Raw genomic sequence first — 56,597 nt, 5'->3', positions numbered from 1 at the left:
TCCCGGCTTCTGTAGCGTCGTCATCCTGTGCGCCGTTTGCTCGAAGCTGGTGGTGAACTGGCGCGACAGGGCGGCCAGATCGTATCGCCGCGTTTCCACCGCCTTGGCAAAGGCGCTGTAGGGCATCAGCAACGCGGCCGCGCCGTAGCTCGCGAGCGACCGGCGCGCGAGCCGGGCGCTCGTTTCCGTCTGGAAATGGCCCTCCTCGACGGCGTCGGCGATCTCCTTGCCGAATTCGAGATAAGCAAGCTGCTGGGCGAGCTGAAACTGCTGGCTTGCCATGTCCAGGGACTCGTCGAGCAGGATCTGCTTGTGGTGCAGGTCGTGCCGACGCAACGAGTCCGACATGATGGAGGAGGGGAGGCGGCGGATGCGCAAGCCATGCCGCTCCAGCAGATACGGGGCGATGCCGCCCTTGTCCTTGACGGTTGCGGCCAGTCTCTCGGCCACGGTGTCGAGCGTTGGAAAGCTGTTTCGCCGCGCGGCGAGGAAGCGGCGTGTGGCGGCCACCGGATCGACCGTCTCCAGCCTTTGCGCGCCCTGGTCGGGCAGACGCTCAGCAAGGGCGAGCTGCTCCTCGCGATAGGCGGTGTAAAGCCGCAGCAAGGCCTCGCTGAAGCCCGGAAAGCCGTTCGCCACCTCCGAGATCTCGGTGGTGACAAGGTCGATATCAGCGAAGATCGGGTCTTTCATGACGGTCTGCAACCGCGCGGCGTGATCGGCTCCGCCATCGCCGGCGAGATCCGCCATATCGACCTTGTAGGATCGCGCCAGCCGCAGCAGCACCTCTGCCGTCACCGGCCGGTGATTGCGCTCCATCAGCGCGATGTAGGAGGCCGAGATCTCGAGGTCTGCGGCCATGTCGGATTGCGTCAGTCCGAGATTGCGCCGCAGCCGTCTCAGGCGCGCGCCGACATACACACCCTGCTTGTCCGACATGCCATTTCTCCATCCTTACAACATTACAAGCAAAATTTGTAAGGTTTGACAAGTGCACACCGAAGTCTCTGACGCATCCCGAAAATGCGGAATATCAAGGCTGCATCAAAACTGAGGAGTGTTCTGATGGCTTACAAGACCGATTACGGGAAGATCGAAGATCTGATTTCTGCCAATACGAGCTGGAGCGGCGTCACCCCCGAAGCCGTATCCCGCATGCGGCTGCAGAACCGCTTCAAGACGGGTCTCGACATTGCGCGCTATACCGCCGACATCATGCGCCGCGACATGGCGGCCTACGATGCCGATCCGGCCAACTACACCCAGTCGCTCGGCTGCTGGCACGGCTTCCTCGCCCAGCAGAAGATGATCTCGATCAAGAAGCACTTCGGCACCACGAAGGGACGGTACCTCTACCTGTCCGGCTGGATGGTTGCGGCTCTGCGCTCCGAGTTTGGCCCGCTGCCCGACCAGTCAATGCACGAGAAGACCAGCGTTCCCGCGCTGATCGAGGAGCTTTACACCTTCCTGCGTCAGGCCGATGCCCGCGAACTCGGCATGCTGTTCCGCGATATCGATGCGGCGCGCGCCGCCGGCGACATCGCCCGGGAGCGGCAGTTGCAGCAGGCGATCGAGAACTATCAGACGCATGTCGTTCCCGTTATCGCCGACATCGACGCAGGCTTCGGCAATGCCGAGGCGACCTATCTTCTGGCCAAGAAGATGATCGAGGCCGGTGCCTGCGCGCTGCAGATCGAAAACCAGGTTTCCGACGAAAAGCAGTGCGGTCACCAGGACGGCAAGGTCACGGTTCCCCACGAGGACTTCATCGCGAAAATCCGCGCCTGCCGCTACGCTTTCCTCGAAATGGGCATCGACAACGGCATCATCGTCGCCCGCACGGACTCGCTCGGTGCCGGCCTCACCAAGCAGATCGCCGTCAGCGCGGAAGCCGGCGATATCGGCGACCTCTACAATTCCTTTCTCGATTGCGAGGAAGTCGCCGACATCAGTTCGCTCAATGGCGATGTCATCATCAACCGCGGCGGCAAGCTGATGCGCCCGAAGCGCCTGCCGTCCAACCTCTACCAGTTCCGCGAAGGCACCGGTGCGGACCGCTGCGTTCTCGATTGCATCACCTCGCTCCAGAACGGCGCCGACCTGTTGTGGATCGAAACGGAAAAGCCGCATATCGAGCAGATCGCCGGCATGGTCGATCGCGTTCGCGAGGTCGTTCCGAATGCGAAGCTCGTCTACAACAACTCGCCGTCGTTCAACTGGACGCTGAACTTCCGCCAGCAGGTCTTCGACGCCTGGGCAAAGGAGGGCAAGGACGTTTCGGCCTATGATCGCGCCCGGCTGATGAGCGTCGATTACGACGCGACGCCGCTCGGCCAGGAAGCGGATGAGTGGATCCGGACGTTCCAGCGCGATGCTGCAAAGCGCGCCGGCATCTTCCACCACCTGATCACGCTGCCGACCTACCACACGGCAGCCCTGTCGACGGACAATCTGGCGAAGGAATACTTCGGCGATGCAGGCATGCTCGGCTACGTCAAGGGCGTCCAGCGGAAGGAAATCCGGGAAGGCATCGCCTGTGTCAAGCACCAGAACATGGCCGGCTCCGACCTTGGCGACGACCACAAGGAATACTTCGCCGGCGACGCCGCCCTGAAGGCCGGCGGCTCGCACAACACGATGAACCAGTTCGCGGCCTGAAGATAGCCGCGAAGGGCACACGGGCGACCGCGTCCCTTGGGTTTCAGACGATCACGGACAGATTTGGCTATTTGCATGAGCGTGGGGTGGAAGCCCCGCGCTCATGCATTTTGCGTTGTGCGGCAATGAGACCGTGGTGATCCCGGCGGCAATTTTCGGCCTCTGACAATGTAGATATTCTAATCATTCCTCCGATTATTCTAAATGGAGCTAACTCCTCTTCTCTCGTATTGTCATTTCAGAAGCCGCTTTGGGAGGCGGCTGAGAGGGGCGCGGACAGAGGACCGCGCTCTTTGGGAGGAGACGAAATACGCAATCGACGCCGTTTTGACGGGCAGGCAACCATGCCTGAGCCGCAAATGTATGTCTGTTGCCGACCCTGTCTCCGGCCGGTCTCTCTTCAACCGAGTTGTCCCCAGCCGAGGATCTTGAAATGAATCTCTATTCACTGCTTCAACTTCGTGCCGACAATGGCCGTCCGGTGCGCGTCGGGCTCATCGGCGCCGGCAAGTTCGGATCGATGGTCATGGCCCAGGCGCAGCGCATCCAGGGCCTGCACCTCGTCGGCGTCGTCGATCTGGATGTCGGCAAGGCGAAGGAATCCATGGCCCGCGTCGGCTGGCCGAAAGAGCGCACCTCCGCCACCAGCTGCGGCGATGCGATCAAGACCGGCTCGACCTTCGTCACCGACGACGTCAAGGCGCTCTACGAATGCGGCGAGATCGAGTGCATCATCGAGGCGACAGGCCATCCGATCGCCGGAACGCGTCATGCGCTCGGTGCCATCGAACACAACAAGCACGTCGTCATGGTCAATGTCGAAGCCGACGTCATGGTCGGGCCGATCCTTGCCGAAAAGGCACGGGCCAAAGGCCTGATCTATTCCATGGCCTATGGCGACCAGCCGGCGCTGATCTGCGAGCTGGTCGACTGGGCTCGCGCCACCGGCTTCGAGGTGACCTCGGCCGGCAAGGGCATGAACTTCGAGCCGCGCTATCGCTACTCGACGCCGGATACGGTCTGGGGCCTCTTCGGCTGGACCGAGGAACAGGTCGCGGCCGACAACCTCAACCCCAAGCTCTACAATTCCTTTACCGACGGCACCAAGGCGGCCATCGAAATGGCAGCGGTCGCCAACGGCACCGGCCTCGATTGCCCGGATGATGGCCTCGCATTCCCGCCCGCCGGGCTTCATGATCTGGCCCGCGTTTTCCGCCCGACATCCGACGGCGGCCGCATGGCGCGCTCGGGCCTCGTCGATATCGCCGCCAGCCAGGAGCCGGATGGCCGCGAGGTGTTCAACAACATCCGCTACGGCGTATTCGTTACCTTCAAGGCGCACAATGAATATGCCCGCGCCTGCTTCAAGCAATACGGCCTTCTGACCGATCCCTCCGGCTGGTACGCCTCGATGTGGCGCCCCTTCCATATCATCGGTCTGGAAACATCGGTGAGCGTTCTCTCCGCCGTGCTGCGCAATGAGCCGACCGGTTGCTCCAAGGAATTCCGCGGCGATGCGGTGGCGACGGCGAAGAAGGACATGCAGCCGGGCGAGATGCTGGACGGCGAGGGCGGCTATGCCGTCTGGGCCAATGCGATCCCGGCCGCCCGCAGCCTCGACCTCAAGGCCCTGCCGATTGGTCTTGCGCATAACGTGAAGCTGAAGCGTCCGATCAAGAAAGACCAGATTGTGTCCTTCGACGATGTCGAGATCGTCAACGACCTTGATGTCGTGCGCCTGCGCCAGGAGATGGAACAGAGCTTCCATCCTTCCAAGCTCGCCGCCGAGTAGGGGCTGAAGATGGCCGGAAACGCTTTCGACACGCATCGGTAACGCTTCCGCAAGGCCTTTCCACCACCTATCGTCTGGGAACGGCCGGTCCGCTCCCAGACGCCGCAAGATCCCTCAACGGGGAAGGACAGGAACATGACAACGACAGGCGCTGCCATCAGCAACATCGCCGTCATCGGCACCGGCATCATGGGCGGCCCCATGGCGGGGCGGCTGGCGGAAGCGGGCTATGGGGTCACCGCCTGGAACCGGACGTCCGACAAGGCGCAGGGCCTGAAAGGGCTCGGCGTCGAGACGGCCGCCAACGCGCAGGATGCCGTCCGGCAGGCGGATGTGGTTCTTTGCATGCTGAGCTCCGGCCCGGTCTGCGAGGCGGTGCTTGACGGCGAGGGCGGCGTGATCGCGGCCATGCGTCCGGGTTCGGTCCTCCTCGTCATGAGTTCCATTCCGGTCGAGACCGCGGTCGCGCTGGGTGAGGCTGCGGCAAAACGAGACATCGACTGTCTCGACGCCCCGGTCTCGGGCGGCGAGAAGGGTGCCAAGGACGGCACGCTTGCGATCATGGCCGGCGGACGGGCCGAGGTGGTCGAACGTCTCGCACCGGTCTTTGCCCCTCTCGGGCGCGTGACCCATGTGGGGCCTGCCGGCAGCGGCGCACTGACGAAGCTCGCCAACCAGCTGATCGTCGCGTCGACCATCTGTGCCGTGGCGGAAGCGCTGACCCTTGCCGAGCGCGGCGGCGCCGATCCGGCAAAGGTCCGCGAGGCGCTCCTCGGAGGCTTTGCAGACTCCACCGTATTTCGACAGCACGGTTTGCGCATGGTGGAGCGCAATTTCGAGCCCGGCGGACCGGCGAAGTATCAGGTCAAGGATACATCGACGGCCCTCGGTTTTGCCCGACATCACGGCCTCAGACTGCCGATCAGCGAGGAGGTTGATCGTCTGTTCCAAGCCATGGTGGATCATGGCGATGGTGATCTCGATCACAGCGCCGTCATTCTCGAACTGCAACGCATGAATTCGGGCGGGGAAAGTACCGCCTGACAAGAATCCAACGTCACTTCTGGGAGGAATGAAATGAGACACTTTACGATCCGCAGCCTGCTGGCCGCCGCAACAATGCTCACAGCAACCATCGCGCAGGCGGAGACCTTGACCCTGTCGACGCCCGATCCGGATACGTCCGAGATCACGCTCGCCGCCAAGAAATTCGCCGACATCGTCTCGACCAAGACCAATGGCGAGCTGACGATCAAGGTCTTCCCGAACGGCACGCTCTATGGCGGCGATCCCGCAGCGGGCGTCAAGCAGCTGGCCGGTGGCTCGCTCGACATGCTGTTGAACTCGACCTCGCTCTACGCGACCTTCAATCCGAAGTTCACGGCGATCGCCATTCCCTACCAGTTCCGCGACATCGAGCAGCTGCGGGCCTATCTCGACAGCGAGAACGGCCAGGAACTGGAGGCCGACCTCAGCAAGATCGGCATCAAGGGCGTCGATCTCTGGTCGCGGCCGCTGCGCCAGATCACCAATTCGAAGCTTCCGATCACCTCTCCGGCCGACCTCAAGGGCCTGAAGCTGCGCGTACCGAACAATCCGCTCTGGGTCGAATTCTTCGGCGCGATGGGTGCTGCACCGACGCCGATGGCTTTCGCCGAGGTCTACAACGCGCTGCAGCTGAAGGTGGTCGACGGGCAGGAAAACCCGATCAACGTACCGGTGAGCGCCAAGCTCTACGAAGTGCAGACCTATGCGACGATCAGCAATCACATCGCCGATGCCTGGGTGCTGGGCATGAATCCCGCCCGCTACGAAGGCCTCAGCGACGCCTTCAAGACGGCGCTGACGGACGCCGCCAAGGAGACGGAAACCTGGAAGGCGGCAAACGATGCGGCCGACATCGAGAAATCCATCGCGACGCTTAAGGCCAATGGCATGGAGGTCAATGAACTGACGGACGCGCAGCGCAAGGCCTTCGTCGATGTCGCCGCCGGCCTCGAGGAAAAGTTCGCAGCGCTCGTCAAGGACAAAGCCTTCTTCGACCGCACGCGCGCCTTCGTCACCACGAACTAAGGTCACGACGGCACCATGCCGCCATGGCATGGTGCCGGTCCTTTTTTGTTGCACCGCACTCCATCCGGAAGGGCTTTCGCATGCGCGCTCCCCTTAGCTCGTTGTTGGGTACATTCGTTCGCCTCGTCGCCGATGTCGCGGCTGGTATCGCCTGTGCCGGCATTCTCATCGTCGTCCTGCTGCAGGTCATCGGCCGCCTTGCGGGCCACCCGCTCCCCTGGACGGAGGAGGCGACGCGCTTCCTATTCATCTGGATGGTTTTCCTCGGGCTTGCGGCCGGTTTCCGCACGGTGGAAAGCGCGCGCGTCGTCGTCTTTCTCGTGATGGGCCGGCGCTTTTTCCAGAGGCTGGCGGTACCGATCTATGTCGGATCGTCGGTCTTCTTCTTCGGCCTCATGGGCTGGACGGGTTTCACGCTGATGCGCCAGCAGATCATGATGAACGAGACCGCCGCGACAGTGCCGATCCCCATGTGGCTGATCGGCATGGTGATGCCGGTGTCGGCGGTGATCGCCATCCTCGCCATTTTCGACTCGCTGCGACATCGGCGCGACCTCATCGCCCTTCCCGAACTCGGACTTCCGGCCGGCGAAATCGCCCATGCCGACGTGTCCATCACGTCAGGATATTGATGCCATGTCGGTCTTTCTTCTCGTCGCCTTCTTCGGCCTGAGCATGCTCGGCATTCCGCTCGCGGTGGCGCTCGCGCTCGCCAGCGTCGCCACACTCACGCTTTTCACCTCCATGCCGCTCGATCTCCTGTCGCAGACGATGTTCTCCTCGATGAACTCCTTCCTGCTGGTGGCCGTGCCGCTGTTCATTCTGGTGGGAACCGTGATGGAGCGCGGCCGGGTGGCCGAGCGCATCTTCGATTTCGCCGAAGCCATGGTCGGCTGGCTGCCGGGCGGCCTCGGCCATGTCAACGTCATCTCGTCGGTCATCTTTTCCGGTGTTTCCGGCTCTTCCGTTGCCGACATCGCCTCGGTCGGCGCGATCGAGATCAAGGCGATGGAACGGCACGGCTTTCCCAAGGGCTATGCGGTCGGCATGACGCTCTGCACTGCGACGCTGTCCTCCATCATCCCGCCCTCGATCCTCGTCGTCATCGCCGGCTCGATCGCCAATGTCTCGATCGGCACGCTGCTGGTCGCGGGACTGGTCCCCGGCCTGTTCATCGCGCTTGCCTTCATGGTGTTCAACCATTTCTACTCGGTCTATTACGGCTACAATCCGCCATCACCGTTCAATCTGCGCATGGTCATGGTCACGGGCATCAGCGCCATCCTGCCCATGCTGACGCCGCTCATTCTCATCATCGGCATCGCCAGCGGTCTTTTCACGCCGACCGAAGCGGCAGCTATCGCCGTCGTCTATGTCGGGGTGCTCGGGGTTCTCGTCTACCGCACGCTGCCGGTTCGCGAACTCCCGGAAATCCTCATCTCCACGGCGCGCATTTCCGGCACCATCCTGTTTATCGCCGCGACCTCGCAGATCGCCGCCTGGGTCTTCACCTATGACGGCTTGCCGGACAAGGTTGCCGAGCTGCTGCAGGCCATGAACCTGGGTCCGCTGTCCGGCATGCTGGTCATCTTCGTCTTCCTCCTGATCATCGGCATCTTCATGGAAGCCATTCCGGCCATGTTCATCCTCATTCCCGTGCTGATGCCGCCGGTGCAGGCGATCGGCATCGACCCGATCCACTTTCTCATCGTCACCGTGATGACGCTCACCCTCGGCCTCGTCACGCCCCCGGTCGGCGTCTGCCTTTTTGCCGCCGCGCAGGTCGCCAACATGAGGGTCGAGGATGTGATCAGAGGATCGCTGGCGCCGATGGCGGTGCTGACGCTCGCCATCTTCGCGCTCGTCCTCTTCCCCATCCTCACGCTCGGCCCCATCCGCCTGCTGGGCATGTACTGAGATGACGGCATCGTCCTCTCCCGCCGGCTTCGTTATCGTCATGGGGACGGCGGGCACGGGCAAGTCCGAGATCGGCAGGCGGATCGCCAGCCGGCTCGGCTGCCGCTTCGTCGAGGCGGACGAGATGCATGCGCCCGAAGCCGTTGCGCAAATGCGCAACGGTGTACCGCTTACCGACGAACAGCGGATGCCCTGGCTTGACGCCGTCTGCGACCGGGCGCTAACGCCCGACGACCAGCCTGTGATCATCGCCTGTTCGGCGCTGAAACGGACCTATCGCGACCTTCTGCGCGCACGTCTCGGAAGCGCTCGCTTCATATCTTTGGAGGGAACGGCCGTGCTGATCCTTCAGCGGTTGCAGGCCCGTCGCGATCACTTCGCCACCGCCTCGCTGCTGGCAAGCCAGCTGGAGATACTGGAGACGCCGCGGGCCGACGAGGATGCCCTGCGACTGGATATCGCCTTGTCGCCGGAGGCCCTGACGGACAAGGCTTGTGTCTGGTTGTTGGACGAGGCCCTCTCAGCGCGGTATCGCGCCTGAGGGGTAGGCAGCCTGCCAGATGTCGCGTTCGGTGCGCAGCCATTCGAGGAACAGGCGAACCTTCTTCTGCCGGAGGTGGTCGCGCGGGCAGACGATCCACTGAGTGGAGATGCGGACTTCCGGCGGTGAGATGACGGGGCAGATGAGGCGGCCGCGTTGCAGTTCCTCATCCATCATCAGGGTGCTTTCGAGCGCGATACCCATGCCACGAACGGCGGCATCGATCGCCATATGACTACGATCGAAGAGGACACGCGGCCAGCGTTCCTCCGGTGTGACGCCCGCCAGCGGAAACCAGCTGTTCCATTGCGCCTGCGACTTCACCGAGTGGATCAGTCGATGCCCCAGAACCTCCTCCGGCCGGAGGCTGTTTGCGGCGGCGTAGTCCGGCGAGCACACAGGATAGAACTGCTCCTCGGCAATGCTCTCCACATAAAGGCCCGGCCATCGCCCGTCGCCATGACGCAGCTCGATATCGACCAGCTCCTGATTGAAGTCCGTCGGCTCGTTCGTGCCGTCGAGGCGGAGTTCGAGATCCGGATGACGGTCGAGAAAATGCCCGAGCCGCGGCAGGAGCCATTTGTTGGAGAGCGTCGGCGTCGCGCGGACCGTCAGCGTGGTCACCGAGCGGAAGCCGCGAAGAGTTGCGGTTGCCTGCTCTATGCTCTCCATCTGCCCCGATATCATCGAAAAATAGCGCTCGCCGGCCTCCGTTAGTGCAATACCGCGGCCGGCCTTCGTCAGGAGGGCCACGCCGAGCTGGACTTCGAGCACCTGAATCTGCTGGCTGACGGCCGAGGGCGTCACGCTCAGCTCTTCGGCCGCCCGCGCGATGCTGCCGGCACGCGCGGCGGCGTGGAAGACCAATATGGCTTTGATGGGAAGCTGCATCGCGGGATCCGGGTTTGACGTTCGAACCTAGACTATCGGGCGCGCCAGCGGAACAGTTCGCTCCTCGCTTCGACAGCCATGCACAGCTGCACGGCAGCCATGCGAAATCCCGTCTACCGGTTGGCTGCTTGGTGCCGTAGATTGCAGTCAGAATTTATCAGGACAAAGACCATGAAGACTGAAGCCCCCCGCAACCGTATCGCATTCGGCCAGAAGATCTGGGACGCGATCGTCCTCACTCGCTCGCACGAGACGCGCCGCATCCTCAACAATCACGGCTACAAGGGCTGATGATGTCGGGGAGAGCATCGCTCTCCCGGGATCGTCGCATAACCGCTTTTCGTTCAGGGCGATATGACGCAAGCTGCCACCCTCGGGTTGGCGGCTTTTTTTTTGCGACAGGGGACCGGCAACTCAGGTGATTTGCATCTGTCGCGTCCCGCACCACGCATCCTGAACGGCCTGAATGGCGGTATCCGGCTTGGACTCGCCGATGAAGATGATGATGGGACCCTGGTTCGCATGGGCCGGATCGTAGAAGTCGAGCAGATCGGGGTGAAGGTTCTGGATAAAGGCCGGCAGTCGACCGTCGCGTCGTAGCAGGTGATCGACCACGACCTGGTCGCCGTGGACGGAATTGGGCACCGTGCCGCACGAGCCCGGCTGCATCCAGCGTTTCGGATCGCCCTTGAACGTCTCGTAGAGATGGTCGAGTTCGCGACCGCGCCAGCGCATAAGGGCGGTCGATAGGCGACCTTTCAGGAAATAGTCCTCCATCGCCGCCGTGCTGTCGTCGATGAGAGCGCCGGCATCTCCGGTGAAGACCGTATCGAGATCGCACAGGATCGTGAGACCGTCGGCGAGATCGGGGCGGAACGCCTCGAATTTCGACCACCATGCCGGCCAGCCGTGAAGTAGAGGCACGACATCGACGCCCGCGACGTCGAGATCGAGATCCGTGAGGCAGACTACACGATCGAGACCGGGAATCGACCGGCGCGCGCCGCCGTTCAGACGCTCGACCCAGGACGCGTCGTAGCGTCCGCCGCTTTTCAGAACGGTCGTGAGCGTGACCATGCGGTTACACCACCTTCAACTGCGGCGCCTCGTTGACGACGGCACCCCGCCAAAGGTCGTCGCACAGCGTTTCCAGCCAGTTTGCAGCCTTTCGTGCGGCATCCGGATCGTGCAGGGAGCGCAGGATTTCCGGGTCGATCGCGTCGGCCGCATGAAGGAGCTGCTGCCAGCCGCGATAATCGCCAGGCCAAGCGGGCGCGGTGACGGCGGCGCCGAGAGCAACGAGCGCTTCGGCCTTGCGATGCTGTTCGGCGAAATAGCGCCATTCCGGCATAACGACGAACTTGGAGCCTGCACGGGCGATCTCGTGAACGGTGTTGTCGCCGGCCGAGGCGACGACGACGTCGGCAGCGGCGATATGGTCGGTGACGTTCTCGACCCAGCCAAGTTCCTGCAGGTTGGCGAAATCGGTCTCATGACCTTCGCGGTGGACGGGCCCGGCGACCAGCCAGAGAGCATCCGGCACGGCGCGCGCAGCAATGGTCAGAGGGGCAAGCGGCGTTCCGCTCCCGCCGCCACCCGTCAGCACCAGAATAACCTTGCGGTCCTCGGCAAGGCCGAGCTTTGCGCGCGCTGCCTGCCGTGTCGGGACCGCGTCCCGCGTCGTGCAGAGCCCGCCGGTGTAGATGGTCTTGGCACGAAGAGCCTGCGGATAATCGTCCTGCTCCAGGCGTGCATCGAACGGCGCGATCATACCGACACAAGCTTCGTAGGAGCCGATATGGCCGATATCACTTCGGTCGCCATGCATGCGGATCTGCACCGTCGGTGTGCTGACGATGCGGCCAAGCATGCCGATCTCGGCGGAGACATCGACCACGAACAGCCCGACGTCGCGATCATCGAGATGGTCGACGATGGTGCGCATCGTGCGGCGCATGGAGGGTAGACCGAGCGGCACGCAATGCATGACGGAGGGCGTGGGCTCGGCGAAAAGGCGCGCCGTCGGCACGGTCTCGCCGATCATGTTCGGCAGGGTAATGACCTCGATGCGCGGATCGGCCTTGGCGAAATGTTCCGGTCCTGCGGTGAGCACGGAAACGGGGCGATCCTTGCTGAAATGCTCGGCCATCGCCATCGTCCGATTGGCATGGCCACGGCCCTGATGATGGACGAAGAAAGAGATCGGTTTTTTCATGGATTTTGGTCCCATCAGGAAAAGAGAACGTGGTCGGGTTGTCGTGCGGCATCGGTTTCTTGGACGTCCGGGCGGCGAAGCAGACGAATGTCATCCGCTTCGCTCGTCCATGCGATCAGCTCGCGCTCCGCGAACTGCCCAAGCCAGTAGTCCATGCACCAGACGCCGTGCTTGGCGTGGTAGAGGCGGGCATTGCGCAGGATATGGTCGAAGTGCTGGAGCGGTGGAATATGGACGGCGTGATGCTGGTGGTAGGCACGCGCGCCGCCGACGCGGTAGGTCGGTAGGCCGGCCCGCGCCGCTCTGCGCGCGAGGTCCGTCTCTTCACCACCATAGCCATAAAAGCGTTCGTCCATGCCGCCTATGGAAAGCCACGTCGCCTTGCGCAATGCAAAGGATAAGCCCCAGAGCTGTCCGGAATCCGGCTCTTCCATAACACCGATATCAGGAAATGCAGGCTTGGAGGGGTGGGCGACGCCGTGCTCTTCGAGCGCCGCGAAATCCCCCGTGAAGATAGGCAGACCGCCCGGCAAGTAATGGACGTCACCGAGCATGACGCCATCGTGCTGCGCGAGCGCCTGGGCGTAGGACGAGACTGTCGTTGGCGAGGGGATGCAATCGACATCGAGAAAGACGAGGTGCTCGCCCGACGCCGCCTCTGCCGCACGGTTGCGGGCAGCAGCCAGCGGCATGTCGTCACCACCGACGAAGACATGACGGACAGGGCACGACATGGCTGGTAATGCGTCGGCCGCTTCGGGTTGCATCCACGCGATCACGAGTTCGCACGGCGGCCTGCTCTGTTGCGACAGCCCCGTCATCAGCGCCCTCAGATGATCCGCCCGGCCGCGGACGATCGTCAGGACACTTGCGGGGACCTCTGCCATCATACTGGCAGACCTGCAGCCTTGGCCTTGTTGCGGAAGTGGAGAACCCCTTCGATAATGCCGGCGGCGTGGGTGTTTGAGGCGATGTAGGAATGCTTCAGCGCCGGAAGCTTGCCGAGATTGTCGGAGTAGTTGGCGACGATGATCGACTGCGGGATGGCCTGCAACATCTCGATATCGTTGCCGCTGTCGCCCGCGACGAAAACGGCATTTTCCGCCAGGCCGTAGCGGCGGCGCACATGATCGACCGCCGTGCCTTTGGACGCCCTGATCGGCAGAATATCCAGATAGCGCTTGTGGCTGTGGATGACGGAGGCGAGCACGCCCGCATTTTGAAGTGCTGATCGAACGCGCTCGACGGTCGCATGGGTGCCGTCGCTGAAATAGCTGAGCTTGAAGTCGCGCTGCTCGAGCGGCGCCTGCGGCGTCAGGCCGGATACGCCGCGTAGCACCCGCTCGACCGCCGAGCGATGCCAATTGCCGGCAATCGCCTTCAGCCAGCCCTCGTCCTGCTCATAGGAAACGCCGTTCTCCGACAGAGTGTAAATCTCCGACCCGACGGAGGTGATCATCACCTCGGGGCGGGGTACGTCCTGCTGTTCGAGAACGGCCATGGCGCTGTGAAAGGAGCGGCCTGTCGCGACGCCGAAGGCGAGGTTCTCCTGCATGCGACGCCAGTTACCGAAGGCGTGGAGATGCGGAACGGAGCCGACAAGCGTGTTGTCGATGTCGCTGATCAGAAGCTGGATAGCCCGCTGGACGGGCATTTCCGGCGGGCGCACGAGATCGCGCACAAGTCCGTGATAGCGGGTGACGTGCCGTTCCCAGTCGTAGGTCTTCACGGCCCTGTCGCCGGAGGCGGAGAAGCGGTCCCACATCTCTGCGCTGCGAAAGATCTGCAGCAGGGCATCGGCAATGCCACTGGCGTCGCGCGGATCGACCAGCAGGCCATTGCCGCAGGTCTCGATGATGTCGTTCGGGCCGCCGCTGTCGGTCGCGACCAGCGGCAGGCCGACGGCGGCTGCCTCCAGCAGCGTCAAGCCGAAGGGTTCGTTGAAGGCGGGGTTGACGAAGACGCCGCGCCGATCCCGGGCATAGGCGTAATAGGCGGGGATGTCCTCGCCACGATGGCTCTTGGGATAGGCAACTTTGCCGTAGAGATCGTAGCGATCGATGAGGCGCAGGAGCTCGCGGAGGTTTGCTGCCATATCCGCCTCGAGCGCATCGATATCGTCGCGCGAGCCCGCGACGATCACGAGATTGGCCGCGGCCTGCAAGGCTTTCGACTTGCCGTAGGCCTCGATCAGGCCCGCAAGGTTCTTCTTGGCGACGGGCCGCGCGATGGCGAGGATGACGGGCTTCTCCGGCTCGACCAGAAACCGGGCCATCTCCCGTTCGACCACGGGGGAGGACGCCGCGCCACGAAACGCCTTGAGGTCGCTGCCCGGCGGCAGCACGCGGATCTTGCCGGGGTCATAGGTATCGTAGGCCTTGTATTGCAACTCCGCCTCGTCGCGGGAGGATGCGATGACGAGGGAGGCTCTGGCCAGCGCCAGCTCTTCCGCCGCGATCCGCTCGACAAAGCCACGATCGGACAGGCAGGAGGGCAGGGCCTTCTGCTTGACCTTACCGAGCGAGTGGCCGGTAAAGACGAAGGGAATGCCGAGCGCATCCTCGACGCGTGCCGCCACCACGGCCGCATCGGCGTAATGAGCATGAAGGATGTCCGGCCTGGTGCTGCCCGCTAAGATGTGCGCGATCAGGCCAGCGGCAAAGCTGTCGATTTCCGTGTGCAGGTCCTCTTTTGCGAGGTAACCTGGATGCGTCGTGGGAAAGCGGATGATGCTGGTCGTACCATCGACGCTCTCGACCGGCTTGATGTAATCTTTTCCAAACCCTTCGAAGGCGCGCGTGGCGATGACGATGCGCTCGGCTTGGCCGGTGCTACTGCAAGCTTCGACCAGATCCAGCAGATAGCGGATGTGTCCACCTGTATCCGTCGTCAGTCCATATTCGACATTGTTTCCGCGGAGGCACCCTTGAAGTGCGACGTGAAGAACGAACATACATGATCTCCCGTGCAGTCAGGACCTTAAATGCCGAACCACGACCGTGAACCGAGTGAGCCGCTAAAAGTTGCACAGGTTGCACCAAGTATTTTTCCCGTGCCTCCGCTCAACCATGGCGGGACGGAGCGGGTGATCCACGACCTCTCCGTCGAGTTGCAAGCGCTCGGCTGCGAGGTGACGCTGTTTGCACCCTCCGACAGCACCTGCCCCGTGCCTCGGGTCGGCGCGCTGCCGAGCCTGCAATTCCTTGAAAAAAAATATGATTTTGTGCCGCCATCGATCCCGTCCGTGCTGGAAACGGTTCGTATGGAAGAGGTGCGCCGCGCGCTGTCCACCTTCGATATCGTGCATTTCCACGGCGAGTTCTTCCACGCCGTGACGCTGGGTGAAAAACGCAAGACATCTCTGACGACCATCCACTGGCGCGTCGATGAACTCGACCGTGAGTTGTTTTTCTCCGCCTTCCCGGATCTGCCCATTGCGGCCATCTCGCACGCGCAGGAACAGGCGCTGCCAAAATCCAATCGCGCGGGCATCGTGCTGCATGGCGTCGATCCCGCGCGCTTTAAACCCAACGACACGCCGGAGCCCTATCTCGCCTTCATCGGTCGCATGACCGATCAGAAGCGCCCGGATGTCGCGATACGGGTGGCACAAGCGGCAGGCCGGCCCATTCGTCTGGCCGGAACCGTCGATGTCGGCAACCCGCTCTACTTCGATACCTATGTCAGACCCGGCCTTTCACCGACCGCCGAATATATTGGCCCCGTCGATGACGTCGCCAAGAACGTCCTGCTTCGCGGCGCAAGCGCACTGCTCTTTCCCATCGACTGGCCGGAGCCGTTCGGGCTCGTGATGATCGAGGCGATGGCCTGCGGCACGCCTGTCATCGCCTGGAACCGGGGCTCTGTGCCCGAGGTCGTGGAGCACGGCGTGACCGGCTTCATTGTCGACAGCGAAGAAGAGGCGGTGGCGGCTATCGGGCAGATCGACCGGCTTGATCGGCGCGCGATCCGTGAACGCTTCGAGCAGCGTTTCACCGCCCGGCGCATGGCGCAGGACTATCTGGAGATCTATCGAAGGTTGCTCCAGCGATGATGTGCACGGCCCTGATCGCCTGGGATTACCCACCATCCCCAAGCGGACTGTCCACCGCCGCCCGCGAAATCGCGGAGAGCCTTCTGGCGCAAGGCTGCGAGGTCACGGTGTTTTCCGGCGACAGAAGCGACGCGCGCATGAGCGACGGCGTACGCATCATCGGCTGCGCTATCCCAGAGCGTTCGCGGCTTGGGCGCCTGCGCACCTATGCCGGCATCGGCCATCTCGCGGCACCTCGGCGGTTTCGCGATGCGGTGCTCACCGCGCATGCCACGACGCCGTTCGACGTGGTGGAGGCGACCAACTGGTATGCGCCGGCCGTGCTGCTGGCCGGGCGCCGGGATCTCCCGCTCGTTACGCGCAACTCGACGCCCGCCTCCTGGTCGCGCGAAAGCCGGCTATCTCCCCGCAACCGGTTGGATGCCTGGGTGGCGGATATGCTGGAGCGCCGGCAGGCGATCGGCAGTGCGGCGCTGATATCAAACACATCCGATCACGGGCGGCGGATCGCCGAGCTTTACCGTCTGGACTCACGCCGCCCGCACGCGACCATCGGCTTGTCCTTGCCACAAGCGCTGCTGACGCGGGCAGGCGAGGCGGAGTATCCGCCTCATGAGGAACCGCTCCGCATTCTCTTCGTCGGCAGGGCCGAAGCACGGAAGGGTTTTCACGAATTCATGGATGCCACTGCTCGCGTCGCCGAAGACGCCGATGCAGGCCTCGTGCCGGATTTTCAGGTGGATCTGCTGGGTGTGCCCGCAAGCGACCTGCCGGAGACATTGCCAGCCAGCGCACGCCGGCGCATTCATGCGCTCGGGCGGCAGCCCGACGCGGTGCTATTCGATCTTTACGAAGCCGCCCATATTGTTTCAGCGCCTTCGCGCTACGAAAGTTTCGGCCTCGTCTATCAGGAAGCGATCGCCTTTGGCCGCCCCATTCTCGCATCAACCGAAGACCCAAGCGCGCGGGAATTTATCGGCGAGACCGGCGCAGGCGTGCTGGCCTCGGCGACGGAGGGCGGAGCCATTGCGGAACGCCTGCGCGAAATGCTGGCGTCCGCCGCTCTTCGCGCGCGCCTCCGTGAGAAAGCGCTTGAGGCCGCGGGAACCTTCACGCGCGCCACCCTCGGCCGCCAGACGCTTGAGGTTTACAAGCAGGCGATTGCCGGCGATCGTGACACCGGATCGGCGAGGGCTTTATGAAGCGGACCGCAATCATCGGCAACGCGCCGGAGTTCGATGGCACGGATCTCGATCTCGACGGCTACGATCGCGTCGTCAGGTTCAACAATACGGCCGGGCTCGGGTCTACGAGCGGCACAAAGACCTCCGAACTTGTGCTGGTCAGCCGGGGCGGACAGCCGGCGGAATGGCTCGCCGATCCTGCATTTACGCAGCGAAAGGCCGTGCGGGATGCTGAGCGCGTCACGCTCGTCTTTCCACCGTCGGAAAAACCGGAAGACGAGTGCCATGCCGAAGGCCTTCGCGAGCGTCTTGGCCCGCTCGGCAAGGACATCGGATCGATCGATGCGGCGACGGAGAGCAGGGCGCGCGCGTCGCTGCTGGCACATGGCGCCCTGTCGACCTCTGCTCTCAGTTCCGGCTTTCTCTACAGTTTCAGGACACTGGAGGCCGAGGACTCCAGATCCTCATCGTTCGACATCTTTGGCTTCGGCTTCGATGGTTGGGACGGGCATGCCTGGAGCGCCGAACGCTCGTGGTTCGAGGCTGCTCACAAGGCCGGCTGGCTCGTCCTGCACCCCTTGGCGAAGCGCTGACGCAGGATCAGGCAGGAACACCGCATGCCAGACGCCATAACAGCCCGCTGTCCGCTTTGCCGAGCGCGTGGCATCGAGCCGACATCGCGCACCTTGCAGAGCGGCAATGTCGTTCGTGCATTTTCATATGCCTGCTCCCACTGCGGCTTGTTGCTGGATGAGCCCGCCATCATGCTCGCTCCCACGCAAAACGATACGCTCTTTCGCGATCTCTGCGCCCGGAAGCCTACGTTGAAGCATCCCGGTAATCCATTCGGTTGCGACATCTATACGATGCGCACGATCGCAACCCGGTTCGGCCTCGCCGCCACGCCAGAAAATGCCATGCAGGCGCACGAACTCCGTCATCCGCATGGCACGCTCTCGGCGGAGGCTGATCTCGTGTCACTGCGCGCGCTTGCACCGACACCTTTTTCGGTCGGTATTATGTGCACCGAACGGGAGGCGGATGCCGTCCTGGAGACGGCAGCGCTCTACCGGTCCTGGGCGGATGCGGTCATCGTTCTGATCGATCGCGCCGGAGAGACATCCGAGCCCCGACAGGAAGGCGACGACGGCTTCGTCAGCGTGTTCTCACACCCGCTGAACGGCCATTTCGCCAACCAACGAAATGCGCTGCAAGCCCTCTGCCGAACCTCATGGATGTTTCAGTTGGATGCGGACGAAGACATTTCGCCGAAGCTTGGGGAAACTCTGACGCGGCTCGCCACGCTCGCCGACCGGCAAGGCGCCGTCTCCATCGGCCTTCCGCGCCAAAATCTGGTCAATGGTCGTCTTTCCGATCTCTACCCGGATGTGCAATATCGCCTCAACCGGCGCGAGGTCGTCTACGAGGGCATCGTCCACGAGCGCCCTGTTCGGATCTGGCAGAAGAGTTTCATTGCGCTTTCCGGCGCCATCCAGCACCACCTTACTGCGGAGCATGTCGCCCGGAGATCGAAAGCTTATGAGGGGCTGAAACCCGGTGGCGGACGCCTTTTCGAGGAACAGGCACTCCAGCGTGCCTTCTCGGCGGAGTGACCAGCACGATGAGGGCTCGCGTCAGTTTCTCCGCGTCAGGAACAAAGAGTCCGTACCGCAGTTCGTTGCGCTGAAACCGGAGACCTCATTGTGACATCGACCTCTTCCCGCTTTGGCCTGTCTGCGCAGACCGCCCTGCCCACCATCTTGGCAATCGCCTTTGCCGCGACACTTACCAGCACCGGCCCGTCGTTAGCGCAATCCTCGACGGTGGAGACCATCAAAAGTGAGACGCGCAAGCTGATCGCGCCGATCACGAGCAAGACGGACGAGCGCCTCGAAGAGGTGGCCAAGTTCGATCATCAGGTCACCGGCGTGACCGTATCGGAAGACAACCGCATCTTCGTCAATTCTCCTCGCTGGAGCGAGGATGTGCCGGTCTCCGTCGCCGAAGTGATGAGGGACGGCACGATCAAGCCTTACCCGAACGACGAATGGAATGCGTGGCGCAACGCCCGAATGAGCGAGGTCACGCCCGGCGATCACTTCGTTTCCGTGCAGAGCGTTGTGGCCGACGGCAAGGGATCACTCTGGGTCGTCGATCCCGCCGCACCGAACACGGAGAAGACGGTAAAGGACGGCCCGAAGCTCGTGCAGATCGACTTGAAGACCAACAGCGTGAAGAAGGTCTACCCGTTCGCAGCGGACGTCGCCGGCCCCGCGAGCTACATGAACGATGTGCGCCTCTCGCCCGACGGCAAGTTCGCCTATCTCACGGATTCCGGCGTGCCCGGCGGTCTCGTGGTCGTGGACTTGAACGCTGGCAAGGCATGGAGGGTGCTGAGCGACGATGCGACCACACAGATGGAAAAGGACGCCGTGGTCATGACGGACGGAAAGCCGCTGAAACGCCCGGATGGCAGACAACCCATGTTCAACGCCGACGGCCTGGCTTTGTCGAACGATGGCGCGACACTCTACTGGCAGGCCGTCACGGCAAAGACGATGTACCGCATCGACGCCAGCTTGCTCCAGCAGGCTGGCACCAATCCTGACGCGGCGAAAGGCAAGGCTGAGAAGTTCGCAACGACCGAGCCGGTCGATGGCCTGTGGACGGGCAAGGACGACAGCATCTATCTCAGCGCCGTCGGCGCTGATGCTGTGAAGCTGCTCAAGCAGGACAGAAAGATCGAAACCGTCCTGACCGACAGTCGCCTGCGCTGGCCCGACACGTTCTCGCAGGGCCCAGACGGCTTCATTTACGTCACCGCATCCCACATTCAGGATTCACCCTGGTTCCACCCGTCCGGCTGGGCCAACAAGGACTTCACCCTGTTCCGCTTCCGGCCCGAGTGAGCGAGGCTTCCAGCCCAGCGATGTGTTAACAGGGGAGAGGCTTACGCTCCCCTGTTAACGGAGCCCCGCGGGTCGTCCACCACCGTCGAGGCGGTGCTTTCTTCCCGAGCAACGCCTATTCCAGGCATCACGATGGGCGCTTCAGTCCGTACGCGCGTCTTCTGCGGGTCGAAATGCGGGAAAGGGACAATGGTGGCGGGGATGCGTTTCTGGTGGCCGTCGAGCTTGCCGATCTCCACTTTCGTTCCAATCTCGGCAAAGGCCACATCGAGGCGCGCAAGCGCAATGCTTCGGCCGAGGATCGGGGATTTGACGGCGCTGGTGACGACACCCACCTGCGCCCTCCCGACGTGAACGCAATCTCCATGGCCGATCGGCTCGTTGCCGGCGATGTCGAGGCCGACCATGCGGCGATGGGGGTGGTCGCGACGTCGTGCGATGGCGGCATCGCCCACATAGGCGTCCGGCTTGTCCTTGGGAATGGTGAAGCCGATCCCGGCCTCGAACGGGTCCGTCTGGTCGGAGAAATCATAGCCGGCAAAGACGAGGCCTGCCTCGATGCGCACCATGTCGAGCGCGGCCAGACCCATAGGCGTCAGTCCCTCCGGCGCGCCGGCTTTCATGACGGCATCCCAGACGATGACGGCATCCTGCGGATGGCACCAGACCTCGTAGCCGAGTTCGCCGGTGTAACCGGTGCGGGAAACGAGAACCGGCCGGTCGGCGATACGGCCGATGGTGAAGCGGAACCATTTCAGCTCGGCAAGCGTCGGCTGATGCGGCGGCGTCACGGTTATCTGCGCGAGGATATCGCGCGAGCGGGGTCCCTGCACGGCGATGTTGTGCAGCTGATCGCTCGAATTGCGTACGAAGGCCTTCAGGCCATGCTTGTCCGCCAGTTCCCGCAGCCAGGCGCCGGAAAATTCGTCGCCGCAAACCCAGCGGAAATTGTGCGGGCCTAGCCGGAAGATCGTACCGTCGTCGATCATGCCGCCCGTCTCGTAGGTCAGCGGCGTATAGACGATTTGCCCGACCGCCAGCTTCTTCAGATTGCGTGGCACGGCGAGCTGCAGCAGGTCTTCGGCATCCGGACCGGTGATCTCGAACTTGCGCAGCGCGGAAAGGTCGATGACGACGGCGCGCTCGCGGCACGCCCAGTACTCCGCAATCGGGCCGGCATCGTTGTAGCAACTCGCCAGCCAGAAGCCGCGATAGTCCTCGAACTTGCGCGTCAGTGCGGAGGTCCTCGGGTGGAAACCGGTTTCGCGGCTCATGCGGGGTTCGGCATCGGGTGTCATGCGGTGAGCGCTTCCCTTTTCAAACGGGCAGTCGGCATCATAGACGCGGACATGGATATCGGTCGGCATCCAGCCGTTGGCCGGATCGATATCGTCGGCGCAGGAGGACGTGGCGCAGACGAGATCGGTCAGCGCCCGCAAGAGGACGTAGTCACCCGGCCGCGACCATGGCTCGTCCATCGAGATCCTGTCCTGCGCATCGACGAAAGTGTTGTAGAAGAAGTTAATCGCCGGCCAGCCTTTGCGTTCAGCAATGCCGTAGGGGGCGAGGACCTGGTTGAAGTTCTCCGTGCAGTTGGAATGGCCGGGATAGCCCATGTCTTCATAGTATTTGGCCGTGCAGGCCAGCAGGAACGTGTCGTGCCGGCCGACCGTGTCCTGCACCACCTCCACCAAAGGCCGCATGCGCGCATCGAAATATTTAGAATGCAGGCCGGGGCCGGAAAAGCTCGAGCCCATCAAGGTACGTGTGGTGGTGGGGTCGATGCCGAATTCGGCACCTTCCGCCAGATCGCCTGAGTCGAAGGCGAGGAAATCCGAGCACTGGCGCCCGTCGACATCGATGATCTGGATATACTGTCCGGCTTTCACCCGGAAGGCGGAGGCCGTCGCCGCCCTGATGCGCAGGTCCGTCACTACCTGCGGGGCGAGCGGTGGCGGGATCTCGCCGGTGCGCTCCACGAGCGGCAGGATATCGACGAGGATATCGGTCGGCGTGTCCTGTGCGTCGGGCGCCATGGGTTGGCCGGGCACTGCCACGAGGCAGAGGAGGTCGGCGCGGGCCTCCAGCGTCACGGCTGCCCCGGCGGGCGTTTCCACGTCGAAGAGGGTGGCCGATATCGGGGGCTCCCGCCGTTCCGCCTCGAGGATCTGCGCGACGGCGGGTGGGAGCGCGTAGGCGGACGCGGACGTGGCGGGCGCCGGGGTGGCGGGAAGCCCCTGCAGGCTCCCTGGCGGGCCGAAGCCGTGGATCTCGACCGGCTGCGCGCCTTCCAGATTGCGCAGCGTCACCCGGTCGCCCGCGCGAAGTGCGAAGAGACGCGCCTCGCCGCCGCGCACGATGGCGGATGTCGGACGAAGCGCCGGTAGGGGGGGGCCGGATTGCATCGTGTCGCTTGCCCAGATCCGTGTCATGTCTTCTCCCTCGTCCGCCTTGCGATCATGCTCTATTCCGCGGCGTCCTGCACGCCGAGAAACGCTTCGAGCGTGTCGTCGAGTGCATCCATCCACGGCGTGTGATGGACCGGCGCCATGTCGCCGGTGAGCACGGACGGATAGGATTTGTTGCGGTAGGTCAGGATGCCCTCGACCTTGTGGTGCTCCCATTCCTTGAAGAGTTCGGCGACCCGCTCAACATCGAAATCAGGATAGTCGGTTGCCGACAGCAGGTCGCGGACGTAATCCGTCTGGTAGTCGATGGCCTCGAACGGGTTGGTGAGCGCCTCCTCGCGGGCGCGCCAGTCTCTGATGTCGGCATCGCGCGCGGCCGCGTCGGGAAGCGCGATCCGGCCGAGGATCACGTCGCGGGCAAACCAGGCCTGCGCGTCGAACATGTTGAAGGTATAATACTGGTCCTGCATGCCGATGTAGAAGAGATGCGGGTTCTGTTCCCAGACGATGCCCTTGTAGAGGCCGAGGGGGTAGAGCCGGTTGTTGGTCTTCAGGCGCAGATCGTCCGGCAGGAAGGGGAAGGAATGCTTGTAGCCGGTGCACAGCACGACGGCATCCACGGTCTTGCTCGTGCCGTCGATGAAATAGGCGGTCTTGCCGACGAAGCGCGCGATCAGCGGCTTCTCCTCGAACGTGTCCGGCCAGTCGAAACCCATCGGTTTCGTGCGGTAGCTGAAGGTGACGGACGCCGCGCCGTATTTATGGCACTGGGTGCCGATATCCTCGGCCGAATAGGAAGAGCCGACGAGCAGCACATTCTTGCCGGCGAACTCGTCGGCGGCGCGGAAGTCGTGCGCGTGCATCACCCGGCCGAGAAAGCCCTCGATGCCGGGGAAGGAGGGCATGTTCGGCACGGAGAAATGACCGTTGGCGACGATGACGTCATCGAATTCTTCCGTATAGTGCTCGTCCTTCTGCAAATCCTTGACGGTGACCGAGAAGGTTTGCGTCACCTCAGACCAGACGACGTTGCGCACCGGCGTCAGGAACCGGATATAGGCGCGGACGCCACTCTTCTCGACCCGTCCGGCGATGTAGTGATGGAGCACGGCGCGCGGCGGATAGGAGGGGATGACCCGGCCGAAATGTTCCTTGAAGGAGTAATCGGCAAATTCCAGGCACTCTTTCGGGCCGTTCGACCAGAGATAGCGATACATGGAGCCGTGGACGGGTTCGCCGAATTCGTCGAGACCGGTGCGCCAGGTGTAGTTCCAAAGGCCGCCCCAGTTGCTCTGCTTCTCAAAGCAGACCACCTCCGGCACGTCGACGCCTGCGCGCCTGGCCGTCTCGAAGGCTCTGAGAACAGCCAGTCCGCTCGGGCCGGCACCGATGACGGCAACGCGTTTCTTCATTTTCTATCTCCATAATGACGGGAAACCGGCGGCTTGCGGGCTCGCGGTGCGCCGGCGGCTGTCTGTCTCAGCCCTTGGCGGTGCGCTTCAGCTTCTTCGGATCGTCGAACGGCAGGGCGTGGGCGGCGGCGGCGATCGAACCGCTGGCATTCATCACCTCGAGCTTCGTGCCAGGCACGGCGCAATCCACCGCAAGCCGGGCGATCGCCATGGATGCCCCGGTGATCGGCGACACCATGCCGCAGGTGGCAACGCCCACCTGCCGGCCGTCCTGCAAAACCGGCGCGCCTTCGTCGGCGGGCACGTTGCCGTCGAGCAGCAGGCCGAAGATGCGGAAGCGCTCCCGCCCCTTGAGGCGCGCATGCTCCTCTGCGCCGCGAAAGCCCGTCTTGCCCGGGCTGACGGTAAAATCCAGGCCGAGTTCCCAGAGCGTGTCGCCCGGACCTTCGTCGGCAAAGGGATATTTCTGCGAATTGTCGAAGGGGTAGAACAGCAGGTAGCTTTCCACCCGCAGCATATCGAGTGTGGTGAAGCGGCAAGGGATGATGCCCATCCCGGCACCTTCCTCCAGAATCCGATCCCAGATCGCGGGCGCATCCTGTCCGCGGCAGAAGATCTCGTAGCCGCGCTCGCCGGTATAGCCGGTGCGCGAAATCATCACGGGCAAACCGAAGAGGCGCGTCTGGAGGTGATGGAAATACGGGAGATCGCGAATGCCGGGAACGTGCGGTGCGAGGTAATCGATGGCGAGCGGCCCCTGCAGCGACAGGTCGTGCAGGTCGTCGTCGAAGCGGATGGACACGTCGCGGCCGATGGCGGCCTTCTGCAGTTCCTCGTGCCCCGTACCCGAGCCGTGCACCACCATCCAGCTGTTGGCGGAGATCCGGTAGATAATGCAGTCGTCGGTGAACTTGCCGGCTTCGTTCAGCATGCAGGCATAGACGGACTTGCCGGGATAGATCTTCTCAACATCGCGCGTGGTGGCGAGATCGATGACATGGGCGGCATGCGCGCCGGTGATGTGGACCTTCTTCAGGCCGGAAACGTCCATCAGGCCCGCTTTCGTGCGGATCGCCAGATATTCGAGGTTGGCATCGCCGTCATAGGACCAGGCGGTACCCATGCCGCTCCAGTCTTCCAGCGCTGAGCCAAGCGCCCGGTGCCGGTCGGCCAGGGTCGAAAATCTCCAGGATGCAGTCATGTCGTCCTCCGGTCATATGTCGATGGTGGGTTCGCTCAGTCTTGCGCTAGATGGTTCAGTCCGGCGCAAAGCCGGGAGATGTCGCAAGCCCGTCGTCATGGCGCGACAGCCACGCGGTGGTCGTGTCGCGGAAGCGCGCCAAGCCCTTATAGTCGGCAATCGGCTGCGGCAGGCTCGCCAGTACGCGGTGGAACCGCCGCGCCCACTTTTTCTGCGTCACCAGCTCGTCCATCTTGATGAGGTAGCAGCGGATGGAAAACACGATGGCGTTGGAACGCGGAAGCCGCCAGAGGGCCTGCAGCTCGACGCGCAGATGCACCTTGTCGCCGACGTTCTCCGGCGTCACGCTCGCCTTGTCGATGCCCCAGCGGTGGTAGTTCTCCGGGCTGGTGTCGAGGCGCGGATTGATCGTCATCGTCCAGTTCAGCCGGCGTACGGGGCGGCCCTGCTGCAGGTTGAGGAGAAACTTGAGCGCGCGTTCGAAGATGCCCAGATCATGGGCCAGCGGCACGGGTGCATGCCACTCCATGAAGTTCATGCCGAGGTCGAAATCGAGCGACCAGTCGGCCTGCGTCGTCACCATGCCCGCATCCATCCACAGATTATCGTCCCGCTGGTCGAGCAGGCAGAAATCGCCCTGGCACTGGCGGGTGACGTATTCCATCGGTCCCTGCGGCAGGGTGGAGGCATCGCCGAAGGTGAAATGCTGGTCGAGCCCGAGCGGCCGGTTGATCCAGTGCCAGTTGTCTCCGTCGCGGGTCAGGGTGAAGTCGTCTGGATAATGCGTCGCCATCGACGTCATCAAAAGCTCCAGCAGGTCCCACTCCGCCGTCATCATGTGCGGCAGCGACTGGCAGCGCAGCGGGTCCTGCGACAGGGTGATCGCGCGGTCGTGCATCTCGGCCACGTAGTGCTCGTCGATGTGGATCGGGAACTCGGTTGCGGACTGGACGGGTCCCGGCACGTGCTGCTCGATATTGACCGTGTAGGTGTAGTCGTCGCGCTCGAAGGGAAAGGGAAACGCCCGGATCGCCTTCGGGCTGTTGGCGAAGGTGTAGTCGTCGCGGAAGGTCTCGGCATTGAACGAAAGGGTCATGGTGTCACTCCGATCACAGGTCGAGCACGAGTTCGCGGCCGCGCAGCCGCGAGACGCAGGTCATGATGGTGTCGCCGCAGGATTTTTGACTGTCCGTCAGATAGTGGTCGGCATGCAGCAGCTCGCCGTCGGCGACGAGCACCCGCGTCTCGCACTGGCCGCACGCGCCGCCGCGGCAAAGGTAGGGCGCGTCCACACCGGCAGCCTCGATGGCCTCCAGCAGGGTCTCGTGCTGGGCGACGACGGTGGAAATGCCGGAGCGTGCAAGGCGGAGCGCGAAGGGCTCGCCGCCTTCGGGTGCGAGGAAACGCTCGGCATGCAGCGCGCTCTCCGGCCAGCCGGCGACCCGCGCATCGGCCATCACGCCCTCGATCATGCGCTCCGGCCCGCAGACATAGAGGTGCGTGCCGAGCGGCTGGTGGGCGAGGATATCGCGAACCGAAAGCCGCTCCTGCCTTTCGCTGACATAGAGGTGCAGTCGGTCGCCGTGCTGTGCCGCAAGCTCAGCGGCAAATGCGCCGCTTGCGATATCGCGCATGGCATAATGCAGCTCGAAAGGGAGGGCGAGAGCTGCAAGCTCGCTCGCCATGGCGGCGATGGGCGTGATGCCGATACCGCCTGCGACCAGGATATGGCGGCGGGCCGTGCGGTTCAAGGGGAAGAGATTGATCGGCGCCGACAGGTTGAGGTCTGTCCCCACGCTCAGGTGATCGTGGATGAAGGCCGAGCCGCCGCGCGACTGCGGGTTGCGCAGCACCGCGACCTCGTAGGCGGCTCCGCCGGCACGCGTCGAGCCGAGGAGGGAATAGGCATTGCGGATGAGACGCGCGCCGCCATCGAGCGTCAGCACCGTGTGGGCACCCGCGGAATAGGGCGGCAGGGCCTGCCCGTCGCGCCGGGCCAGCCGCAGCCGCTTGACGGTCGGCGACAGCGCCTCGGTCTCGATCACTCGAACGGGAAACTGTACGCCGCCGCTCATGCGCCGAACGCCTCTGCCGGCGGGATCTCGCCCGGGGCCTCGGCATCGATGCAAACGCCCATGAAGGCGCCGAGGCGGCGGGAATAATGATCGCGCACCAGGAGGTGGAGACCGCAATGGGCGCATGGGGCAGGGCTTGCCGAAACGCCGTCCGTGAAGCCCTTGCAGTGAACGCACTGGACGCGCCGCGTGGGGCCCCCGCGATGCTCGGTCTGGATCGCGTCCGCATCGATGCCCTGATGCAGGGCTTCGCTCGTGACGCGGCCGATGAAATCCTCGCTGCCGCTGACATAGAGCCGCGTTCCCATGGTCGCGGCAGAGAGCGTCGTCACGAGTTCGGCCAGCAGGTCCTCGACCCCCGATGCGACATGCAGGGCCTCGCAGGAGAGGGACGCCAGAAGCGTCTCCTGCCGGCAATCCGTGCTGCGCGGTGCGGGCGAAAAGAGGATGATCGTGCGGGACAGCGCGTCGTGCCGGCGAAAGGCTTCGGTCACGGCTGACGCACCTTCGCCTTCGGCAATGGCGATATGCCGCGTCGCTTGTCGAACCGGTATGAGCGTGCCGTAGAGCGGGCGGCTTTTGATGGGGGAAGGCTGCATGGTCGTGTCTCGAAAATAATGTCAGGCGATCCATTGGCAGACGGCGCGGATGGCGCCGTCTGCCATGTTGCACGGGTCTCAGGCGCTGAAGAACCAGTTGGACAGGAACACCACGGCCACCCCGGCGATAAGCGTGAGGTAGGGGAGCATGCCGGCCTTGCGGTGCATGGTCTCGCCGGGCTTCACGCCGAGATCCTCCAGCATCTGCGCCGGGAACTGTCCGCGATCCTGGATGTAGTGCCGGTAGAAGAAGACAGGGATGATCAGCGCGGCGGTGATGATGCCCGCCCACAGCGCCATCGGATTCCAGACCTTGGCGCCGGCTCCCATGAAGACGGCATTGAGGAAGGCGAAGATGCCGCCGAGCGCAAGGAGGACGGTCGGTGCCCGGTAGGGCCGCGCGATGTGGCCGGAGTCGATCCGGTGCAGCCAGCCCGCGTTCAGGTTGAGGAAGTTGAAGATGATGTAGCCGCAATTCGACACGGCGAGGATGAAGAAGAAGCTGGTGGCATCGGCGCAGGCGATCGCCAGCACGACGAGGTTGACGATGAGGTCCGTCCACATGGCCCGCGTCGGCGCACCGTGTTCGTTGACGTGGGAGAGGTATTTTGGCAGCCAGCCGTCGACGGAACCCTGGTAGAGCGTGCGCGAGGACCCAGCCATCGCCGTCATGAGGCAGAGCATCAGGGCGAGGATCATCAGCATGACCAGCAGGCTCTCGATCAGTGCGCCGCCACCCACCATGTGCGCCATGGCAGCGGCAACGCCCGAGCCATCGACGATTGGTGTGGCGAGCATGCCGTTCAGCCCGAGGACGCCCTGGAAGGTGAAGGGAACGAGGCTGAAGAGCGCGAGGCAGAGGAGGCCTGAGAAGAAGATGGCCTTGAACGTATCCTTGCCGGGATCGCGGAATTCGCTGGTGTAGCAGACCGCGGTCTCAAACCCGTAGGTCGACCAAGCCGCGATGAACATGCCGCCGAGGACGAGCGTCCAGCCGGCCACGTTCCAGGCACCGGGCTCTGGCGCATAAGGGGTGGCGAGCGGCACGAGCGGAGAGAAATTGGACCAGTTGACGCCGCCGGTGACGAGCGGCACGACCCCGACGATGACCATGGGGATGATGACGACGAGGCCGATATATTTCTGCACCTTGGCGGTGCCGAGAATGCCGCGATGCTGCACGGCGAAGGTGACGAGCATCAGGATGGCGCCGATGAAGAACGCCGCGTTGAGCGAAAGCGAAACGGGGCCGAGTGTCGTCTGGAAGAGCGTCCAGGTGCGGATGGACGGCGTCAGCGCGGAGATGGCGGCGGCCGCTTTTTCCGCGTCGGGCACCGTCAGCGTCGCGCCGTTGGCGGCGATCCAGTCGATGACGGATGCGCTGTCGACGGCCGGTACCGGGGCAAGCGCGTTGAGGATGTAGGCGGCGGCGATGGAGCAGCCGAGCGAGAGAACGGGCGACCACGCAAACCAGTTGCACCAGACCGAAAGCGGCGCGATGGGCTTGGCATAGCGCACCCAGGCCGAGGCGCCATAGATGGAGGCTCCACCCGACTTGTTGGGGAAGAGGCCGGCGATCTCGGCATAGGTGAAGGACTGGATGAAGCCCATGATCATGGAGACGATCCAGACCGCGAAGGCGAGCGTACCCACCGTCCCGGCGATGCCGCCGATCGAGAAGAGGACGAGCGCCGGCACGCCGCTTGCGACCCAGAAGGCGCCTGTCCAGTTGATGCTACGATGCAGTTTTCCCGGCTCCGAAAGCTCGGAGCTTATGACTGTTGTCGACATAGCTGTTCCCCGCCACGTTCTGTTTTGTGTAAGTCCGACTGCTATTGAAGCCGATGGAGATCGGCTGGCATGTTCAGCGGGTCCTGTTGCTGGCTGACCCCCTGCTGCATGAAATCGTCCGAGAGCCGGGCGATCCGGTACGCGTTGCGCGCTTGCCCTGTTATGGCGGCGTCGGGTGTCTTTCCGGGCCGGCTGTCGGGTTCTTGGGAGGGATCATGCTGCCGGGTTTCCGCTTTGTCAAAGGTTCTTCTTTAAGAGAAACAAATTTTCTTCTTAATTTTTAGACTTGCAAATTTTATAGGCAAAGATCGTTCTTGAGTGCGCCTGCTGATCAATCGCTAGCCCTTTCCAAGCCGAATAGAGATTGCCGCAGGTCATGCTGCACTTCATAATGGTGAGCCGTTCCGTCTTCGGGACCCAAGCCCCTGTCGCCGTAGAGCCTGTTCCAGCACCGGCCTTGCGGGCCGGCACCCTCTTCAAACAACGGGAGACGATGTGTCGGAACCGGCCAAACCTGTGATACTTGCCCAGGACCCGCATGCGGTTCGTGAGCCGAAGGAAAACAATCTCGAAATGGCGATCGGCCATGAGGTGCGCGCTTATCGCAAGCGCCTGGGGATCACCGTATCGGATCTTGCGGGCGCGACGGGGCTTTCGGTCGGCATGCTGTCTAAGATCGAGAACGGCAACATATCGCCCTCGTTGACCACGCTGCAATCGCTGTCGAAGGCGCTCGGCGTACCGCTGACCGCGTTCTTCCGCAGCTTCGAGGAGCCGCGCAACGCCATCTTCGTCAAGGCGGGGGAGGGCGTCAATATCGAACGGCGGGGCACGCGGGCCGGCCATCAGTACAGCCTGCTCGGCCATATCGACAACAATTCGAGCGGGGTCACGGTCGAGCCCTACCTGATCACGCTGACGACGGAGTCCGACGTGTTCCCGACCTTCCAGCACGAAGGCATGGAGTTCCTTTACATGCTGGACGGCGCGGTAACCTATCGCCATGGCGACCGGACGTTCGACATGGAGGCGGGCGACAGCCTGTTCTTCGACGCCGACGCGCCGCATGGCCCGAGCGTGCTGACGAAACTTCCCGCACGCTACCTGTCCATCATTTCCTACCCCACCAAGCGCAATGGTGGAGACGGGCAATGATTGCCTTAAAAGAAAAAAAGTTTCCTGGAGATTGATATCTGCCGATGCGCATGTTAGCCCTTGACCATCAAAGAACAGGATGGTGGCCATGTGCGGCATTGTGGGATTGTTTCTGAAAGACGAGACGCTGCGGCCGGAGCTTGGCCGCATGCTGTCGGATATGCTCATCACCATGACCGACAGGGGCCCGGACTCCGCCGGCATTGCGATCTATAACGCGCCCTCCGCCGGCACATGGAAGCTGACGCTGCAGTCGGCGGAGCCGGACGTCGATTTTGCAGGCCTTTCCGAGACGCTTGTGGCCGGCAACATTCCCGCCCGCGTCACGGTCAAGGATACGCATGCTGTCGTCGAAACGACGGCCGGCATTGCGGACGTCCGAACCTTCTTGACGGAGGCCCGTCCGAAGATCCGTATCATGGGGACCGGCGAAAGCGTCGAGATCTACAAGGAAACCGGACTTCCGAAGGACGTGGTCGACCGGTTCAACGTCCGTGCGATGAGCGGCACGCACGGTATCGGTCACACGCGCATGGCAACGGAATCGGCGGTGACGACGCTCGGGGCGCATCCGTTTTCGACCGGCGCCGACCAGTGCCTCGTCCACAACGGCTCGCTCTCCAACCACAACAATCTGCGCCGCACGCTGATCCGCGAGGGCATGACCTTCGAGACGCAGAACGACAGCGAGGTGGCGGCCGCCTATCTCACCGCCGAGATGGCCAAGGGCAAGGATCTGGGCGAGGCGCTGACCGGCGCGCTTGACGATCTCGACGGCTTCTTCACCTTCGTTGTCGGCACGAAATCCGGCTTCGGCGTGGTGCGCGATCCCATCGCCTGCAAGCCGGCTGTGATGGCCGAGACCGACCAGTACGTCGCCTTCGGCTCCGAATACCGGGCGCTGGTCAACCTGCCGGGCATCGAGACCGCCCGCGTGTGGGAGCCGGAGCCCGCCACCGTCTATTTCTGGGATCACGAGAAGGCCGCCTGAGACCCGAAGGGACGCCAGGAAAAGTGGGAACCGGTTTTCCGTCCGGCGTCCCGGTCATAGAGGAACACAATGCCGACATTCGACCTGTCCTCCACGCCGCTGCGCGAGCTCAACAGTGCTCTTCACGCCCTGTCCAAGGGCGCCAACGACACGGCGTTCGACGTCGTCAATCCGCGCGGTGCCCATGCGGTCGCCGTCGGCATCGATGCGCCCGTCACCGTCGAGGTGCGGGGGTCCGTCGGCTACTACTGCGCCGGCATGAACGACGGGGGAACGGTGACCGTCCACGGCTCGGCAGGGCCGGGTGTCGCCGAGAACATGATGTCCGGCACCGTCGTCATCGAGGGCGATGCCAGCCAGTATGCCGGTGCCACAGGGCAGGGCGGTCTTCTCGTCATCAAGGGCAATGCGGCCTCGCGCTGCGGCATTTCCATGAAGGGCATCGACATCGTCGTCCATGGCAGTATCGGCCATATGTCGGCCTTCATGGGCCAGTCCGGCCATCTCGTTGTGCTGGGCGATGCCGGCGATGCGCTCGGCGACAGCCTCTACGAGGCGAAGCTGTTCGTGCGCGGCACGGTGAAGAGCCTCGGCACCGACTGCATCGAAAAGCCGATGCGGCCGGAGCATCTGGAGACCTTGCGCGGGCTGCTCGAACGCGCCGGCGCGACCGATGCGAAGCCGGAGGAGTTCCGGCGCTACGGTTCGGCGCGCACGCTCTACACGTTCAACATCGACAATGCCGACGCATATTGAAGGCCCGAGGGATCATCCATGAGCTATCACAACCCCTACACCCCACCGCGCAAGTCGGCGACCTTCGACGATGCGACGCTGGCCGAGATCCGGCGCGCAGCTGCCACCGGCATCTACGACATTCGCGGCGCGGGCACGAAGCGCAAGCTGCCGCATTTCGATGACCTTCTGTTTCTCGGCGCCTCGATTTCGCGCTACCCGCTCGAAGGCTACCGGGAGAAGTGCGACACGTCCGTCGTCCTCGGCACGCGTTTCGCCAAGAAGCCGATCCGCCTGAAGACGCCGATCACCATTGCCGGCATGTCGTTCGGGGCCCTTTCCGGCAATGCCAAGGAAGCGCTCGGGCGCGGCGCGACGATCGCCGGCACCTCGACTACGACGGGCGACGGGGGCATGACCGACGAGGAGCGCGGGCATAGCGAGATGCTGGTCTACCAGTATCTTCCGTCGCGCTACGGCATGAACCCGCGCGACCTGCGCCGCGCCGATGCGATCGAGATTGTCATCGGGCAGGGCGCCAAGCCTGGCGGCGGCGGCATGTTGCTCGGGCAGAAGATCTCTGACCGCGTCGCCCAGATGCGCAACCTGCCCAAGGGCATCGACCAGCGGTCGGCCTGCCGTCACCCGGACTGGACCGGCCCGGACGATCTGGAAATCAAGATCCTCGAACTGCGCGAGATCACCGACTGGGAAAAGCCGATCTACGTGAAGGTCGGCGGATCCCGGCCCTATTACGACACGGCGCTGGCCGTGAAGGCCGGCGCCGATGTGGTCGTGCTCGACGGCATGCAGGGCGGCACGGCTGCGACGCAGGACGTCTTCATCGAGAATGTCGGCATGCCGATCCTGGCCTGCATCCGCCCGGCCGTCCAGGCGCTGCAGGATCTCGGGCTTCACCGCAGCGTTCAGCTCATCGTCTCCGGCGGCATCCGGTCGGGCGCGGATGTGGCGAAGGCCCTGGCGCTTGGCGCGGATGCGGTGGCCATCGGAACGGCCGCGCTTGTGGCGCTCGGCGACAACGACCCGAAGTGGGAAGAAGAATATCAGAAGCTTGGCACGACAGCCGGCGCCTATGACGACTGGCACGAGGGCAAGGATCCGGCCGGCATCACCACGCAGGACCCGGAACTCGCTGCCCGCCTCGACCCGGTCGCGGCCGGACGCCGGCTTGCCAACTACCTCAAGGTCATGACGCTGGAGGCGCAGACGATCGCACGCGCCTGCGGCAAGAACCACCTGCACAATCTGGAGCCCGAAGACCTCTGCGCGCTGACGATGGAAGCTGCCGCCATGGCGCAGATCCCGCTCGCCGGCACCAGCTGGTACCCGGGCAAGGGAGGCTTCTGACAGACCGTCCCGTTTTCGCGGCATCACCATGAGACGAAGCGACCAAGCTTCGCCGAGGGATGCTCCGGCCGGACGGAAAGGCAGGACCGCGTTTGGGAGGATGCGGTTCGCCATCGTTAAGTGTCTGATAATCCATAAGGGGAACGACGTGACACTGGATCTCTCGACCTATGCCGCGGAGCACGGCATCCGCTACTTCATGATCAGTTACACCGATCTTTTCGGTGCCCAGCGCGCCAAGCTCGTGCCGGCGCAGGCCATCGCCGACATGCAGGCGGATGGCGCAGGATTTGCGGGCTTTGCGACCTGGCTCGACCTGTCGCCGGCCCATCCCGATCTCTTCGCGCTGCCGGACCCGTCCTCGGTGATCCAGCTGCCGTGGAAGAAGGACGTGGCCTGGGTGGCGGCCGATTGCCGAATGGACGACAAGCCGCTCGACCAGGCGCCGCGCGTGCTGTTGAAGCGGCTGGTGGCGGAAGCCGCCGAGATGGGGCTCAGGGTCAAGACCGGCGTCGAGCCGGAGTTCTTCCTCACCTCCGCCGACGGATCGGTCATTTCCGACGTGTACGACACGGCGGAAAAGCCCTGCTACGACCAACAGGCCGTGATGCGGCGGTTCGACGTGATCGCCGAGATCTGCGATGCGATGCTGGAACTTGGCTGGAAGCCCTACCAGAACGACCATGAAGACGCGAACGGCCAATTCGAGATGAACTGGGAATATGACGATGTTCTCGCCACGGCCGACAAACATTCGTTCTTCAAGTTCATGGTCAAATCCATCGCCGAGAAGCACGGGCTGCGCGCCACCTTCATGCCGAAGCCTTTCAAGGGGCTGACCGGCAATGGCTGCCACGCCCATATCTCGGTCTGGGATCTGGCGGGCAAAACCAATGTCTTTGCCGACCCCGACATGCCGTTCGGGCTTTCCGCGACCGGAAAGACTTTCCTCGGTGGCATTATGAAGCATGCTTCAGCTCTTGCGGCCATCACCAACCCGACCGTCAATTCCTACAAGCGCATCAACGCGCCACGCACCGTGTCCGGGGCCACCTGGGCGCCGAACACGGTGACATGGACCGGCAACAACCGCACGCATATGGTGCGCGTTCCCGGCCCCGGCCGTTTCGAACTTCGTCTGCCGGACGGCGCCGTCAACCCCTACCTGTTACAGGCGATCATCCTTGCCGCGGGCATGTCGGGTATGCGCACCAACGCCGATCCCGGCCCGCATCACGATATCGACATGTATCGCGAAGGCCATACGGTGACGAACGCGCCGCGGCTGCCGCTGAACCTGCTCGACGCCCTGCGCGACTATGAGAAGGACGACGCGTTACAGGTGGCGATGGGCAGGGGTTTTTCCGCCGCCTATCTCAAGCTGAAACATGGCGAGTGGACGAGCTATTGCAGCCATTTCACAGACTGGGAGAGGGAGACGACGCTCGATGTCTAGGCATCCGGCATTTCCCCACCGGCCTAGCGACACGGGTCGAACGTCATCATTGCTCAAACGAAAGGACGCGTCTTGAACCCGTTCGTCCTCACCGTCACCTGCACGTCACGGCGCGGCATCGTCGCCGCCATCTCGACCTACCTTGCCGACAAGCACTGCAACATCGTCGACAGCGCCCAGTTCGACGATCTGGAGACCGGCCGCTTCTTCATGCGCATTGGATTCCGTTCGGAGGACGGCCTGCCGCTTGAGGCGATCGAGGCCGGCTTTCAGGCTATCGCGCAGCCTTTCGCCATGGACTACCGGTTCCACGATCCGGCAGCGCCGATGAAGGTCGTGCTGATGGTCTCGCGCTTCGGGCATTGCCTCAATGATATTCTGTACCGCTGGAAGATCGGCGCGCTGCCGATCGAGATCGTCGCCGTGGTTTCCAACCATTTCGACTACCAGAAGGTGGTCGTCAACCACGATATTCCGTTCCACCATATCCCCGTGACCAAGGCCAACAAGCCGGAGGCGGAAGCGCGGATTCTCGCACTCATCGAGCAGTCCGGCGCGGACCTCGTCGTGCTCGCCCGCTACATGCAGGTTCTGTCGGATGCCATGTGCGCGCGGATGTCGGGTCGGATCATCAATATCCACCACTCCTTCCTGCCGAGCTTCAAGGGGGCGAACCCCTACAAACAGGCCTATGGGCGCGGCGTGAAGCTGATCGGCGCGACGGCGCATTATGTGACGGCCGAACTCGACGAAGGTCCGATCATCGAACAGGACGTCGCCCGCATCACCCATGCGCAGAGCGCGGCCGACTACGTCTCCATCGGCCGGGACGTCGAGGCGCAGGTGCTGTCGCGCGCCATCCACGCACATATCCATCACCGCGTCTTCCTCAACGGCAACCGCACCGTCGTCTTCCCGGCAAGCCCCGGCGGCTACGCCTCCGAGCGCATGGGCTAATACCAAGTGTCGATGATAGGAACCTATAGGTTCCTATCATCGACACATGGTATAACGCCCCTCAGTCTTCGAGAAACTCGCCGCTCATGCGCGCGAGATCGTCCCACAAGCTCTGGGCGAAGCCGCGCAGGACCATGATCTCGAAGGCGTCGGCGCCCACGCGGGTGACGTGGGCGGCGATGTGGCCGATGAGCGTCGTCGTGGCGTATCCTATCGGAAAGTGCGACAGCGAGAGATCGGCCGCCGTGCCCTTGGCCAGCATCCGCTCGACCATCGGGCCGCTAGCCCGGATACGGATACGACCCGCGCTCTGGTCCACGCCGAAAGCCTCAGGCTGAATGGCCGCAAAGAGGTCGGCAAGCTCGGAATGCGTCTTTGCCCGGTCGCCGACGATGAACCACTGACCGGGACCGGCGGCGCGCACCGCATGCGGCGTGCCGTCGGAAAGGCCTTCGAGCCGGGCCATGGAAAGAGGTTCGCCGGGTTTGCCCAGCACGTGCAGAACATGCCCCTCCGGCAGAGCCTCCAGCGTGATCGTTCGGCTGACAAGGCGCGTGCAGCCTTGAAGTGCGGTCTTTAGCGTGATTTGGGGCGTGATGCGGAAATCAGACATGAAGCTTCTCGTGTCCTGGATCGAGGAAGACCGGGTCGCAGAGGCGGCCGGGCGTGAACTCGTTGCGGATACCGTTCCAGATCATCACCGCCTCGCCGTGACGCTCCGCGCCGCGCGTGACGAGTGCAAGCCCGATAGTGGAGCCGACATGGGGTGAATAGGCGCTTGATGTGACGTAGCCCTGATCGTTTTCGAGCGTCTCCGCGGCGTCGCGGGCCAGAATATGCGATCCGGTACGGAACGATGTCTTCGGGTCGAGCGGCAGGACGCCCACGAGTTGCGCGCGCTCGGGATCCACGAGGCCCGGACGCCCGACCATGGCTTTGCCGATGAAGTCGGGCTTGGTGGCCGAGACCATCTTGCCGAACCCGAGATCGGCAGCCGTCACTGTTCCGTTGATCTCATTGTGGGTGACGTGTCCCTTCTCGATGCGCAGCACGCCGAGCGCCTCCACGCCATAAGGCTGGATGCCGTGCGGCGCGCCCGCTTCCATCAGCACCTCCGCGACGCTCTCGCCGTAGCCGGCGGGCACGGCGAGTTCATAGGCCAGTTCGCCGGAGAACGAGATGCGGAAGAGGCGTCCGTGCAGCGCGCCGCCGAACAGCGAGACCTCGCGGGCGGCAAGGAAAGGGAAGGCGTCGTTGGACAGATCCTCGTCCACGATCGCCTGCAGGATGAGACGCGCTTTCGGTCCCGCGATCGCCATCTGCGCCCACTGGTCGGTGGAGGAGGCGAGGCGCACATCGAGACCCGGCCACAGGACCTGCGCGCAGAATTCGAGATGGTTCATCACGCCAGCCGCGTAAGCCGTTGTGGTGGTCATGACATAGTGGTTCTCCGACAGGCGGCTCGTCGTGCCGTCGTCGTAGATCATCCCGTCCTCGCGCAGCATCAGGCCGTAGCGCGCCTTGCCGACGGGCAGTTTCAGGAAGGCATTCGAATAGACGCGGTTGAGAAATTCCGCGGCATCGCGGCCGCAGATCTCGATCTTGCCGAGCATCGAGACGTCGCAGAGCCCGGCATGGGCGCGCACGTTCAGCACTTCGCGATCGACACTCTCGCGCCACGTGGTTTCGCCGGCGCGCGGGAAGAAGGACGAGCGATACCAGAGCCCGGTCTCCACGAAGGTTGCGCCGAGCCGGCGCGCCCAGTCGTGCAGCGGCGAGCGGCGCACGGGCTGAAAATCGCGACCGTGATGGGCACCGGCAAGCGCCCCGAAGGACACCGGCGTGTAGAACGGCCGGAAGGTCGTGGTGCCGACATCGGCCGGAGACAGTCCCCGCGCCTCTGCCAGCAGGCCGATGGCGTTGACGTTGGAGAGCTTGCCCTGGTCTGTCGCCATGCCGTTGGTCGTGTAGCGCTTGGCCAGCTCCACATGGCCATAGCCTTCCTGCACGGCGAGATCGAGATCTCCACGGTGCACGTCGTTCTGAAAATCGACGAAGGCCTTGCCCTTGACGCCGGGCACGGTCCAGAGCGGATGGGCAGGCGCCGAGACGATGTCGCCCTCGACGGCACCGAAGCTTGCCGGGGTCGCGTTGATGGACATCTCATCCAGAAGCGCCGCAGCCTTCCGCGCGCCCTCGTCGAGGCAGGCGGCGATGCCGGCCGTCGTCGCGACGGCACCGGCAAGATCAAGGCCAACGAGATCGCCGGGCGCGAGAAAAGCGGATTGCATATCCGACCATTGCGGCTTGCCGCCGCGATGGCAGGCGAGGTGGATGATCGGGCTGAAGCCGCCGGCCATGGCCAGCGCATCCACCTTCACGGTTTCCGCTTGGCCGTTCCGCAGGACCGTGATGGAGGAGAGCGCCTTGCCGCCCTGCGCATCGGAAACCACGGCGCCCGTCACGATGCGCGCCTTACCGGTATAAGGTGGTGCGGCGTCCTCCCGGCTGTCGATGATAGCGACCGGTGTGAGGCCGTGCGCTTCCAGATCGGCTGCCAGCGCATAACCGCTGTCATTGGTGGTGAAGATCGCGACCTGCCGGCCGGGTGCAACGCCATAGCGGTTGAGGTAGGTGCGCATGGCGCCCGCCATCATGACACCGGGAATGTCGTTGCCGCCAAAGACGAGCGGCCGCTCCTCCGCACCGGTTGCGAGCAGCGCTTTCTTCGCGACGATGCGCCAGAGCCGCTCCACAGGCCGGGCGGCGGCGGGCAAGCGGACATGCTTCTGCACGCGCTCGACGGCCCCGAAGACATTGCCGTCGTACCAGCCGAAGGCGGTGGTGCGCAGCAGAATGGTGACGTTCGCAAGCGCGTCCAGCTCGGCCATCGTCTGCGCCACGGCATCCGGCGCCGACCGTCCGCCGATCCGCGCTGTCTCCGACAAAAGCGTGCCGCCGGCCGCCGCGTGCTCGTCGACCAGAATGACCCGGGCACCTGCCCGCCCGGCCGTCAGCGCAGCGGCAAGTCCCGCGGGGCCGGCGCCGATGACCAGCAGATCGCAATGCGCCCAGCATTTTTCGTAAACGTCCGGGTCCGCCACGTCGCTTGCCGTGCCGAGGCCGGCGGCCTTGCGAATGAAGGGCTCATAGAGCTTTTCCCAAAGGGGCGCCGGCCACATGAAGGTTTTGTAGTAGAAGCCCGCGCCGAGAAAGGGCGAGAGGAGGCCGTTCAGCGCGCCGATGTCGAAGGCAAGCGACGGCCAGCGGCTCTGGCTGCGCGCCTCGAGACCGGCATAGAGTTCCTGCATCGTCGCGCGACTATTGGCCTCGGTGCGGCCACCTTCTCCGATGGTCATCAGCGCATTCGGCTCGGCGGCACCGGCCGTGAGGATGCCGCGCGGACGGTGATACTTGAAGCTGCGGCCGACGAGCAGCCGGCCGTTGGCAAGCAGGGCGGAGGCGAGGCTGTCGCCCGCAAAGCCCGTCAGCGGCTTGCCGTCGAATGTGATGGCGAGCGGAGAGCGGCGGTCGATGAGGCCGCCAGCCGGAAGGCGATAAGGGGTCATGGGTGTGGGGCTCCGGTCGTATCGAGCGCGGCATCGCGGCTCGCCGCGATCTCGTGGCTGGCGGTATCGCGCGTCACCACCAGCCAACGCCGGCAGCCGGCCGTATGATGCCAGTGCTCCTCGTAGCGGCCGCGCGGGTTGTCGCGCAGGTAGACGTACTCCATCCACGCCGCTGGATCTGCATTGGCGAGCGGTCGCGCGAGCGCTGCACCGCGGATGGTGAACTCTTCTTTCGGTCGCGCGCCGCAATGCGGGCAGGGGACGAGACTGGCCATATCAGGTGCTTCCTTGAGAGTGTCAGTGAAGGTTGGGCTGCGCGCCCTGGCCTTTTTCGTCGATCATGTAACCTCGCTCGAACCGGTCGAGCCGCATCTGGCGCGTGGTCTCGTGCGAGACGCCTTTTGCCAGAAGATGCGCGAAGCAGAAGCCGGAGGCGGGGGTCGCCTTGAAACCGCCATAGCACCAGCCGGCATTGAGGTAGAGATTGTCGAGATATGTGCGGTCGATGATCGGCGATCCATCCATCGACATATCCATGATGCCGCCCCAGGAGCGTAGCACCCGGACGCGCGAGAGCGCTGGAATCATCGCCTTGCCCGCCTCCGCGACATGCTCGACGGTCGCAAGGTTGCCGCGCTGCGCATAGGAATTGTAGCCGTCGATATCGCCGCCGAAGACGAGGCCGCCCTTGTCGGATTGCGACACGTAGAAATGCCCGGCTCCGAAGGTCACAACCCCGTCGATGAAGGGTTTCAGTCCTTCGGACACGAAGGCCTGTAGCACATGGCTCTCGATCGGCAGCTTGATACCCGCCATCTCCGCGACGCGCGAGGAGTTGCCGGCCGCCGCCAGCCCGAGCTTGCCGCAGCCGATGAAACCTCGGCTGGTCTCGACGCCCGTGACGCGGCCGTTCTCCCGGCGGATGCCGGTAACCTCGCAATTCTGGATGATATCAACGCCGCGCTGGTCGGCGCCACGGGCATAGCCCCAGGCCACCGCATCGTGTCGCACCGTACCGCCGCGTTTCTGCAACAGGCCGCCCTGGATGGGAAACCGCGCATTGTCGTAATCGAGGAAAGGCAGCATCTGCCGCACTGCCGCGCGGTCGAGCAGCTGCGCATCGACGCCATGCAAGAGCATCGCATTGCCGCGCCGCGTATAGGCATCGCGCTGGGCATCCGAGTGAAAGAGATTGAGAACGCCGCGCTGCGACACCATGGCGTTGAAGTTGAAGTCCTGCTCCAACCCCTCCCAGAGCTTCATGGACAGCTCGTAGAACGGATTGTTGCCGGCCAAGAGGTAGTTGGAGCGGATGATCGTCGTGTTGCGGCCGACATTGCCGGAGCCGACGTAACCTTTTTCGAGCACCGCGACATTGGTGATGCCGAAGGTCTTTGCGAGGTAATACGCCGTCGCCAGCCCGTGGCCGCCCCCGCCGACGATGATCACGTCGTACTGCGCCTTTGGCTCCGGCTGCCGCCAGGCCGGCGTCCAGGCCTTGTTGCCGCGGAGACCGTTCATCAGAAGGGAGAGGGCGGAGTAGCGCATGTGTGTGCCGTCGTGCCGGGAAATCGTGGCATCAGGATAGACGAATCCGCGATCCGTCGATTGCATCAATAGGACAGATCGATGTAGATTCGGGCCATGCTGTTTTCCGACACGCGCGCGCTGCAGCGCATGGGCTTCGTGCTGATGCCGAATTTCGCGCTGATGTCCTATGCGTCCGCGACCGAGCCCCTACGGGCGGCGAACATGCTGGCGGGTCTGCCGCTCTACGAGCCAGTGACTTTGTCGCCGGGTGGCAGGCCGGCGCGCAGTTCCTCAGGCGTGCTGGTGGATTGTGCGAATCTTGCCGAGTGCGGCGCCGGCTGCCACACGATCTTCGTCTGCGCCGGGGGGGATGTCGAAGACTGGGGCGACCCCGGCGGGCTAAACGCGGCGCTGCGCCGGTTCGCCCGACAAGGCATCCGGATCGGCGGCATCTCCAGCGGCGCTTATATTCTCGCCGCAGCCGGGCTTCTGGAAAACCGGGATTTCACGCTTCATTGGGAACATGCGGCCCTCTTCCGCGAGGCTTTTCCGCATCTCCAGCCCCGGCAGGCGCGCTACGTTATCACGGGCGACCGCATCACCTGCGGCGGCGGTGTCGCGCCGCTTGATATGATGCACCGGATGATCTCGGAGCGGATGGGCGCAGACTTCGCCCGCCGCGTCAGCGACTGGTATCTCCACACTGCCGTAGCCGAGCCGACGGCGGCGCAACGCGGCTCTACCGCCGAGCGGTTCGGCACGCATCATGCAGCACTCCTGACCGTGCTCGAAAAGATGGAGGCCACCATTGAGCAGCCGCTCGACCGGGCAACGCTCGCGCGACTCGGCGGCGTCAGCCCACGCCACCTCGATCGCCTGTTCGCACAGGAACTCCGTCGCGGTTTCCTTGAAACCTATCGCCTGATCCGCCTGCATCACGCCCGGCGCCTGCTGGAGCAGAGCCCACTTTCCATCTCCGCCATCGCCTTTGCCACCGGCTTCTCCAGCGCCAGCCACTTCTCCCACGCCTGCAAGACCGTGCTCGGTCAATCCCCAAGCACTTTCCGTCGGAAGGTGGCGGCTGCGCGATCGGGATGAGGATCAGGAAGGGATGTGGCCGAGCTGCTTAAAGCAGGGTCTTTTGTGCCGGCTCCGTGGCTGGTTCGGGTGCTGATTCCTGCCAGTCTTGCCTGCGCCGCTCGAGTTCGGTTTTTGCCGTAAAGCGAATGTCGACATCGCGGCTACGGGCAAACTCTCCCAGCACCTCGTCGCTCAACCGATCCCAACTCCGTCCCCGTTCCGGGCCCGCCGGGACGCGCGGGAGCAGGCCGGGAAGGGCACTCCAGGCAAGCAATTGCTCGATCGGAACCGTGTTCAGCATATCGCGCAGATGATGCGCCGTGACATAGGCATCCGGCATGGCCCGGTGCGCCGGCAGGCCGATCTCGTGCACCAGCCCCTCTGGCATTCGATGATAGCGCAGCATCTGATTGGAAAAGCGCGGAAGGTCCGGCCAGATCCGCAACGCGCATTTCCACGTGCAGATCCAGGGGAGGCCGCCTGTAACCCTCGGCGTGCAATAGCGCTGCTCGAACGACGCGCGATGCGCCGCCAAGGCATCGATGCGGCCCTCCGGCTTGAGAACGCTGGGTGCGACCGCCTTCCAGAAGGGGAGGTCCGCCACATGGGCATCGAGGATATGATGAACGGCGATCGTATCCGGCGACATAGGACGCCCGGGATTGACCAGCCGTGCACCGCGGTCATCCGTGACGTGCCAGGCTCCATCGTCCCCGAGCACCACATCCTGCCACCCGATCTCGCAAACATCGTCCGGCCCATTCCCGCCGGTCTCCAGATCGATGACGCGAACCCTTCCTCGTGCCGTATCGGAAATGCCGCCCCCTTCCACGACATCGGTGCCGTGATGTTTTTTGCTATTGGCTGTTCGCTATCCGCGTAATCCGCCTATGAGCACGATGGTTCCGCATTCTATCACTCGTCACTTCCCTATACGTCTTTACTGTCTATCCCGATCTTCCCGCTGCGTGATTCCAGCCGATAGCGGCTGGCGGGGTAGACGAGGCGGGCGAGCGAGACGGTATTCTGGAAGGACCATGTGCGGCGGCGGATGGTCAGGCAGGGCTCCGACGGCAGGATGACGAGGAGCTTGCACTCCCAGGGCTGTGGCATCGCCGCTTCCACCACATGCTCGGAGCCGCTGAGCGGAGCCGTCTCCGTGAGGTAGGAGTTCGGTGTTTCCAGCGTGAAATCCTGCTCCAGATAGTCCGGCGCCATGTCCGGATTGACGAAACGGTCTTCTATCTGCACGGGAACGCCGTTCTCGCTGTGGACGATAAGCGAGTGGAAGACGGCCGAGCCGATCAGAAGGTCAAGCCCGTCGGCGACATCCGGGGAGGCATGCTCGCGGGTGAGAACGATCACCTCGGCCGCGTGCAGATGCCCGCGCGACTTGATCTCGTCGGCAATGTTGCGCACTTCGAAGAGCTCGGAGTATCCCTTGCGCTCGGCAACGAAAGAGCCAACGCCCTGAATACGCACGAGTTCGCCCTCGCTTGCCAGCTCGCGCAGCGCGCGGTTGGCGGTCATCTTGCTGACGCCGAGCTCGGCGACCAGTTCGTTCTCCGATGGCACACGGTGGCGCGGCGGCCACTCGCCGCTTTGGATGCGCCCGAGGATCATCTGCTTGACCCCGGCATAGAGCGGTGCGCCATCGCCTTCCGTTCCGTCCCAACTCAAAGCCGGGGGCTTGCCGTCCTTGCGTTTCATCTGCTTAATCCCTGGGCAAAGAAAAATTTGCTTCGAACGAAGCGTTCCGTCTTGCATAGCACATCAAAAGGCATATGGTACCATATACAACGTGGTTTTCCGGTCTGTTCCGGGACACGGTAAGCCGGCGCAGATCGGCTCAGGGAATGCATGAAACTCCGAGAGGAACCGGACCATGAACATCGCCAGAATTCTCAGTGTGGGCGCCGTTGCGCTCGCGGCTCTGTACACCGTCGCGCTGACCGCACCGGTCGCCGCTGCCAAGGACTGGAAGACCGTCACCATCACGCTCGAAGGCGCCTATGCGCCGTGGAACCTGACCAATCCCGACGGCACGCTCGGTGGGTTCGAGCCTGAGCTCGCCAAGTATCTTTGCGACCATATGAAGGTCGATTGCACGCTGGTCGCGTCCGACTGGGACGGCATGATCCCGGCGCTGACGGCCGGCAAGTACGACGTCATCATGGATGCGCTGTCGATCACGGAAGAGCGCAAGAAGATCATCGATTTCACTATTCCCTATGCCCACACCCATGCGGCCTTCGCGACCGCGAAAGACAGTCCGCTGGCGAACGCCGCCGGCACCGGCACTGTCATCAAGCTTGATCCGGGCGCCAACGCCAAGGAGATCGACGCGCTGAAGGAAGCCTTTGCCGGTAAGACCATCGGCATCCAGGCCGCTACCGTCTATTCCAAGTTCATCTATGACAACTTCGGCAGCATCGCCACGGTGCGCGAGTACAAGACCGGCGCCGAGCGCGATCTCGACCTCGAAAGCGGCCGCATCGACCTCGTCTTCGACGACGCGGTTTACCTGATATCGGCCTTCGAGAAAGCCAATGGCACGCTCGGCTTCACCGGCCCGGAAATCGGCGGCACCATCTTCGGTAGCGGAGAAGGTCTCGGCCTGCGGCAGGCGGATACGGACCTGCGCGACATGTTCAACAAGGCCATTCAGGCAGCGCTCGATGACGGCACCATCAAGACGCTGTCGATGAAGTGGTTCAAGACCGACGTCACGCCCTGACGCAACATCTCACGCCGCAGGTCGGCCTTGAGGGCTGGCGCTGCGGCGCAAGATGGATGACGCAGCGACACCCTGATGCGCCATGACAGGCGCATCCGGCAGCGTGAAAGAGGGCATTCCGGGCATGATAATCCTGCAAACCATCGGCTTCGGCCCCACGGGCTGGGGCGGGCTTCTCCTGGTCGCCACGCTGATGACGCTCTGCGTGACGGCGGCAGCGCTGTTCATCGGCATGGTCTTCGGCACGTTGATCGCCTGGGCAAAACTCTCCGGCAGCCGCATTGCGCGGGCCTTCGGCAGCGCCTACACCACCGTGTTTCGCGGCGTGCCGGAGCTGCTCATCATCTATCTCGTTTACTTCGGCGGCTCCAGCCTCGTCACAGCCGCAGGCTCGGCCTTGGGCTACCAAGGTTTTCTCGGCCTGCCCTCCTTCGTGGCCGGGGCGCTCGCCGTTGGTATCATTTCGGGCGCCTATCAGGCCGAGGTCTATCGCGGTGCTTTCCTCGCCATCCCCAGGGGCGAGCTGGAGGCGGCGCAGGCGATCGGCATGCACCGGACTTTGCGCTTCCGCCGCATCATCGCACCGCAGGTACTACGCTTCGCCATTCCGGGTATCGGCAATGTCTGGCAGCTGAGCCTGAAGGATTCGGCGCTCGTCTCCGTCACCGGACTTGCCGACCTCATGCGCACCAGCCAGATCGCGGCCGGCTCGACGCGTCAGCATTTTCTGTTCTTCATCGTCGGCGGCTGCCTCTACCTCGTTCTCACCAGCCTCTCCGACCGGGTGTTCAACGGTGCGGAACGCCGCGCCAACCGCAGCATGCCCGCCGGCATCGGCCAGGCCTGAGGGAGATACGCATGGACCTCGACTTCATGGCCTCGACGATGCTGACGCTGGTGGCCGCCCTGCCGATGACGCTGGCGCTGTTCTCGCTCTCGGTCATCTTCGGCGGCCTTCTGGCACTGCTTGTCGTGTGGATGCGCGTTGGCGGCAATCCGGTCGCGCGCGGCTTTGCCAAGGGCTACATCTTCATTTTTCGCGGCTCGCCGCTGCTTATCCAGATGTTTCTGGTGTTCTACGGCCTCGGGCAGTTCGGCTTCATCCGCTACAGCGTCCTCTGGCCGGCCCTGCGCGAGCCCTTCGTCTGCGCGGTCCTGTCCCTGTCGCTCTGCACGGCGGGCTATACCGCCGAGATCTTCCGGTTCGGCCTGCGCTCGATCCCCGCACGGGAAATCGAGGCGGCACGCGCGGTCGGTATGTCCGGCTTCCTGCTGACGCGCCGCATCCTAGCACCCATCGCCTTTCGCAATGCCTTGCCCGCCTATTCGACCGAGGTCATGATGATGGTGAAATCGACGGCGCTTGCCAGCCTCGTCACGGTTTGGGAGGTGACGGGCGTCGCCCAGCGTCTGATCGCGCAGACCTACCGCACCATGGAGGTCTTTCTCTGCGCGGCCGCCATCTACCTCATCCTGAACTTCCTCATTCTGCAGCTCATGGCATTTCTCGAATACCGCCTCAGCCCGCACCGCCGCGCAGCACCTCTCTTTCCGGCTGCCCAGCAATGACAACAGCCCCTTCCAGCCCGATCGGAACGCTCATGGCCAGTGCTCCCCATCTATCCAGCGCCCCCCGCCTTTCCGTCCGCAATATTACCAAGAGCTTTGGCACTCACCAAGTGCTGCGCGGCATCTCGCTCGACGCGCATGACGGCGACGTGATCTCGCTGCTTGGCGCCAGCGGGTCGGGCAAGTCCACTTTCCTGCGCTGCATCAACATGCTGGAGATCGCCGATGCTGGCGAGATCGTAGTCGACGGCGAAACGATCGCCATGACGCAGCGTGGCGGACGCATGGTGCCGGCGGATCGGGGCCAAGTCGATCGCATGCGCTCCGAACTCGGCATGGTGTTCCAGTCGTTCAATCTCTGGTCCCATATGACCATTCTGGAGAACATCATCGAGGGGCCGGTGCACGTGCTGAAACGGCCCCGCGCCGAATGCATCGCCGAGGCCGAAGCGCTTCTTGAAAAGGTCGGCATTGCCGGAAAGCGCCACGCCTATCCGGCGCACTTGTCCGGCGGGCAGCAGCAGCGCGCGGCGATTGCCCGGTCGCTGGCCATGAAGCCCAAGGTAATGCTGTTCGACGAGCCGACCTCCGCGCTCGACCCGGAACTGGTCGGCGAGGTGCTGCGCGTCATGCGCGCGCTCGCCGAGGAAGGCATGACCATGCTGGTCGTCACGCACGAGATGAGCTTTGCCCGCACCGTGTCGAACCGGGTAATCTTCATGAAATCCGGCGAGATCGATTGCGACGGCGCGCCCGACACCGTCTTCGCCGACGGCGCTTCGCCCGCCTTCCGCCAGTTCATCGGAAATTTCGGGGGCTGACCATGGACGCGGTGCGCATGGACGATGTGGTGCTGGAAACGCGGCTCGACTGGCGCGCGGTCGCACGCGTCGTGGAGGGCGCGCCGCTGGTCCTGTCAAAAAACGCCATCGCACGGATCGAGACGGCGCATCGCATCGTCGGCGCGCTGGTGGAGAGCGGCGTACGCGCCTATGGCATTACCACGGGCGTCGGCGCGCTGGCCGATACGGTGGTCGATCGCCCGTCGCAGAGCCGCCTGTCGCGCAATATCGTCCTCAGCCATGCCTGTGGCGTCGGGCCGCTGCTCGATGCGAAATCCGTGCGCGCCATCATGGCCGCGCAGGTCGGCAACATGGCGCATGGGCATTCCGGCATCCGCAGGGACGTCGTGGCAACGCTCTGCACCTTTCTCGAAAAGAACTGCATTCCCGACGTTCCCTCCCGCGGCTCGGCGGGCTACCTGACGCACAATGCCCATATCGCCCTCGTTCTCATCGGCGAGGGCAGAGCGCAGGTGGACGGGGTGTCCATGAGCGGGGTCAAGGCGCTGGCCGCACTCGGCCTCGCACCCTTGGTGCTGGAGGCCAAGGAAGGGCTCAGCCTCGTCAACGGCACGGCCTGCTCGACAGGGCTCGGCGCCCTGGCGCTGTCCCGCGCGGCAGCTCTTCTCGACTGGGCCGATGCCATCGCCGCCCTGACGCTGGAAGCACTGGGCGCGCAGATGACCGCCTTTGATGAAATGGTGCTGGCACTCCGCCCGTCACCGGGTCTCCTCGCCGTGGGTGCGACCCTTCGTCGGCTCCTGGCCGGAAGCGGGTTGATCGAGGCTGCCAGGGGAGGGCGCACACAGGATGCGCTTAGCCTGCGCGCGGTGCCCCATGTCCATGGTGCGGCCCGTGATGTGTTCGACGTCACCGCCGCCGTCGTCGATCGGGAACTCGCCTCGGTTACCGACAACCCGGCCGTTGCCGGCACGCCGGACGCGCCCCTTGTATTCTCGCAGGCCCACGCTGTGGCGCCTGCACTGTCACAAGCGCTTGATAGCCTCGCGGTTGCGATGGCGCAGTTGTCCGCCATATCCGAGCGCCGGATCGACCGCCTCGTCAACCCGCTAGTCAGCTGCCTGCCACCGTTCCTCGCCACCGACCCCGGCGCCGGATCCGGCTTCATGATCGCGCAATATACGGCTGCAGCCCTTGCCGCCGAAAACCGCCGCCTTGCCACACCCGCGAGCCTCGACGGCGGTCTCACCTCCGGCAATCAGGAGGACTTTCTGGCGCACCCGACCGCTGCCGCAAACAAGCTCCTCGCCATTCTCGACAATGCCGAACAGATCCTTGCAATCGAATACGCCGCAGTTGTCCAAGCCCACGACCTCATAGCAGCCACGCCACACACCCGCGCTCCCGCCACAGATCGCCTCCACCGCCACCTGCGCCGCATAATCCCCCTCTACGCCGACGATCGGCCGCTCGGCCAGGATCTGGAAATCACCCGGCGTCTGATGACAGACGTCGACGTCACCGAGATGTGACCGCGAATATACCGGCAGGCGGGTTGCTCGCGTTGAGCGTCTCGCTGGTAGAACCGGATTATCAAGGAGGCGAAGGTCGAATACGCCCCACGGAGTCTCGATGCCGCGTTCTATCCGTAACGCGTCGCCCGACACATGAGGACAGCGGTTTATCTCCAGCGCGCTCAGCGTCGAACCCGTTGAGCTGGATTATCAATCAACGTCGAATATTTCACGGCAAAATACGGTACAGAACCGGTATAGTGGCGCAATGAGCAGATTTGAAGACCTCGAAGCCGCGACGCTGGAGCGACTGCGCACATTGAAGGCCAAGCCCGATATGACGATCAACCTGATAGATATGGGGGCACCCTTGAACGCCGCCGGTTACTCCCAGGAAGAGGTTCTGGCAGTCCTGCTGGCCCTCGAACAGGAGAAGATTGTCGCCCTCGCGCCCGGGAACCGGCTGCTCATCCTCAAGGATTTGCCGCAATAGCAAGTTCGATTGTCACTGCATGATCCTCTCCGCGATTCCGTCGAGCGCTTTTACGACGGAGACAGGCGGGTATGGTTTGGAAAAGAAAAGGCCGTTTTCCGGCAGCGTCTCATGGGCCACGTTGACATGTCCTGACGCAATGATGATCGAGACCGGAGGCCACCGGTCGCGCACGGCATGCGCCAGCTTTAGGCCGTCCATGGACCCAGGCATGTCGACATCCGTAAAGAGAACGCAGATGTCGTGGTGTTTCTCCATCAGACGGATCGCCTCATCGGCATTACCTGCGCCATAAACTGTGAAGCCCGCATCTTCGACCATGTCCATCGCGTCCATAAGCAGAAGCGGCTCGTCTTCGACGACAAGAACGGCTATGCGCCGGCGGTCGTAACTCTGTCCCATGATCAATCCGGTGCGAGATCGGTTTCATCCGGTCGCAGCGTTCCTTCCAGTTCGTATTTAAGTCCGCCTCGCGTATATTGTGTCCTGGCGCTTCCCTTGAAATAGGCAGGCACCACGCGTTCGGTCAGTCTTGAACCGAACCCACGCCTTAAAGGTTCCGCAACTCCCGGTCCGCCCGACTCGATCCAACTAAACCGAAAGCCGTTACCGTCTGGCGAATCCCAGAGAATCGTAACGATGCCCGCTTCGGTCAGCAGCGCGCCGTACTTGGTCGCATTCGTTGCTAACTCATGGATCGCCAGCGCGAGCCCGAGGGAACGTTGTGCTTCAAGAGAGAGCGAGGGGCCGTCGATCCGGAAGCGTCCTGTTCCGTCATCGTGCGGAGAAACGGCGGTCCTGACGAGCGTCTCCACGTCGGCTGCCGACCAATCGGTCGCCGTCAACGCATCCTGTGCGCGGGCGAGGGCCTGAATGCGCGCTGATGCAAGCCCCGCGGCAAGTTTAGGGTCCGGGTTATTGCGCAGGCTCTGCGAGACGACGGCCTGAACCATGGCCAAGGTGTTTTTCATACGATGGGAAAGCTCGCGCTGCAGGATGCGTTGCTGGCGTTCACGATCCTTCTGCTCCCCCAGCAATCGCCGCTGCTCACGCACGAGATCGCCGCTTCTCGCCCGCTCTTCGCGCAGGCCGTCTACCGCTCTGTGCATGACTTGGATCAGAAGAATGTCGACACCGACGACACATACGTAAAACGCCAGCGCCACGAGCACCGACGTATCGAGCGAGAACGAACCGAAAGGTGGAATGAACCAGTACCATGCGGCAATGCCGCAGGCGAGGGCGCAAACCGCTCCGGGCAGGAGACCTGCAAGAAAAGCGGTTAGGATAACGGCCGGGAAGAACGTGAGATAGGGGAAGCCCGGTGGCAGAACATGGTCGAAGAGGAACCTGGCGTAGACGGCGCAGGCAAAGGCCGCAAACGCGATACCCCAAGCCACCACAGGGGAAGAGCGAACCCGGTCGCTCAAAGTGAAGAGGTGAAGTCTGAGTGTGGTCATTCCGCCAACGGGTCCGGGAGAGGTGTCCTGCTTCGCCGCTCCGTGGCGGTACGTCAACTGCAGATACGGTAAGTTCTGGTGCGATTACGTCATATTCAACTTACCTATCCCCTGAATGGATCGCAACGCAACGTTGAGGGAGCCTGAAGTATGGCTGATCGGGGGCTGAGGATATCACGAAGATGAACCGGAGAGCCCCTTAGGATCTCGTCGACGACGGAAAAGATCAGCACCACCATGACATCAGTCCAACGTCGGCGACCAAAAGGACCACAGCCGGTATCAGCTGTTCGATCGAGAAAACCGGAAGTTGACTTCCATCTCGGAAGCCTCTATGAATGGTTTATCGATATTTTGCTTGCTGAGCTTTGGTTATCGCGCGATTGGCACCGCGCTTCGAACGAACCTTCCTTTCAAAAACATCGCTGTCACTATCCGCGCCGCCTTAGCGACGCGGTCGATCAACATTGCTTTGAAAGGGTTCATCATGACCACAGGCACAGTTAAATGGTTCAACTCCACCAAAGGCTTCGGCTTCATTCAGCCTGACAACGGCGGCGAAGATGCTTTCGTCCACATCTCGGCTGTTGAGCGCGCGGGAATGCGCGAAATCGTTGAAGGCCAGAAGATCGGCTACGAACTCGAGCGCGACAACAAATCGGGCAAGATGTCGGCCTGCAATCTCCAGGCCGCTTGATCATAAACGGTTCCGTCCTTGACCACGGATGTACTGGCACCGACGAAACCGATTTATCCGAAAGGCCGGGCTTAAAGCCTGGCCTTTTTCTTTGGCGGACCTACAAACAACAGGATCATCCATGTCGGAAACATACTCCAAATCGAGGCAGCAGGCGGAGATCGCGTTCGGCCTGACGCAGGCACCGTTCTTCGGTCATTCAAAAGCCGTCGAAGAGCTCGATTCTATCGTGCAGACACGCGAAGCAAAAACGCTGCGGCTCCGTGAGGCACGCCTCGCCAAGGAGGCGACGATCGTTGCTACCGCGGCACAGGCGCTTCTAACGCAGCGCCGAAAAATCAGGTGACATCCTTCGGCAAGGGAAGCTTATGTCCCGAGCCGAGACACGGAGGGATTTGATGATCAACAATCAACCTCTCCCGGAACGCGCCGAAATTCGGAAACGCAGAGTTCGTTTCGAGCCATGACGAGTGCATTTCCAACGCATCGCCGGCGGAACGCCTCATTGTTCGGCAATCTGCTGACGAACGCTCGGAACCATGCCGGAGCAACCAGTGCCTCAACGACGGCGTCTTGGTCGAGGAGCGGCGGCAACTCTCCACGTTGAACGGCTCTTTCCAGCATCACGTACGAACGCGAAAAGCGTCCGCGCCAGAACTCACCGAGAACGTCACTGACCGCCTCGTCGCCTTCGATGGAAGCCACGAAAAGAGCCTGCGTCAGTTTCGTCATTCCGGGGTCGTCCAGCATAGCCGTGATACTTTCGAGATATGTTAGGAAATCCCTCTCGATCGACCCGGTATTTGGAACAGGTACAAACGTGTCGCTGAGATCGATCAGCATATCGGCGACAAGACGGGGACGTGTAGGCCAACGTCTGTAGACGGTCGCGCTGTCCACTCCCGCCAAGGCAGCAACGCTGCGATGGGAAAGGCTGCCATAACCCTGCTCCTGAAGTATTCGGAGGACAGCCCCGACTACGGCCTGGCGCACGCGTGCGTTGCGCCCGCCTGGTCTCTCCTTCACCCGATCGAATTCCGTCACTTCGGGCCGGCTTGACCGCATCTTCGATTGCTCCTATTTCTTAATGCAACATATATCGCATTAAGGACGGTATCATGAAAATCCACTGCATCCAAACCGGCGATGTCCAGATCAAGAGGCGTCACCAGCTTGCTCGCTTCCGAGCAAGGCCGGCGCGTGCGCTGGATGTCATCGTTGACGCTCACTGGTCTCCGCGCCTTCCAATCGGTTGCTGGCTTATCGAACATCCCGAAGGCCTCATCGTTGTCGATACCGGCGAAAGCTCTAACGCGAACGATCCCGGCTATCAGCCCTGGTGGCACCCTTTCATGCAGTTCTGCGAGCGTCGCCGGGTTTAACCTGAAGAAGAAGTCGGTCCAAGCCTACGGGCAATGGGCTTCGATCCGAAAGACGTTCGCTGGGTCGTGATGACCCATATGCATGGCGATCATGCTGGCGGGATCGGTCACTTCCCGAACAGCACTATTCTGCTTAGCAAGCTGGAGGCCGATGCAGCGTTGGCACGCACGGGGCCACTGACAGGCTACCTCAACATGCACTATCCCAAGTGGCTAAGACCTACGGAGATTGCGTTCACCGACGGTCCTTGGGAGAGCTTCAATCGCAGCAAAACACTGACCGAGGATGGCAGGGTTCATATCGTCCCGACGCCGGGTCACACGGAAGGACACATGTCGCTCGTGGTCGAGTTGGAAGGTCACTATGTCCTGATCGCCGGGGATGCGTCATACAGCGAAATGGACATGTTGCAGGGCAATGTCGATGGCGTGGCCTTCAGCGCCAGCGTGCATCATGACACGACAAAGCGAATGCGCGAGCTTTGCTGTCGCAGACCAACCATCACCCAGTTTGCACATGACCCGAACAGCGCTGACCGATTGTCTGAGCTGAGGTTTACCCGGATAGCTTGATGACAGACTTTGAAGGTCATTCGGCCTGTAGAGGCTCGGTGGTGAAATAGCCTGAAAACTCCGGCTTCTCCGCAACCGGCTTGCCGTTGATATCCTTGAGGATATCCGCTTCAAACAAATAGTTGCCGATCGACTCCATCTTGACCGGGTCAATCCGGCCGACGACGCCGGTGCTGGTGCGGAAATACTGCCCATCGATCAGGGCCTGGAGTGAGGCGCGCACCAGGCGGCGGTCGGTGAGAGCGTCGCTGTTGGCGGCGATCATTAGGTCAACGGCCTCATCGGGATAGTCGACCGCGAAATCGTAGCCTTTGAGCGTGGCTTGGGTAAAGGCTTTCGCGTCGAGAGGCCGGTTCCGCAGGAAGGTGCCACTCGATCCGATGAGTGTCGTATGCTGGTCGGGAGCGCCATAGTCGGCATAACGGAACGCACCTTGCCTGATTCCTTCTAGCTCCGCCTTAACGCCCTCCCAGGTGTAGACTTCGAGTGTGAAATCGACGGCGCCGTTTTCCAGCGCCTGGTAGGCCGAGGTGCCGAGCGTAATCGTCTCGAACGTGCCCTTGCCGCCGTCATGGCGGATCATCGCGCCGATCAGCGCATTTTCCCAGTCGCTGCCGAACCCCCCGTAGATGAGCCCGTCTAGATCCCTTGGGCGTTTGATATCGGCGCGGTCGCCCTTGAAGACGAGCCGGCCGGTCTCGGTCTGCACCACGGCATAGGTCGCCACGAGATCGGCGCCGGCGGTATGCTGCGTGAACAAGCCAATCGAACCGACGATGCCGAAATCCGCGACATGGTTGGCGACAAGCGTCGCTGCCGACGTGTCGGAATAAGGCAGGATCTCCACATTAATCCCGGCGTCGCGGTAGAAACCTTTTTCGCGGGCGACGAAGAGGCCGATATGGTTGGTGTTCGGCGTCCAGTCGAGCGCCACCGTCACCGTCTTCAGGGTCTTCGCGCGGGCTGAAAGTGCGCTTAAGCCGAGGCCGGCAAGGGAAGCAAGCACCGTACGGCGGGTCATGGTCGGGCGTATCGTGGCCGGGAATATCATGGCAATTGTCCTTCCTGAGGGGCGAGCAGGGTTTCGAGAATGGCGTTTTCGAGCGCCGCTGCTTCGGCCCCGGCAGTGCCGCTGCGCAGTCGAGGACGGGTGAGCGGAATGTCGATGACCTGAATGAGTGTGGCGGGGCGGGGCGAAAGAACATAGATTCGGTCCGAGAGATGGACGGCTTCCCGGACATCGTGGGTGACGAGCATCGCCGTCCAGCGGTGGCGCATCCACATTGCCTCCACAAAGCGGTGCATCCCCGCGCGCGTCAGCGCGTCGAGCGCGCCGAAGGGTTCGTCGAGCAGAAGCATGGAGCGGTTCTGGACCACGGTACGCAACAGGGCTGCGCGCTGGCGCATGCCGCCCGAAAGCGCTGCGGGATACTGCTGCTCAAAGCCGGAAAGACCGAATTCGGACAGGAGCGGCTCGACGCGCGTGCGGGCCTCGCGACGGCTCATGCCCTGAACCTCAAGACCGAGCGTTGCATTGTCGATGATCCGCCGCCACGGCATCAGCGCGTCGCGTTGCGGCATGAAGGCGAAGGGAGAGGATGCCGCTTCGAGCGGCAGGCCGTCGTATAACATCTCGCCATGCGTGGGTTTCAGCGTGCCGGTCAAGAGCCGGAAAAGCGTGGATTTTCCCGCGCCGGAAGGCCCGAGGATCGATACGAATTCACCGGGCCTCACAGTCAGCGAGATGTCCTTCAGGACTTGAAGGTCCTTATAGCCGGCGGCGATGCCGGTGAGCTGCAGGCGCGGCGGGATCATGTGCCGGCCCCAAGGGATGGCCGTGTCCACGGCATGACCAGACGCTGAACGAAAACTGTCAGGCCGAACAGTGCAAGGGTGAGGACCGCGCTGACAAGGACAGCCGCCAGCACCAGGTCCGGCCTGAAATTGTTTTTGGCATTGAGAATGTAGATGCCGAGACCTTTGGCGGCACCTGCATATTCGGCAAAGATCGCGCCGACCACAGCATAGGTGATGGAGATGCGCAGGCCGGCAAAGAAATAGGGGAGGGCGGACGGTAAACGGGCAATCAGGAACCGTTTCCATCTGGGTGCGCCCATTGAGGCTAGGAGCAGTTCGATCTCCGCTTCGGCCGATTCGTAACCCTGGGTCAGGGCGACCAGGATCGGGAAGAACGTCACGAGGGCGACCAGCATGACTTTCGGCGCCAGTCCGAAACCGAACCAGAGAACTATAAGCGGCGCGATCGCCACCAGCGGCAGGGTCTGGCTGATGATGAAGATCGGAAACAGAGCGCGCCGCACCGGGCGATAGAAATCGACCAGAACCGACAAGTGAAAGGCAATAGTCAGCGAGCAGGCAAATCCGAAGACTGTGGCCCGGATTGTCGGCAATGTGTTGTCCCAGAGCGGCTGCCGGTTTTGCCAGGCCTGTTCGAGCACGCGTGAGGGTGCCGGCAGGGTTGTCGGCGAGATGCCGGACAGTTGCGCATAGGCCTCCCAACTGACCAACAGCAGCGCGAGGGTGAACAGGGCGGGAAGGCCACGATAAAATTGGGTCAGCATAGAGCTTTCGAACCGATCCGTTGGAACAAATGACAGGCGTCAGAGCGACGTCGGACTATTCGCGGACACGGTGAGGTCGATGGTTACATGGCCTGCGGGTGGACCGAAGCGGGTCAGGGCCTCGCAAACGGTGGCAAAGACCGAGCCTGCATCGCCGCTGAGCTTCGTGCAGAAGTTCTTCGACCTGTCGAAGACGCCGGACGATTTCAGAAAGTCGATGCAGCCG

At 63.1% G+C, this 56,597-nt stretch carries 54 protein-coding genes and 1 pseudogene (2 of these 55 cut by a window edge); 28 read left to right on the top strand and 27 right to left on the bottom strand.

Features of this window, described 5'->3' with window-relative positions; all coding sequences use genetic code 11:
* Nucleotides 1-939 carry the 5' portion of a helix-turn-helix domain-containing protein gene (locus C8J33_RS21730; RefSeq protein ID WP_132665304.1) on the bottom strand. It extends 462 nt beyond the left edge of the window, so only the first 939 of its 1,401 coding nucleotides appear in the window; it begins with the start codon at nt 937-939; its stop codon lies beyond the left edge, outside the window.
* Between the two features lie 126 nt (nt 940-1,065).
* Here C8J33_RS21730 and C8J33_RS21725 point away from each other — a divergent pair, with 126 nt between their 5' ends.
* The 7 genes from C8J33_RS21725 (at nt 1,066) to C8J33_RS21695 (ending at nt 8,981) form a co-directional block, all read left to right on the top strand.
* A complete protein-coding gene (locus tag C8J33_RS21725; protein WP_132665303.1) occupies nt 1,066-2,658 on the top strand; it encodes an isocitrate lyase in 1,593 nt (530 codons plus the stop codon).
* A gap of 433 nt (nt 2,659-3,091) precedes the next feature.
* A complete protein-coding gene (locus tag C8J33_RS21720; protein ID WP_110802621.1) occupies nt 3,092-4,450 on the top strand; it encodes an NAD(P)H-dependent oxidoreductase in 1,359 nt (452 codons plus the stop codon).
* A 135-nt stretch (nt 4,451-4,585) separates the two neighbouring features.
* Complete coding sequence (locus C8J33_RS21715) at nt 4,586-5,494, top strand: NAD(P)-dependent oxidoreductase (RefSeq protein ID WP_110802623.1); 909 nt, start codon at nt 4,586-4,588, stop codon at nt 5,492-5,494.
* Between the two features lie 33 nt (nt 5,495-5,527).
* Nucleotides 5,528-6,523 (top strand): DctP family TRAP transporter solute-binding subunit, encoded by a 996-nt coding sequence (locus tag C8J33_RS21710; RefSeq protein WP_110802625.1) that lies wholly within the window; start codon nt 5,528-5,530, stop codon nt 6,521-6,523.
* Nucleotides 6,524-6,603: 80 nt separating this feature from the next.
* On the top strand, nt 6,604-7,155 hold the full coding sequence (locus C8J33_RS21705; RefSeq protein ID WP_110802627.1) for a TRAP transporter small permease: 552 nt from the start codon (nt 6,604-6,606) through the stop codon (nt 7,153-7,155).
* A 4-nt stretch (nt 7,156-7,159) separates the two neighbouring features.
* Complete coding sequence (locus tag C8J33_RS21700) at nt 7,160-8,440, top strand: TRAP transporter large permease (RefSeq protein WP_110802628.1); 1,281 nt, start codon at nt 7,160-7,162, stop codon at nt 8,438-8,440.
* Between the two features lies 1 nt (nt 8,441).
* Nucleotides 8,442-8,981 carry a gluconokinase gene (locus tag C8J33_RS21695; RefSeq protein ID WP_207904048.1) on the top strand — a complete coding sequence of 180 codons (540 nt, stop codon included), beginning with the start codon at nt 8,442-8,444 and terminating at the stop codon, nt 8,979-8,981.
* Here the strand turns inward: C8J33_RS21695 and C8J33_RS21690 are convergent.
* The 5 genes from C8J33_RS21690 to C8J33_RS21670 form a co-directional block, all read right to left on the bottom strand.
* A complete protein-coding gene (locus C8J33_RS21690; protein ID WP_110802629.1) occupies nt 8,961-9,872 on the bottom strand; it encodes a LysR substrate-binding domain-containing protein in 912 nt (303 codons plus the stop codon). The genes C8J33_RS21695 and C8J33_RS21690 overlap by 21 nt on opposite strands.
* Nucleotides 9,873-10,286: 414 nt before the next feature.
* A complete protein-coding gene (locus C8J33_RS21685) occupies nt 10,287-10,949 on the bottom strand; it encodes a hypothetical protein (RefSeq protein WP_110802630.1) in 663 nt (220 codons plus the stop codon).
* A 4-nt stretch (nt 10,950-10,953) separates the two neighbouring features.
* Entirely contained in the window at nt 10,954-12,087 is a 1,134-nt protein-coding gene (locus C8J33_RS21680; RefSeq protein WP_132449458.1) for a glycosyltransferase, read from the bottom strand.
* Nucleotides 12,088-12,101: 14 nt separating this feature from the next.
* On the bottom strand, nt 12,102-12,908 hold the full coding sequence (locus C8J33_RS21675; RefSeq protein WP_245507245.1) for a galactosyltransferase-related protein: 807 nt from the start codon (nt 12,906-12,908) through the stop codon (nt 12,102-12,104).
* A 65-nt stretch (nt 12,909-12,973) separates the two neighbouring features.
* A complete protein-coding gene (locus tag C8J33_RS21670; RefSeq protein WP_132665302.1) occupies nt 12,974-15,040 on the bottom strand; it encodes an HAD-IIB family hydrolase in 2,067 nt (688 codons plus the stop codon).
* A gap of 99 nt (nt 15,041-15,139) precedes the next feature.
* Here C8J33_RS21670 and C8J33_RS21665 point away from each other — a divergent pair, with 99 nt between their 5' ends.
* From C8J33_RS21665 to C8J33_RS21645, 5 genes are all read left to right on the top strand, one after another.
* Nucleotides 15,140-16,141: a glycosyltransferase family 4 protein gene (locus tag C8J33_RS21665; RefSeq protein WP_245507244.1), complete on the top strand. Its 1,002-nt coding sequence runs from the start codon at nt 15,140-15,142 to the stop codon at nt 16,139-16,141.
* Nucleotides 16,138-17,343, top strand: a complete 1,206-nt coding sequence (locus C8J33_RS21660; protein WP_422038829.1) for a glycosyltransferase family 4 protein — start codon at nt 16,138-16,140, stop codon at nt 17,341-17,343. Before C8J33_RS21665 ends, C8J33_RS21660 begins: the two co-directional genes overlap by 4 nt.
* Nucleotides 17,340-17,918, top strand: coding sequence for a hypothetical protein (locus C8J33_RS21655; RefSeq protein ID WP_110802634.1), 579 nt, complete (start codon nt 17,340-17,342; stop codon nt 17,916-17,918). Before C8J33_RS21660 ends, C8J33_RS21655 begins: the two co-directional genes overlap by 4 nt.
* A 24-nt stretch (nt 17,919-17,942) precedes the next feature.
* On the top strand, nt 17,943-18,938 hold the full coding sequence (locus C8J33_RS21650) for a hypothetical protein (RefSeq protein WP_110808098.1): 996 nt from the start codon (nt 17,943-17,945) through the stop codon (nt 18,936-18,938).
* A 90-nt stretch (nt 18,939-19,028) separates the two neighbouring features.
* Nucleotides 19,029-20,234, top strand: a complete 1,206-nt coding sequence (locus tag C8J33_RS21645; RefSeq protein WP_245507243.1) for an SMP-30/gluconolactonase/LRE family protein — start codon at nt 19,029-19,031, stop codon at nt 20,232-20,234.
* A gap of 41 nt (nt 20,235-20,275) precedes the next feature.
* On the opposite strand, the gene C8J33_RS21640 is transcribed toward C8J33_RS21645, so the two are convergent.
* From C8J33_RS21640 to C8J33_RS21610, 7 genes are all read right to left on the bottom strand, one after another.
* The gene (locus C8J33_RS21640; protein WP_245507242.1) at nt 20,276-22,666 is read right to left on the bottom strand and encodes a DUF1989 domain-containing protein; all 2,391 of its coding nucleotides are present in this window, start codon (nt 22,664-22,666) and stop codon (nt 20,276-20,278) included.
* A 32-nt stretch (nt 22,667-22,698) separates the two neighbouring features.
* A complete protein-coding gene (locus C8J33_RS21635; RefSeq protein ID WP_132665299.1) occupies nt 22,699-24,054 on the bottom strand; it encodes an NAD(P)-binding domain-containing protein in 1,356 nt (451 codons plus the stop codon).
* 67 nt (nt 24,055-24,121) lie between these two features.
* Nucleotides 24,122-25,255 carry an aminomethyltransferase family protein gene (locus tag C8J33_RS21630; RefSeq protein ID WP_110802639.1) on the bottom strand — a complete coding sequence of 378 codons (1,134 nt, stop codon included), beginning with the start codon at nt 25,253-25,255 and terminating at the stop codon, nt 24,122-24,124.
* Nucleotides 25,256-25,310: 55 nt separating this feature from the next.
* The gene (locus tag C8J33_RS21625; protein WP_132665298.1) at nt 25,311-26,351 is read right to left on the bottom strand and encodes a heme-dependent oxidative N-demethylase family protein; all 1,041 of its coding nucleotides are present in this window, start codon (nt 26,349-26,351) and stop codon (nt 25,311-25,313) included.
* A gap of 13 nt (nt 26,352-26,364) precedes the next feature.
* Nucleotides 26,365-27,330: a PDR/VanB family oxidoreductase gene (locus C8J33_RS21620; RefSeq protein ID WP_110802641.1), complete on the bottom strand. Its 966-nt coding sequence runs from the start codon at nt 27,328-27,330 to the stop codon at nt 26,365-26,367.
* Nucleotides 27,327-27,929: a dimethylamine monooxygenase subunit DmmA family protein gene (locus C8J33_RS21615; RefSeq protein ID WP_110802642.1), complete on the bottom strand. Its 603-nt coding sequence runs from the start codon at nt 27,927-27,929 to the stop codon at nt 27,327-27,329. Before C8J33_RS21615 ends, C8J33_RS21620 begins: the two co-directional genes overlap by 4 nt.
* 78 nt (nt 27,930-28,007) lie before the next feature.
* Nucleotides 28,008-29,720, bottom strand: coding sequence for an APC family permease (locus C8J33_RS21610; protein WP_110802643.1), 1,713 nt, complete (start codon nt 29,718-29,720; stop codon nt 28,008-28,010).
* A gap of 573 nt (nt 29,721-30,293) precedes the next feature.
* Here C8J33_RS21610 and C8J33_RS21605 point away from each other — a divergent pair.
* From C8J33_RS21605 to purU, 6 genes are all read left to right on the top strand, one after another.
* The gene (locus C8J33_RS21605) at nt 30,294-30,875 is read left to right on the top strand and encodes a helix-turn-helix domain-containing protein (RefSeq protein WP_110802645.1); all 582 of its coding nucleotides are present in this window, start codon (nt 30,294-30,296) and stop codon (nt 30,873-30,875) included.
* 88 nt (nt 30,876-30,963) lie between these two features.
* A complete protein-coding gene (locus C8J33_RS21600) occupies nt 30,964-31,866 on the top strand; it encodes a class II glutamine amidotransferase (RefSeq protein ID WP_132665297.1) in 903 nt (300 codons plus the stop codon).
* Between the two features lie 69 nt (nt 31,867-31,935).
* Nucleotides 31,936-32,622, top strand: a complete 687-nt coding sequence (locus tag C8J33_RS21595; RefSeq protein ID WP_132665296.1) for a GXGXG domain-containing protein — start codon at nt 31,936-31,938, stop codon at nt 32,620-32,622.
* 18 nt (nt 32,623-32,640) lie between these two features.
* Nucleotides 32,641-33,969, top strand: a complete 1,329-nt coding sequence (locus tag C8J33_RS21590) for an FMN-binding glutamate synthase family protein (RefSeq protein ID WP_110730733.1) — start codon at nt 32,641-32,643, stop codon at nt 33,967-33,969.
* Nucleotides 33,970-34,117: 148 nt separating this feature from the next.
* Nucleotides 34,118-35,425, top strand: a complete 1,308-nt coding sequence (gene glnT, locus C8J33_RS21585) for a type III glutamate--ammonia ligase (protein ID WP_110802715.1) — start codon at nt 34,118-34,120, stop codon at nt 35,423-35,425.
* A 72-nt stretch (nt 35,426-35,497) separates the two neighbouring features.
* Complete coding sequence (gene purU, locus C8J33_RS21580) at nt 35,498-36,382, top strand: formyltetrahydrofolate deformylase (protein WP_110802647.1); 885 nt, start codon at nt 35,498-35,500, stop codon at nt 36,380-36,382.
* A 61-nt stretch (nt 36,383-36,443) separates the two neighbouring features.
* Here purU and C8J33_RS21575 read toward each other — a convergent pair whose 3' ends face one another.
* The 4 genes from C8J33_RS21575 to C8J33_RS21560 are packed head-to-tail and all read right to left on the bottom strand — an operon-like array spanning nt 36,444 to nt 41,499.
* Nucleotides 36,444-36,995, bottom strand: coding sequence for a sarcosine oxidase subunit gamma family protein (locus C8J33_RS21575; RefSeq protein ID WP_110802648.1), 552 nt, complete (start codon nt 36,993-36,995; stop codon nt 36,444-36,446).
* Nucleotides 36,988-39,951, bottom strand: coding sequence for a sarcosine oxidase subunit alpha family protein (locus C8J33_RS21570; protein WP_110802649.1), 2,964 nt, complete (start codon nt 39,949-39,951; stop codon nt 36,988-36,990). Before C8J33_RS21570 ends, C8J33_RS21575 begins: the two co-directional genes overlap by 8 nt.
* On the bottom strand, nt 39,948-40,226 hold the full coding sequence (locus C8J33_RS21565) for a sarcosine oxidase subunit delta (protein ID WP_110802650.1): 279 nt from the start codon (nt 40,224-40,226) through the stop codon (nt 39,948-39,950). The genes C8J33_RS21570 and C8J33_RS21565 overlap by 4 nt, the downstream gene beginning before the upstream one ends.
* Nucleotides 40,227-40,248: 22 nt before the next feature.
* Entirely contained in the window at nt 40,249-41,499 is a 1,251-nt protein-coding gene (locus C8J33_RS21560; protein ID WP_110802716.1) for a sarcosine oxidase subunit beta family protein, read from the bottom strand.
* 96 nt (nt 41,500-41,595) lie between these two features.
* Here C8J33_RS21560 and C8J33_RS21555 point away from each other — a divergent pair, with 96 nt between their 5' ends.
* Nucleotides 41,596-42,579: a GlxA family transcriptional regulator gene (locus C8J33_RS21555; protein ID WP_132665295.1), complete on the top strand. Its 984-nt coding sequence runs from the start codon at nt 41,596-41,598 to the stop codon at nt 42,577-42,579.
* 28 nt (nt 42,580-42,607) lie between these two features.
* On the opposite strand, the gene C8J33_RS21550 is transcribed toward C8J33_RS21555, so the two are convergent.
* Both C8J33_RS21550 and hutC read right to left on the bottom strand, forming a co-directional pair.
* A complete protein-coding gene (locus C8J33_RS21550; protein WP_245507241.1) occupies nt 42,608-43,393 on the bottom strand; it encodes a DNA polymerase III subunit epsilon in 786 nt (261 codons plus the stop codon).
* Nucleotides 43,394-43,491: 98 nt separating this feature from the next.
* Nucleotides 43,492-44,271, bottom strand: coding sequence for a histidine utilization repressor (hutC, locus tag C8J33_RS21545; protein WP_132665294.1), 780 nt, complete (start codon nt 44,269-44,271; stop codon nt 43,492-43,494).
* Nucleotides 44,272-44,446: 175 nt separating this feature from the next.
* On the opposite strand from hutC, the gene C8J33_RS21540 reads away from it, so the two are divergent.
* The 6 genes from C8J33_RS21540 to C8J33_RS21515 all read left to right on the top strand — a co-directional run bounded on the left by C8J33_RS21540 (nt 44,447) and on the right by C8J33_RS21515 (nt 49,677).
* Entirely contained in the window at nt 44,447-45,298 is an 852-nt protein-coding gene (locus C8J33_RS21540; RefSeq protein ID WP_132665293.1) for a transporter substrate-binding domain-containing protein, read from the top strand.
* Nucleotides 45,299-45,422: 124 nt separating this feature from the next.
* Nucleotides 45,423-46,145: an ABC transporter permease gene (locus tag C8J33_RS21535; protein WP_132665335.1), complete on the top strand. Its 723-nt coding sequence runs from the start codon at nt 45,423-45,425 to the stop codon at nt 46,143-46,145.
* 11 nt (nt 46,146-46,156) lie between these two features.
* Entirely contained in the window at nt 46,157-46,867 is a 711-nt protein-coding gene (locus C8J33_RS21530; RefSeq protein WP_110737373.1) for an ABC transporter permease, read from the top strand.
* A gap of 32 nt (nt 46,868-46,899) precedes the next feature.
* Nucleotides 46,900-47,688 carry an ABC transporter ATP-binding protein gene (locus C8J33_RS21525; RefSeq protein ID WP_110802654.1) on the top strand — a complete coding sequence of 263 codons (789 nt, stop codon included), beginning with the start codon at nt 46,900-46,902 and terminating at the stop codon, nt 47,686-47,688.
* A gap of 2 nt (nt 47,689-47,690) precedes the next feature.
* A complete protein-coding gene (locus tag C8J33_RS21520) occupies nt 47,691-49,202 on the top strand; it encodes an HAL/PAL/TAL family ammonia-lyase (RefSeq protein WP_245507240.1) in 1,512 nt (503 codons plus the stop codon).
* A 250-nt stretch (nt 49,203-49,452) separates the two neighbouring features.
* Nucleotides 49,453-49,677 (top strand): hypothetical protein, encoded by a 225-nt coding sequence (locus C8J33_RS21515; RefSeq protein ID WP_110808104.1) that lies wholly within the window; start codon nt 49,453-49,455, stop codon nt 49,675-49,677.
* A gap of 12 nt (nt 49,678-49,689) precedes the next feature.
* Here C8J33_RS21515 and C8J33_RS21510 read toward each other — a convergent pair whose 3' ends face one another.
* Nucleotides 49,690-50,079 (bottom strand): response regulator, encoded by a 390-nt coding sequence (locus C8J33_RS21510; RefSeq protein ID WP_110808105.1) that lies wholly within the window; start codon nt 50,077-50,079, stop codon nt 49,690-49,692.
* Nucleotides 50,080-50,081: 2 nt separating this feature from the next.
* Nucleotides 50,082-51,137 carry a sensor histidine kinase gene (locus tag C8J33_RS21505; protein ID WP_132665292.1) on the bottom strand — a complete coding sequence of 352 codons (1,056 nt, stop codon included), beginning with the start codon at nt 51,135-51,137 and terminating at the stop codon, nt 50,082-50,084.
* Between the two features lie 487 nt (nt 51,138-51,624).
* Between C8J33_RS21505 and C8J33_RS21500 the strand changes: the two genes are divergently transcribed.
* Both C8J33_RS21500 and C8J33_RS21495 read left to right on the top strand, forming a co-directional pair.
* Nucleotides 51,625-51,834 carry a cold-shock protein gene (locus C8J33_RS21500; RefSeq protein ID WP_067652995.1) on the top strand — a complete coding sequence of 70 codons (210 nt, stop codon included), beginning with the start codon at nt 51,625-51,627 and terminating at the stop codon, nt 51,832-51,834.
* 121 nt (nt 51,835-51,955) lie between these two features.
* Complete coding sequence (locus C8J33_RS21495) at nt 51,956-52,180, top strand: hypothetical protein (protein WP_092938018.1); 225 nt, start codon at nt 51,956-51,958, stop codon at nt 52,178-52,180.
* Between the two features lie 56 nt (nt 52,181-52,236).
* Here C8J33_RS21495 and C8J33_RS21490 read toward each other — a convergent pair whose 3' ends face one another.
* Both C8J33_RS21490 and C8J33_RS27950 read right to left on the bottom strand, forming a co-directional pair.
* Nucleotides 52,237-52,677, bottom strand: coding sequence for a TetR-like C-terminal domain-containing protein (locus tag C8J33_RS21490; protein WP_245507239.1), 441 nt, complete (start codon nt 52,675-52,677; stop codon nt 52,237-52,239).
* Nucleotides 52,678-52,695: 18 nt separating this feature from the next.
* Nucleotides 52,696-52,899, bottom strand: a pseudogene (locus tag C8J33_RS27950) (TetR/AcrR family transcriptional regulator); the annotation flags it as partial.
* A 350-nt stretch (nt 52,900-53,249) separates the two neighbouring features.
* On the opposite strand from C8J33_RS27950, the gene C8J33_RS27355 reads away from it, so the two are divergent.
* Complete coding sequence (locus C8J33_RS27355) at nt 53,250-53,789, top strand: MBL fold metallo-hydrolase (protein ID WP_207904047.1); 540 nt, start codon at nt 53,250-53,252, stop codon at nt 53,787-53,789.
* Between the two features lie 16 nt (nt 53,790-53,805).
* Here C8J33_RS27355 and C8J33_RS21480 read toward each other — a convergent pair whose 3' ends face one another.
* The 4 genes in view from C8J33_RS21480 to C8J33_RS21465 are tightly spaced (at most 39 nt apart) and all read right to left on the bottom strand, a layout consistent with a single transcriptional unit that may run on beyond the window.
* Nucleotides 53,806-54,840, bottom strand: a complete 1,035-nt coding sequence (locus C8J33_RS21480; RefSeq protein WP_245423309.1) for an ABC transporter substrate-binding protein — start codon at nt 54,838-54,840, stop codon at nt 53,806-53,808.
* Nucleotides 54,837-55,604, bottom strand: coding sequence for an ABC transporter ATP-binding protein (locus C8J33_RS21475; protein WP_132665290.1), 768 nt, complete (start codon nt 55,602-55,604; stop codon nt 54,837-54,839). Before C8J33_RS21475 ends, C8J33_RS21480 begins: the two co-directional genes overlap by 4 nt.
* On the bottom strand, nt 55,601-56,371 hold the full coding sequence (locus C8J33_RS21470; protein ID WP_165929858.1) for an ABC transporter permease: 771 nt from the start codon (nt 56,369-56,371) through the stop codon (nt 55,601-55,603). Before C8J33_RS21470 ends, C8J33_RS21475 begins: the two co-directional genes overlap by 4 nt.
* A 39-nt stretch (nt 56,372-56,410) precedes the next feature.
* On the bottom strand, nt 56,411-56,597 hold the 3' end of the coding sequence (locus tag C8J33_RS21465; RefSeq protein ID WP_110802660.1) for a YkoF family thiamine/hydroxymethylpyrimidine-binding protein. The gene runs 422 nt beyond the window's last position; only the last 187 of its 609 coding nucleotides appear in the window; its start codon lies beyond the right edge, outside the window; the stop codon is at nt 56,411-56,413.

This window comes from Rhizobium sp. PP-CC-3G-465, assembly GCF_004343445.1.
GTDB lineage: Bacteria > Pseudomonadota > Alphaproteobacteria > Rhizobiales > Rhizobiaceae > Ferranicluibacter > Ferranicluibacter rubi.
The sequence above is the reverse complement of the archived record's forward strand: the minus strand, read 5'-3'. Positions and strand labels throughout refer to the sequence as shown.

Coding starts and splice junctions, on each gene's coding strand:
- C8J33_RS21595 (WP_132665296.1), top strand. CDS start 31,936: ATGCCGACATTCGACCTGTCCTCCACGCCGCTGCGCGAGCTCAACAGT.
- C8J33_RS21630 (WP_110802639.1), bottom strand. CDS start 25,255: ATGACTGCATCCTGGAGATTTTCGACCCTGGCCGACCGGCACCGGGCG.
- C8J33_RS21640 (WP_245507242.1), bottom strand. CDS start 22,666: ATGACACGGATCTGGGCAAGCGACACGATGCAATCCGGCCCCCCCCTA.
- C8J33_RS21535 (WP_132665335.1), top strand. CDS start 45,423: ATGATAATCCTGCAAACCATCGGCTTCGGCCCCACGGGCTGGGGCGGG.
- C8J33_RS21680 (WP_132449458.1), bottom strand. CDS start 12,087: ATGAAAAAACCGATCTCTTTCTTCGTCCATCATCAGGGCCGTGGCCAT.
- C8J33_RS21650 (WP_110808098.1), top strand. CDS start 17,943: ATGCCAGACGCCATAACAGCCCGCTGTCCGCTTTGCCGAGCGCGTGGC.
- C8J33_RS21690 (WP_110802629.1), bottom strand. CDS start 9,872: ATGCAGCTTCCCATCAAAGCCATATTGGTCTTCCACGCCGCCGCGCGT.
- C8J33_RS21470 (WP_165929858.1), bottom strand. CDS start 56,371: ATGCTGACCCAATTTTATCGTGGCCTTCCCGCCCTGTTCACCCTCGCG.
- C8J33_RS21720 (WP_110802621.1), top strand. CDS start 3,092: ATGAATCTCTATTCACTGCTTCAACTTCGTGCCGACAATGGCCGTCCG.
- C8J33_RS21635 (WP_132665299.1), bottom strand. CDS start 24,054: ATGAAGAAACGCGTTGCCGTCATCGGTGCCGGCCCGAGCGGACTGGCT.
- hutC (WP_132665294.1), bottom strand. CDS start 44,271: ATGAAACGCAAGGACGGCAAGCCCCCGGCTTTGAGTTGGGACGGAACG.
- C8J33_RS21660 (WP_422038829.1), top strand. CDS start 16,138: ATGATGTGCACGGCCCTGATCGCCTGGGATTACCCACCATCCCCAAGC.
- C8J33_RS21695 (WP_207904048.1), top strand. CDS start 8,442: ATGACGGCATCGTCCTCTCCCGCCGGCTTCGTTATCGTCATGGGGACG.
- C8J33_RS21590 (WP_110730733.1), top strand. CDS start 32,641: ATGAGCTATCACAACCCCTACACCCCACCGCGCAAGTCGGCGACCTTC.
- C8J33_RS21620 (WP_110802641.1), bottom strand. CDS start 27,330: ATGAGCGGCGGCGTACAGTTTCCCGTTCGAGTGATCGAGACCGAGGCG.
- C8J33_RS21505 (WP_132665292.1), bottom strand. CDS start 51,137: ATGACCACACTCAGACTTCACCTCTTCACTTTGAGCGACCGGGTTCGC.
- C8J33_RS21490 (WP_245507239.1), bottom strand. CDS start 52,677: ATGCTGATCGATCTCAGCGACACGTTTGTACCTGTTCCAAATACCGGG.
- C8J33_RS21475 (WP_132665290.1), bottom strand. CDS start 55,604: ATGATCCCGCCGCGCCTGCAGCTCACCGGCATCGCCGCCGGCTATAAG.
- C8J33_RS21625 (WP_132665298.1), bottom strand. CDS start 26,351: ATGACCCTTTCGTTCAATGCCGAGACCTTCCGCGACGACTACACCTTC.
- C8J33_RS21510 (WP_110808105.1), bottom strand. CDS start 50,079: ATGGGACAGAGTTACGACCGCCGGCGCATAGCCGTTCTTGTCGTCGAA.
- C8J33_RS21610 (WP_110802643.1), bottom strand. CDS start 29,720: ATGTCGACAACAGTCATAAGCTCCGAGCTTTCGGAGCCGGGAAAACTG.
- C8J33_RS21725 (WP_132665303.1), top strand. CDS start 1,066: ATGGCTTACAAGACCGATTACGGGAAGATCGAAGATCTGATTTCTGCC.
- C8J33_RS21555 (WP_132665295.1), top strand. CDS start 41,596: ATGCTGTTTTCCGACACGCGCGCGCTGCAGCGCATGGGCTTCGTGCTG.
- C8J33_RS21530 (WP_110737373.1), top strand. CDS start 46,157: ATGGACCTCGACTTCATGGCCTCGACGATGCTGACGCTGGTGGCCGCC.
- C8J33_RS21520 (WP_245507240.1), top strand. CDS start 47,691: ATGGACGCGGTGCGCATGGACGATGTGGTGCTGGAAACGCGGCTCGAC.
- C8J33_RS21500 (WP_067652995.1), top strand. CDS start 51,625: ATGACCACAGGCACAGTTAAATGGTTCAACTCCACCAAAGGCTTCGGC.
- C8J33_RS21525 (WP_110802654.1), top strand. CDS start 46,900: ATGGCCAGTGCTCCCCATCTATCCAGCGCCCCCCGCCTTTCCGTCCGC.
- C8J33_RS21565 (WP_110802650.1), bottom strand. CDS start 40,226: ATGGCCAGTCTCGTCCCCTGCCCGCATTGCGGCGCGCGACCGAAAGAA.
- C8J33_RS21480 (WP_245423309.1), bottom strand. CDS start 54,840: ATGATATTCCCGGCCACGATACGCCCGACCATGACCCGCCGTACGGTG.
- C8J33_RS21715 (WP_110802623.1), top strand. CDS start 4,586: ATGACAACGACAGGCGCTGCCATCAGCAACATCGCCGTCATCGGCACC.
- C8J33_RS21685 (WP_110802630.1), bottom strand. CDS start 10,949: ATGGTCACGCTCACGACCGTTCTGAAAAGCGGCGGACGCTACGACGCG.
- C8J33_RS21705 (WP_110802627.1), top strand. CDS start 6,604: ATGCGCGCTCCCCTTAGCTCGTTGTTGGGTACATTCGTTCGCCTCGTC.
- C8J33_RS21540 (WP_132665293.1), top strand. CDS start 44,447: ATGAACATCGCCAGAATTCTCAGTGTGGGCGCCGTTGCGCTCGCGGCT.
- C8J33_RS21700 (WP_110802628.1), top strand. CDS start 7,160: ATGTCGGTCTTTCTTCTCGTCGCCTTCTTCGGCCTGAGCATGCTCGGC.
- C8J33_RS21515 (WP_110808104.1), top strand. CDS start 49,453: ATGAGCAGATTTGAAGACCTCGAAGCCGCGACGCTGGAGCGACTGCGC.
- C8J33_RS21675 (WP_245507245.1), bottom strand. CDS start 12,908: ATGACGGGGCTGTCGCAACAGAGCAGGCCGCCGTGCGAACTCGTGATC.
- C8J33_RS21600 (WP_132665297.1), top strand. CDS start 30,964: ATGTGCGGCATTGTGGGATTGTTTCTGAAAGACGAGACGCTGCGGCCG.
- C8J33_RS21575 (WP_110802648.1), bottom strand. CDS start 36,995: ATGTCTGATTTCCGCATCACGCCCCAAATCACGCTAAAGACCGCACTT.
- C8J33_RS21670 (WP_132665302.1), bottom strand. CDS start 15,040: ATGTTCGTTCTTCACGTCGCACTTCAAGGGTGCCTCCGCGGAAACAAT.
- C8J33_RS21615 (WP_110802642.1), bottom strand. CDS start 27,929: ATGCAGCCTTCCCCCATCAAAAGCCGCCCGCTCTACGGCACGCTCATA.
- C8J33_RS21710 (WP_110802625.1), top strand. CDS start 5,528: ATGAGACACTTTACGATCCGCAGCCTGCTGGCCGCCGCAACAATGCTC.
- C8J33_RS27355 (WP_207904047.1), top strand. CDS start 53,250: ATGGGCTTCGATCCGAAAGACGTTCGCTGGGTCGTGATGACCCATATG.
- C8J33_RS21655 (WP_110802634.1), top strand. CDS start 17,340: ATGAAGCGGACCGCAATCATCGGCAACGCGCCGGAGTTCGATGGCACG.
- C8J33_RS21605 (WP_110802645.1), top strand. CDS start 30,294: ATGGCGATCGGCCATGAGGTGCGCGCTTATCGCAAGCGCCTGGGGATC.
- C8J33_RS21495 (WP_092938018.1), top strand. CDS start 51,956: ATGTCGGAAACATACTCCAAATCGAGGCAGCAGGCGGAGATCGCGTTC.
- C8J33_RS21570 (WP_110802649.1), bottom strand. CDS start 39,951: ATGACCCCTTATCGCCTTCCGGCTGGCGGCCTCATCGACCGCCGCTCT.
- C8J33_RS21560 (WP_110802716.1), bottom strand. CDS start 41,499: ATGCGCTACTCCGCCCTCTCCCTTCTGATGAACGGTCTCCGCGGCAAC.